Origin of the sequence: Polaromonas sp. YR568, from assembly GCF_943369675.1 — a bacterium.
In the GTDB taxonomy this organism is placed as follows: domain Bacteria; phylum Pseudomonadota; class Gammaproteobacteria; order Burkholderiales; family Burkholderiaceae_C; genus Polaromonas.
The window spans coordinates 1-54,628 of sequence record NZ_CALROB020000034.1 but is presented as its reverse complement, the minus strand read 5'-3'; the positions used below and the strand labels follow the sequence as shown (position 1 = coordinate 54,628).

Sequence of the window (54,628 nt, the reverse complement as noted above, 5' to 3'; positions counted from 1 at the left end):
CCCCCGGCATCCCGAAAGAAGCGCTGGCCTATTACGAAGACCTGTTCTCCAAGCTGCGCCAGACCGCTTCGTGGAAGAAGTACGTGGCCGACAACCAGCTCGAAGACAGCTATTCGAACGGCGCCGACCTGGGCAAGGCCATCGAGGCCATCGAAAAAGACATGCGCACCCAGTTCCAGCTTGCCGGCATGAAGCTGGTGCGCTGAGCGCGGACCTTTTAACCGTTGATTTGAAACAGCGGCGGGGGCGGCGGCGAAGGGCCGCACCTCGCCCGTGGGTGGGCCTGCGCCGGCGCTGTGCGCCGGCACCCCGCACACAACAAAAAGCTCATTTTGGAGAGATGTTTGGAAGCCCTTAATATTCTCAGCGCCGGTGCCGCGCAGGCGGTGGTGGCGCGGCTGGTGGACACGCTCAGGCTGGAACAGCCCGGCGCCGTCAACGCCTGTTATGGAGCTGTCCAGTCCATGAAGTCACGCGTGCTGGTGGGCGAGCCGGTGGATGTCATCGTGCTGACCGATGCGCTGCTCGACGAACTGGTGCTCCAGAAGCTGGTCGTGCCCGGTTCGCGCGCCGCGCTCGGCACCGTGGGCACAGGCCTCGCCGTGCGTGCCGGCACGCCGGTACCCGAAGTTGCCAACCCACAGGCCCTGCGTGCCAACCTGCTGGCCGCCGAAAAAATCGTCTGCCCTGATCCGGCCGTGGCCACCGCCGGCATGGTGCTGGTCAAGGTGCTGGAGCGGCTGGAGATCCTGGAACAGGTGCGCCCGCGCCTGGTGTACTGCAACAGCGGCCACGAGGCCATGGCCCAGCTGGCGCGCGGCACCGGCCCGCGCGAGCTCGGCGTCATGCAGATGACGGAAATCATCGCCGGCGCCGGCATGGCGCTGGCCGGCCCGCTGCCGGCCGAGCTGCAAAACAAGGTCATTTATTCCGCCGGCCTGGCCGTGCATTCCAAAAGCCCCGAGCGCGCGCGCGACTTCATGCGCCGCCTGACGGGCGACCGCCAGGCGCTTCGCGTCGCCGGCTTCGGCGAAGGCCAGGGCGCCGCCGCCTCCGCATCCCTTTAAAAAACGAGGAAAGAAAACATGTCCAGCAGTTCCAAATCCACCCCGAGCGGCCCCACCATCTCCGAGCGCCTCGCCAAAGGCATCCTGGCCTGCACGCCCGCGGATTACGCCGGCACACGCGCCGTCACCAACCGCTTGTTGCTGGACATCGCCGGCCTGTGCCTGGCCGCGCGCGGCGAGACTTATGTGAAGGCGGCGCTGGCTTCGCTGGACGGCGACGGCAACTGCACCGTCATCGGTTTTCCGCGCAAGCTCACGGCCGAAGGCGCGGCCTTCGTCAACGGCATTGCCTCGCACGGCGAGGACTTCGACGACACCTATGAAGGCGGGCCGGTGCATGCCGGCGTGGTCATCATCCCGGCGCTGCTGGCCGCGGCCGAACGCCACCAGCTCTCGGGCGCCGACCTGCTGCGCGGCGTCGCGGTGGGGCTGGAAGTCATGTGCCGCCTGTGCAAGGTCGCGCCCATGCGCGTCCACAAGGCCGGCTTTCACCCCACGGCCATCTTCGGCGTGATGGGCGCCGTCGCCGGTATAGGCGCGGCGCTGCGCCTGTCGGAAGAAGAATTCGTCAACGCCTTCGGCATCGCCGGCAGCATGGCCGGCGGCCTGATCGAGTACCTGGCCGACGGCTCCTGGACCAAACGCATGCACCCCGGCTGGGCGGCGCAGTCGGGCTACCGCGCCGTGCGCCTGGCGCAGGGCGGTTTCGTCGGCCCGCGCACCGTGTTCGAAGGCCACCACGGCCTGTTCCACGGTTTTGCCAACACGCTGGACGGCAAGTTCGAGGAGATGATGGACGGCTTCGGCAAGCAGTGGCTGTGCACCACCATCGCCTTCAAGCCTTATGCCTGCGGCACCATGTCGCATCCCTACATCGACTGCGGCCGCGAGTTCCGCGCGCGCAACATCGACCCGGAGCAGATCGCCACCATCGAGGCCGAAACCGCCGAAGGCATTGTTCACCGCCTCTGGGAGCCGCTGGCCATGAAGCAGTCGCCGCCCAACGGCTATGCCGCCAAGTTCAGCACGCCGTATGCGATTGCCGCCGGCATCCTCAAGGGCGACGCGGGCCTGGGTGAATACGACGAAGACGTGGTGAAAGACCCGGCCATGACGCGCCTGGCGGGCAAGGTCAGCTACATCATCGACCCGGCCAATCCCTACCCCAACCAGTTCACCGGCCACCTGCGCATCACGCTGAAAAACGGCGAGGTGTTTGAACACCGCCAGGGCTACTTCAAGGGCGGCGCCGAGCACCCGCTCAGCGACGAGGACATCCAGCGCAAGTTCGTGGCCAACTGTGTGTACGGCGGGCTTACGGCCGCGCAGGCGCAGCAGATGGCCGATGTGATGGCCGGCCTGCTCGACCAGCCCAGGGTCGACCTGTCCCGCCTGCCGGCCTGAAGTTCGTTGAAGATTTTTTTGAAGATTGAAAGACGTTTCATGAGCAACACCCCCAAACCCCAGGCCGTCGCGCTGGTCACCGGCTCCGGCCGCAACATAGGCCGCGAAATCGCGCTGGGCCTGGCCGCCACCGGCGTGGCCATCGCCGTCAACGTGCGCTCCTCGGCGGCCGAAGGCCAGGCCGTGGTCGACGAGATCATCGCCGCCGGCGGCCAGGCGCTGCTCTGCGTGGCCGACGTGACCGACGAGGCCGCGGTGGCGGCCATGGTGGCCAGCATCAAGGCCGCCTGGGGCCGCCTCGACATCCTGGTCAACAACGCCGCGATACGCCGCGAGGCCCCGCTGGCCGACATCTCGGCGCGCGACTGGCGCGACACGCTGTCCGTCATCCTGGACGGCGCTTTTTTCTGCACGCAGGCGGCGCTGCCGCTGCTGAGAGCGTCCGGTCGCGGCGCCGTCATCAACATAGGCGGCATGACATCGCACACCGGCGCGCCCGAGCGCGTGCACGTGGTCACGGCCAAGGCCGGCCTGGGCGGGCTCACGCGCGCGCTTGCGCACGACTTGTCGCCCGAAGGCATTACCGTCAACTGCGTATCGCCCGGAATGGTCGACACCCAGCGCGCCACCAGCAGTTCCACCGCCGCGCCCAAGCACCACGCCAAGCACCACCCGCTGCTGGGCCGTCGCGGCACGGCGGCCGAGATCGCGGCTTCGGTGGTCTGGCTGGCCGGGCCTTCGGCGCGTTTCATCACCGGGCAGACCCTGCACGTCAATGGCGGGACCTACCTGAGTGTCTGACAAGGCGGCTCCCGAAGCGGCGCCGCAGACGGCCTTCCAGCTCTGGGGGCGCAGGCTGCTGACCCTGGCGGCCGCAGCTAGCGGCGGCTATGCGGCCTTCTCGCTGAAGATCCCGCTGCCCTGGGTGCTGGGCGCCATGATGGGCACGGCCCTCGTCATGTTGCTGGGTGTGGGTGGGCGGCAGCCGCTGCAGGGCCGACGCGCCGCGCAGATCACGATCGGCACGGCGCTGGGCCTGACCTTCACACAGGAAGTGATACGGGAGGTCGCCTCGCTGGGCCACTGGATGCTGGCCGGCGCCGCGTTTTCCATCATGCTCACCATGCTGTTCTCGCGCGTCATCCAGCGCCTGGCCGGCATCGACGGGCCCACGGCGATTTATTCGGTGGCGGTCGGCGCCTCGGCCGAAATGGCGCTGCAGGCGCAAAAAGCCGGCGCCGACGGCGCGCAGGTTGCCTCGGCCCACGCCATCCGCATCATCCTGGTGGTCACGCTGGCCTCCGTCGTCGCGCACTACAGCGGCGAAAAAGCCGGTCCCTATATTTCAGCGGCCACGCCCGCCATAGGCTGGCAGCTCGCTGTGCTCTTCGTCTTCCTTGCGCCGGCCTGCGGCTGGCTGGCCGAACGCCTGCGCGTGCCCAATGCCTGGCTGCTGGGCCCGGTGATCATGGCCGGCTCCTTTGCCGCCTCGGGCCTCAACGGCCGCATGTTTCCCGAAGCGCTGGTCGCGGCGCAGGTCCTGATCGGCTGGAGTTTGGGCCAGCACATGACGCGCCAGTTCTTCATCAAGTCGCCGCGCATGCTGGCTTCGGCCGCGGCGGTCACACTCAGCATGCTGGCCATCTGCGTGCTGCTGGCCTGGAGCCTGAGCAAGACCGGCGTCATCTCGCTGCTGACGGCCTTCCTCGCCGTGGCGCCGGGCGGCACGGCCGAGATGGCCATCATCGCCAAGACCTTCGGCATAGGCGCGCCCATCGTGACGGCGTTTCACTTCTTCCGCGTGATTTCGACGGTGCTGTCGATACGCTGGGTGTTCAAGTTTCTGGTGCGCACGGGCTGGGTGCACGACAAGGCTGCCGCTTGATGGCGCAAGGGCGCAATCCGTTTAGAAGCCCAGCAGCGATGAGCTGTTTTCCCGGACGTCCGGGGCCGCCTGGAAATCCTTCCATTGGGCTTGCCAGTCCTCCAGAAGGTCGGCGATTCCCATCTTCCTGGCTAAACGCCGGAGTCGGGCCTTGTTCAAGGCCTGCAGGTCCAGGTCGAAAGGCGGCCGCGCCAATCGGCTGCGGTTGGAGGCACCCAGATAAATCCAGTCGAGCAAGGCTTTCTCACCGGTCGTGCGCGGATAGTCAAAACGCGAATCGCGGATATCGTCAAATGCACCGGCGCGTTCATCGACGAGATGTGCGGGCATCGCAAAAAAACGAAACGTTCCGGCATCCGTCTTGCGATCGGATATCTGCGGATTCGGCCAGCCGGGATCCGTCGGGATGACGCAGGTCACGGTATCGCCAAAGTTGTTCGTGACACCTGCCTGTTCCAGTACCCAGGTCAGGCTGATCACGCTGCGCGATCGCACCCATTGGGCCGCGGCTGCCGGGCTGATGTCGCGATGGCCCATCGTGTTCAGGTAGACGCCTTTGATGACGCGCCGAAGTTTCCGGGCTCGCACCAGGTCCTCAAGCCAGCGCTGAAATGTCGCGCGTGGCGGCGCTGCCTCACCCGGCATGGTGGCAATCATTTGCAGCATGCCTGTGGTCAGAACCCCGGGCGTATCGCCCCGAAGCAGCCGGGCTTCCGCTTCCAGTTTCCAGACGGCAGTCACTTGGCGCTCCCACCGTTCGATGCCTGGATTTCAAGCGCAGCTTTGCACCACCTTTCAATGGCGGACCCCACCGTCAGCGTGTATTCCAGCCAGCGCTCTTCCGTCAAGATTTCCCGGATGTCCGGCGGGAGGTAAGGAAGCAACTCATCGCGCGCCAGGTGAAAACCGATCATCTCGAGCTTCGATAGCGCGTTGTTTTTAATTTGCTCCAGCGCCTGCGCCGGACTGCGGGCGGCGAGCAGGGCGGCAGGGTTTGCATTGGCCGCGATCAGGTCTTGAAGATCGTAGACATCCCTGGGTGCATTGCGCGCTTCGGACATGGCCGCGGCAATCTTCATGGCCGCGAGTGCGTCATTGGAATAGGACTCGACCACAAAAGGCGCCATGCCATAGCTTGCGGGCGGCGCGACGGTTTCCTGGCGCTTCCATTCGGGAGGTATTTCATGCCTTCCGGAGATCTCAACCTCGAACCGCACGTCTTCCCCCGTGGGGGCACGTCCCGCGAGCCGTGCCCTGACGGTGGTGGCGGTGAGTTTTGTGATCTCGGCCACCGGCTGGCGAATACCGGCGTTGGCGGCGGCGCGCACCAGCGCTTTTGGCATGCCTGTCTTGAGGCTTTCCATCGACAGGCTGGGCTGGCGGTCAAAATCGATGTCCTTGGTCAGGCGCAAGCTGCCGAAGACGGCGCGCATTGCCATGCCGCCTTTAAGGACCAGGCGCTGGCCGTACTGTCCGACGACCTCCCGCAGCAAAGCCACCTGGCAGCGGTCTATCCCTGTCAGGCGCTCGTCAAACCCTCGCTCGGAAGGACTATAAATAGCAGCCATGGCTCATTATATGAGAAATACATGCTACTTAAAAAGCTATGAGAGGGTATGGCCGGCCCTAGGCGAACTTGCGCCGCGCATCCAGCGCCAGCCCGGCGCCGATGCTGCCGAACAAATCGCCTTCCACGCGCCGCGCATCGGGCAGCAGCGCGGCGATTCTCTGCCGCAGCAGCGGCACGCTGCTGGAGCCGCCGGTAAAGAACACGGTGTCTATGCCGGTGGCCGGCACGCCGGCGCTACGTATCAACTGATTGACCGTGCGCTCGATGTCGGCCACCAGGTGGGCAATCGATCCGTCGAAAGTCTCCCGGCTCAGGGTGAAACTGTGCCCGGGCTGGATGCGGCCCAGGTCTATCTGTGTCGTGTCGCTTTCCGACAGCGCGATCTTCGCGGCCTCCACCTGCAGCGCCAGCCAGTGGCCGGAGCGCTGGCGCACCAGGTTCATGAGCCGCTCCAGCTTGTCTTTTTCCATGGCCTGGCGGTGCATGTCCTGGATCTCGGGCCAGGCCTTGCGCGTGTAGGCGAAGTTGATGGTGTGCCAGGTCGCCAGGTTGAAGTAGGGGGCCGAGGGCATCTGTCGGCCGCTGAGCAGCAGGCTGCCCAGGCCCAGCAGCGGCATGACGCTGGAAAGGCTCAGGTATTTGTCGAAGTCCGTGCCGCCTATGTGCACGCCGCCACTGGCCAGGATGTCCTCACGCCGGTCGCTTTTCAGCGCCCGCGCCGGCGACAGCCGCACCAGCGAGAAGTCCGAGGTGCCGCCGCCTATGTCGACCACCAGCACCAGTTCTTCGCGGTTGATCTGCGACTCGTAGTCGAAGGCCGCCGCGATGGGCTCGAACTGGAAGGCCACCTCCTGGAAGCCCACGGCGCGGGCGATCTCGCCCAGCGTGTCCTGGGCGCGTTTGTCCGCCGCCGCGTCGTCGTCGACGAAGAACACCGGCCGGCCCATCACGGCGCGGGTGAAGCTGCGGCCCGCGGCCTGCTCGGCGCGCAGCTTGAGCTGCGCGATGAACTGCTCCAGCAGCCGGCGAAACGGTATCGCCTGGCCCATCAGTTCGGTGGACTCGTCGATCATGGACGTGCCCAGCAGGCTTTTGAGCGAGCGCATCAGCCGGCCTTCGTGGCCGCCCAGGTAGTCGGCCAGCGCGGCGCGGCCGTAGCTGGCCTCGAAGTCCTCCGCATGGAAGAACACCACCGAGGGCAGGGTGAGCTTGCCGTCTTCAAGCGGCAGCAGCGCGGGCTGCCCGGGCCGGCTCCAGCCGACCGTGGAATTGGACGTCCCGAAGTCGACGCCGCAGGATTTAGGTGCCATGGGAAATTATTGGAGCGCCTTGATGATGGCGGCGGTGAAGGACGCCGTGTTGCCGCTGCCGCGTATGTCGCCGGTGCGCGCGGCCGCATTGCCCAGCGCAACGCCGACGGCCTGGTGCATGGACTTCGCCGCGGCCACCGCCTGCGGAATGTTCTTGCGCCGGCCCAGCCAGTCGAGCAGCATGCGCGTCGATTCGATCATGGCGTAGGGGTTGGCGCGGCCGCTGCCCGCGATGTCGGGGGCCGAGCCGTGCGTGGCCTGCGCCATCGCGAAGTCGCCCTCGCCTATGCACAGGCCCGGCGCCATGCCGAGGCCACCCACCAGCCCGGCCGCTTCGTCGGACAGGATGTCGCCGAACATATTGGTGGTGACCACCACGTCGAAGTTGTGCGGGTCGCGCACCAGGCGCATGGCCATGGTGTCGACGATGACCTCGTTGACGGTGACGTCGGGGTAGTCCCTGGCGGCCTTGTGGCACTCTTCCACGAACATGCCGCAGCCCAGCTTGAACACGGTGTTCTTGTGCACCACGGTCAGCAGCTTGCGGCGCGAGCGCGCCAGCTCCAGCGCGACGCGGGCCACGCGCTCGCTGGCGACGCGCGTGATGACGCGCACCGACAGCGTGATGTCGTCGGTGGGCCGGAACTCGCCCGTGCCCAGCAGCATGTTGCGGTCGGGCTGGAAGCCCTCGTTGTTCTCGCGCACGATGATCAGGTCCACGTTGTCGTAGAGGCAGCCGATGTCGGCATAGGAGCGCGTGGGCCGCACGTTGGCGAACAGGTTGAAGTGCTTGCGCATGATGGGGTGCGGGTTGATGGCGCCCGGCCCCTTGGGATAGTCGCGGTGGCCTATGGGGCCCAGCACAAAGCCGTCCATCTTCTGCAGCGTTTCCAGCGTGCCCTCGGGCAGGGTGGAGCCGTGCGTGTCCAGCGCCTTGCGGCCGACCGGCATGGGCCGCCAGTCGATGCTGAGCCCGTGCAGCAGGGCCGCGGCGCTGGCCACCTCCACCGAAGCCGGCACGATTTCATGGCCGATGTCGTCGCCGTTCAGGGCGCCGAGGACGAGGTGGGTCTTGTTTGTCATGCGGGCTTTGTCTCTTGATGACCCGGCTGAGCGCGCGCTTGCAGGGCTGTTATTGAAACGGCCGTGAGGCGGCCGGAGTGCCCGATGATGCTTGAGCGCTTTGGCTATGTAAATTGCAAAGATGCTGAAGTTTGATGCGGCGCGCGCATCAAACCTGAGGATGTGCCGTCAGGGCTCGAAGCCGCAGGCCAGCCGCGCGGCGGCGGTATCCGGGCTCGCCAGCAAGGCGATGAGTTCACCGGCGGCCCGCGCGTTGCGCGCGCCTGTGCACATCGCCGCCGTGTAGACGGTCGCCAGTTCAAAGGCTTTCGGCAAGGTGGCCACCAGTTCCACACCGGGCGTGAACAGGATTTCGGTGACCTGTGTGCAGCCGAGGAGGCCGGGCTCGCCGCATTCGGCCATGGCTTTCATGGCGGCCGCGCCGTTGGGGTGGGGCCGCAGACGGGCGGCAAGCTCGGCCTCCAGCCCCAGTTCCCTGAGCACCCGCATGAAGTGGATGCCGGCCGTGGCCTTCACCGGGTCGGGGAAGTAGATGCCGCGCGCGGCCTGCAGCGCGGCCTTGAGCGCGGCGGGGCTGTCCACGTCCACGGGCGGCTCGCCGGTCTTCACGGCCACGCCGGTCTTGACGGCGCCCAGGGCGCGCGCGCTGTCGGCCTGGACATGGCCGCTCTCAGCCAGCCCGGAGATCAGCGCCTGGCTCAGGATGACCACGTCGCAGGGCTGGCCGGCCAGCAGGCCGTCTTTCATCAGGCCTACGGCGCCGAAGGTGCCGGCAATGTCGAAGTGGTATTGCGAGCGGAAGCGGTCCTGCAGTTGCGTCACCAGCCCCTGGGCGGCGCCGCCGCTGAGGATGTGGAGTACGGGGGAAGAGGATTGCGGCATCAACACAGCTTCAATCCACCGTGATGTGGGCGGCCTTGATCACGCCCGCCCATTTGGCGATGTCCTCGCGGGCATATTTGTCGAAGGCTTCGGGGCTCATCACCATGGGCGTGGCGCCCTGTTTGCCCCAGAGCTGTTTGATCTCGGGCTGGCCCACGATTTTCGACACCGCCTCGTTGAGCCTGTCGACGACGGCCTTGGGCGTGCCGCGCGGCGCCATCAGGCCCAGCCAGATGGTGGCTTCGTAGCCCGGCACGCCGGCTTCGTGCAAGGTCGGCACATCGGGCAGCACCTCGGAGCGTTGCTTGCCGGTGGTGGCCAGCGCCTTCACCTTGCCTGCCTTGACCTGCTCGGCCATGGTGGTGACGGCGTCGAACATCACGTCGACCTGGCCGCCTATGACGTCGGTGCGCGCACCGCTGCTGCCGCGATAGGGAATGTGCACCAGGTACACACCCGCCATGCTTTTGAAGAGTTCGCCGGCCATGTGGTACGGCGTGCCCGGGCCGGACGAGGCGTAGTTGAGCTTGCCCGGCCGCGCCTTGGCGTCGGCGATCAACGCCTTGAGCGTCGAGTCCGGCAGCGCGGGTGTGGCCACCAGCACCAGGTCGGAGTAATTGATGGGCGCCACCGCCACAAAGTCGCGCATCAGCTGGAAAGGCTTGTTGGCGATCAGCGATTCATTGACGGTGTGCGCGTTGGACATCAGCAGCAGTGTGTAGCCGTCGGGGGCGGATTTCGCCGCGGCGTCGGTGCCGATGACGGAGCCGGCGCCGGGCCGGTTGTCGACCACAAAGGTTTGCCCCAGTGAATCCTGCAGGCGCTGCGCCATGAAACGCGCATACACGTCGGCCGGGCCACCGGCCGCAAAGGGCACGATGATGCGCACCGGCTTGCTGGGGTAGTTTTGCGCCAGGGCCGGCGTGAGCGCCGAGGCCAGGCCGAGTGCGAGAAGCATGCATCGAATGAAACGGGTGGACATGGAGGCCTCCGACATGAAAAAAGTTATTCGACCTTGCCGATGCGTTTGACCACGTCAGCCATGCGTTTCGCATCGGCCTGCACGTATTTCTCAAAGTCCGGGCTGTCCTGGTACAGCACCGGGCTGCCGGCGCCCAGGATCACTTCCCTGACCTTGGCGTCCTGCGCGGCCGCTTTGGCCGACGCACGCAGGCGCTGGGCGATGGGCTCGGGCACACCCGCGGGGATGAAGAGCCCGGACCACTGGGCGTATTCGGCATTGAAGCCGCTGCTCTTGAGGCTGGGAACCTCGGGCATGGAGGGCAGCACCTCGCTGCCCCAATGGCCCAGCACGCGCAGCTTGCCGGCCTTGACCTGTTGCAGCACGGTGGCCGGGCCGGACGACACCGCATCGATCTGCCCGCCCAGCAGCGCCACCACCGCCGGGCCGGCGCCGGTGAACGGGATGTGCGTGAGCTTGATGCCGGCGTTCTGCGCCAGGATTTCCATGGGAACGTGCATGGTGCCGTAGTTGCCCGACGAGCCGTAGTTGATCGCGCCCGGGCGCTTTTTGGCATCGTCGACAAACTGCTGCACCGTCTTCCAGGGCGCATCGGCGCGCACCGCCAGCACGGTGGGGTCGGCGGTATAGCGCGCAATCGGCCGCAGGTCGGTAAGCGCGAACATTGCGGGCCGCCCCAGCAGGGTATCGGCTTCGGGGATCACGGTCAGCGAGGAAAGCGCCATGACGACGGTGTAGCCGTCGGGTTTGGCCTTGGCGGTGTAAGCCATGCCGATACCACCGCCCGCGCCGGCCTTGTTCTCGATCACAACAGGCTGGCCGAGGTCGCGCGACATCGCTTCGGCCACCGGCCTTGCCACCAGGTCGGCCAGGCCGCCGGGCGGGAAGGGCACGACCATGGTGATGGGTTTGGTGGGCCAGGCGGCCTGGGCGGATTGCGCGGCGCACCAGCCGTGGGATGCCAGCAGCAAGGCGGCCAGCATAAGCGGGCGAAATGTCATTCATGTCTCCAGACGCCGCCGTCAAAGCGCGGGGCTGCTGGACATGCTAGCGATGAGTGGCGTTTCGCCTCTCATCGCTATCCCTATGTGTACATAGTACCTAACCGGTTTTACACAATCAGCGGCGTTTCCTGCATGGCCTCGGTCTGCTCTTCGAGCATGTCGATCTGGCCCTTCCAGTAGTCGCTGGAGCCGAACCACGGGAAGTTGATCGGGAAGATCGGGTCGTGCCAGCGCTGCGCCAGCCAGGCGCTGTAGTGCACCAGGCGCAGGGTGCGCAGCGGCTCGATCAGCGCGAGTTCGCGCCGGTCGAATTCGCGGAACTCCTCATAGCCGTCCACCAGCGCGCCCAGCTGCCGCGTGCTCTGTGCCCGGTCGCCCGAGACCAGCATCCACAAGTCCTGCACGGCCGGGCCGCTGCGGGCGTCGTCGAGGTCGACAAAGTGCGGGCCCGCCAGCGGCAGGCCTTCGGGCGTCCACAGGATGTTGCCGGGGTGGCAGTCGCCGTGCAGGCGCAGCGTGCGCACGTCGCCCACGCTTTCAAACACGGTTTGCGCCACCAGCATGGCTTCCTCAAAGGCCTTGCGCCAGCGCGACTCCATGTCCAGCGGGATGTAGCCATGGGAATCCGCGCCGCCGGCCAGCAGGATGTCGCGCGAGGCAAAACCAAAGGTCTGCAGGCTGAGCGCCGGACGATGGGTGAAAGGCTTGGCGCTGCCCACGGTGTGGATGCGCGCGAGGAAGCGGCCTATCCATTCCAGCACCTCGAGGTTGTCCAGCTCGGGCCGGCGCCCGCCGCGGCTGGGCGAAACGCTGAAGCTGAAGCCGCCGAAATGGTGCAGCGTGGCGCCGTCCAGCACCAGCGGGCCGACCACCGGGATCTCGGCGGCCATCAGTTCGGCCGCGAAAGCGTGCTCTTCGATGATTTGCGCGTCGCTCCAGCGGTCCGGCCGGTAGAACTTGGCGACCACCACGTCGCCGGCCAGCTCGGCATCGCCCACGGGGCTTTCGAGGTGGACCTGGTAGACCCGGTTCTCATAGCTGGACAGCGCCATCAGGCGGCCGTCGCCCAGCAAGCCCACGCTGGCCAGCGCGTCCAGCACGCGGTCAGGGGTCAGCGTCTCATACGCATGCAGCGTGGCGCTGGTGGGGGCTGGGCTTTTGTCGGTCATGACCCGATTGTCGGCGCAGTTGCCCATGGCCAGCCAGCCGGGGCTTGTAAACGGCTGTGTCCGTGCTTCAGGGCAGCAGGATATGCCCGGTGCGCGGGTCGCCCTTGCCGGCCAGCACCTCGCTGTACACCGCCTGCAGGGGCGCCTGGCCGGCATGCCGCTGGGGCACGAGCCAGGGCGGCCGGGTGCCGGTCACCTGGCGGATGAAGTCCTGCCAGGCTTGTGCGAGTTGCAGGCCGAAGGCTTTCGCCCCCCAGTCGGTGATGCGCTTTTTGGCCTGGGCCGGGGCGAAGAACAGCACCGGCCGGGGCCCCGGGAGCGTGCGGGTGCTCCCTTGCGCCGCGAGTTCGTCGACGTGCGTGCCGCCTATGGCGCAGTCGTGGCGCAGCGCCCCAAAGCGTTCGTGGATGCGCCGGCGCAGGCCGGCATTGCCCGCGAAGTCGACGTAAATGCTGGGGGTGCCGGCGGCGATGCTGTCCAGCGCGTCATAGGCCAGCACGCGGCTGTAACAGCCCAGGCTTTCACAAAAGGCCTGGTTGCCCGGCGAGGTGAGCCCGATCACCTCCAGGCCCTTGCGTTTGGCGAGCTGGAAGGCCGTGCCATAGGCGGTCTTGCTGGAGGCGCTGGACAGCAGCAAAGTCGTGCCGCCGCCGAAAAAATCGTTGTCGGCCAAGAAGTCGTCAATCAGGAAGGAGGTGGTGAACAGCGGGCGCAGCAGCGACTGGACGTCTTCGGTCGCGGCCTCGTAAAACGAGTCCGTGCTGCAGCGCATGTACTGGTTGTAGACCACCGGCAGCGCTTGCCGGTGCACGGCGCCGTCAAAAAAACCGGCGGGCGTGATGCGCACCGGCTGCATCACGAGCTCGCTGGCCATGGGGTAGTAGCCGTAAAACTTTTCGCCCACGGCAAGGCCTTCACACAGGGACTCCGTCACCGTGGCAAACCCCCAGACCGGGATGCAGCCCCAGGCCTCATCGCCGGTCGGGAAAAACTGCCAGTAATGCATTGCGTCGCCAAAGGCGGCATAGGTGATGTTGTTGGCGGTGAAGGCAAAGCTCTGAATGCCCAGCCGAACCTGGCCGGGTACCAGTGGGATGGGCGCGCCGGTGTGCCAGCGCGTTTGGGACAGGGCGGCCTTTCGGACCTGGAAGGTGGTGGTGGGGAGGGCTGCGTTCATATGCAGCACCGTAAATGAAACGGCCCGCCGGTTCAACACCGGCGGGCCGCTTTGGTGACAGTCAGGGCTTGATTACTTCAGCGTGATCGTCACGTCGATGTTGCCGCGGGTTGCGTTGGAGTAAGGGCAAACTTGATGCGCTGCGTCGATCAGTGCTTGTGCAGCGGCGCGGTCCATGCCGGGCAGGGTCACGTCCAGGCGCACGGCGATGCCGTAGCCGTTGGGGATCTTGCCCAGGTCAACGCTGGAGTCGATGGCCACGTCGGCGGGCACGTCGATCTTCTTCATGCCGCCGACGGCCTTCATCGCGCCGATGAAGCAGGCTGCGTAGCCGGCCGCGAACAGCTGCTCGGGGTTGGTGCCGGTGCCGGCGGTGCCGGGCGAGCTCAGCGTGACGTCCAGGCGGCCGTCGTCGGTTTTGGACTTGCCGTCACGGCCGCCGGTGGTGTGGGCGTGGGCGGTGTAGAGAACTTTTTCGAGTGTGGTCATGGTGGCTTCCTTTGAAAAATACCCCAGTCGGGGCGGGTTAAAAATCCGGTGAACTTGGTGAAAAAAATCAGGCGGTGAGGCGCTTGCGGAAAGACTGCACTTGCTGCGTCAGCGACACCAGCTCGGGGATGGAGCATTGCGTGGCGCTCAGGATGCAGCCCGGGATCCTGGCGGCCTTGGCCTTGAGCTTGCGGCCCGCGGCCGTCAGCGTGATGTGCACGCGGCGCTCGTCCTGCACGGCGCGCAGGCGCGACACCAGGCCGGCCGTTTCCATGCGCTTGAGCAAAGGCGTCAGCGTGCCCGAATCCAGGTAAAGGCGCTCGCCGAGCTCGGACACCGTGAGGCCGTCCTGCTCCCACAACACCAGCATCGCGAGGTATTGCGGGTAGGTCAGGCCCATCTCGTCGAGCATGGGCTTGTAGAGCCTGGTCATGGCCAGCGAGGTGGAGTACAGCGCGAAACACAGCTGGTTGTCCAGCTGCAGCATCGCGTCCACGGTGTCGGTTTTGTTTGGCATGGGTGAATTATAGCGAGCAATTGAATTGTGTGCAAGTTAATTTGCATCCAGTTTTTTCATCGCCTGTTTCCGGGTGGTTTTGACGGCGCCGCGCCGCCGCACCGGCGCGCTGGTGTAGCCTGTCGCCCATGGATTCCCTGATCACCGCTTCCGCCCGCGCGCTGGCCGCCGGCGACGCGCTGGGCGCCCTCAAGCGGGTCGCCCTGCGCGACGACCCGCCGGCGCTGGCCTTGCGCGGCATCGCCATGGCGCAGCTGGGTGAACACCCGCGCGCCCGCGAATTGCTGTGCCGCGCCGCGCGGGGTTTTGGCGCGCATGAAGAACTGGCGCGCGCCCGCTGCGTGGTGGCGGAGGCCGAGGTGGCCATGGCCATGCGTGACTTCGCCGGCTCACCGCGCGCACTGGCGGCGGCCTCGGCCACGCTGCAGGCGCATGCCGACACGGCCAATGCGCTACAGGCCTGGCTGGTCACCGCGCGCCGGCTGTTGCTGCTGGGCCGGCTGGACGAAGCGGCGGCTGCGCTGGCGAAACTGGATGCGCGGGGCCTGCCGCCCGCGCTCAGGGCGGTGGCAGAACTCACATCGGCCGAGTTGGCCTTGCGCTCGCTGCGCGTGGGCGACGCGCGCATGGCGCTGGCCCGTGCGCATGCCGCGGCCGAACGCGCGCAGGTGCCCGCGCTCCTGGCCGAGGTGGTTGAAGCGCGCGCCGCGCTCGACAGGCCCGCCGCCCGGCGCCTGGCCGCCGGCGGTGAGCAGGCGCTGCGCCTCGACGAGGTCTCGGCACTGCTGGCTTCGGATGCCCTGGTGGTCGATGCCTGCCGCCGCGGCCTGGGCGCCGGCGGCCAGTGGCGGCCGCTGGCGCGCCGGCCTGTGTTGTTCTCGCTGGCGCGTTCGCTCGCCCAAGCCTGGCCCGGCGATATCAGCCGTGAAGCCTTGATCGACTCCGCCTTTCGCACCACACGCCCTGATGAGACACACAGGGCGCGCCTGAGGGTGGAGATAGGCCGGCTGCGCGCGCTCGTCAAAACCCTCGCGACCATAGCCGCGACCGAGCGGGGTTTCATCCTCAAGCCGCTCGGTGAGCGCGACGTTGCCGTGCTGGAGCCGCCCATTGACGGCGAGCAGGCCTCGCTGGTCGCGCTGCTTTCCGACGGCGCGGCCTGGTCCACCTCCGCGCTGGCACTGGCCGTGGGGGCGAGCCAGCGCACCGTGCAGCGCGCGCTGGCCGAGCTGGAGACTGAGGGGCGGGTGCGCTCCATGGGCCGGGCGCGGGCACAGCGCTGGCTGGCGCCGCCGCTGGCGGGATTCACGACGATCTTGTTACTCCCCGCTTCGCTGCCGATTGGATAGAGTTGTCTCCATGGCGCCGATTCACGGTGCAACCAGGAGCCGCAATGACGAGCAAGACCCTCAGCAAAACCCCCGAAGCCAAGGCGCGCCCCGCCGAAATCGTGCGCGAATACGGCCCCTTTCCCGGCGCCGGCGACATTGCCGGCGTCACCCACGACGGCCAGCGCGTCTGGGCCGCCACGGGCGCCAGTCTGATTGCTTTCGACCCCGCGAGTGGCGAGCAAACACGCACGCTGGAATGCGCGGGCGACGCCGGCACCGCCTTTGACGGCAAACACCTTTACCAGATCGCCGAGACGCGTATCGACAAGATAGACCCGGCCACCGGCAAGGTGGTGGCGTCCATCCCGGCGCCCGGCAGCGGCAGCGACTCGGGCCTGACCTGGGCCGAAGGCAGCCTGTGGGTGGGCCAGTACCGCGACCGCAAAATCCACCAGGTGGACCCGAAGACGGGCGCCATCCAGCGCACGATTGAATCGAACCGCTTCGTCACCGGTGTGACCTGGGTGGACGGTGAACTCTGGCACGGCACCTGGGAAGGCGACGACAGCGAGATCCGCCGCATAGACCCGCAAAGCGGCGCCGTGCTTGAGCGGCTGGAGATGCCGCCCGGCGCAGGCGTCAGCGGGCTCGAATCCGACGGCGCGAACCTCTTTTATGCCGGCGGCGGCAAGAGCGGAAAAGTCCGCGCCGTGCGGCGGCCCAAGGCGGCCTAGCGCCCGCCGCGCGGGGCATGAAATCCCTGCGCTGATATTCCCCTGGCCCACCGGCCGAAAACGCGCGCTCCCGTTACCAGCACGGGCCGGGCAGCGCATTGACCCACGCAAATGAAAGAGAAGCACCATGAACACCGCAAGCACAGAAGCAAACACAAACACCGCGAGCCACCCGGTCGTGTCCAGGGACACATGGCTGGCCGAGCGCAAGACCTTGCTGGCGCAGGAAAAGGAACTGACGCGCCTGCGCGACCAGATCGCCCGCGAGCGCCGCGCGCTTCCCTGGGTCCACGTCGAGAAACACTACGTCTTCGACACGCCCGAAGGCAAACGTTCGCTGGCCGAGCTGTTCGAAGGAAAGCGCCAGCTGATGGTGCAGCACTTCATGTTCGGGCCGGGCTGGGAGCAGGGCTGCCCGAGTTGCTCTTACATGGCCGACCACACCGACGGCATGAAGATCCATCTTGAACAACGCGACCTCAGCTTCGTCGCCGTCTCGCGCGCCACGCTGCCCGAGATAGAGCGATTCCGCCGTCGCATGGGCTGGCAGTTCACCTGGGTGTCATCCAGCGGCAGTGATTTCAATTACGACTTCCACGTGAGCTTCAAGCCCGAAGAGCGCGTCGACGGCCGCGTCAACTACAACTACGGCATGGTGGAATTCCCGGCCGAGGAAGCGCCCGGCATCAGCCTGTTCTACAAGGACGGCGATGGCCGGATCTTCCACACCTATTCGACCTACGGGCGCGGTGTGGAAGTGATGATGGGCGCCTACAACATGCTGGATCTCACGCCCAGGGGCCGCGGCGAGCATGACGGCTTCTACAAGATGGACTGGGTGCGCCACCATGACCGCTACGACGCCACGTCGGCGTTCACACCCGCGCCTGTGGCTGCGGCAACGGTTGCCGCTCCGTGCTGCGGCGCGAAGGACTGAAGGCGCTGGTGTGACGGCAAGCCTCTGGCCCTGGCTGGTGGTCGCGGGGCTGGGCGCCCTGCACGGGCTGAACCCCGCCACCGGCTGGATGTGGGCCGCCGCCTGGGGCCTGCGTTCGGGCAACCGCGCACAGGCCTTGCGGGCCCTGGCGCCTATCGCGGCCGGGCATGCCGCATCGGTCGCGCTGGTCGCCGGCACTGTGGTGTTTGGCCTGGCGATGGACCGCTTCGCGCTGCAAGTGTTCGCGGGCGGCCTGCTTGCGGCCTTCGTGGTGCTTCACCTGTCGGGCCGCGCGCCCAGGGCGATGCGCGCACCGGCAGGCCACGCCGGGCTGGCGCTCTGGTCCTTTATGGTGTCCAGCGCGCACGGCGCCGGCTTGATGCTGGTGCCGGCGCTGGTGCCGCTGTGCGCGGGGGATGCATCAATTCCGGGGATGACCGCATCGGGACCACTGGCACTGGCGCTTGCGGCAGTGGGCGTTCACACGGCGGCGATGCTGGCCGTTACCGCTCTCGTCGCCGCCGGAGTCTGCCGCGCCGCAACGCGTTTGCCCGGCGGCCGCTTAGCCCAGCAGGCGAAACAGGCCGTAGAGGGAAAGCAATGCGGTTAACACCAGGAAGCCGGTTTTGGCCGCGCGGGCGCCGACCAATGTTCCGATGACGCTGCACGCCAGGATGGCGCCGAAGATGTAGCTTGTTTTCATGCCCGCAATGGTAACGGCCCAGAAGGCCGTGCCGCACTGAAAGCAAGCCAGCCGCCTATGCGCGCGACAGCCGCCGCGCCGGCTGCGTCCCCGCACGCTGCAGGCTGGCGCTGACCAGCGCCGCGGCCAGCGTGACCAGCCATGAGTAATACACCCACAGCAGGAAGGCCAGCAGCGGCGCGAAGGCACCGTAAATCGTGCGGTAGGTAGGCACGTTGGCAAGGTAGATCGCGAAACCCTGCTTGCCCAGCTCGAACGCGACGCCTGCGAGCAGGCCGCCCGCAATCGCGTCGCGCCAGCGCACGGCCGTGTGCGGCACGAAACGGAACAGGCAGGCGAAGCCGGTGGCGCTCAGGACCATGGGCCCCAGGTTCAGGGCGTGGGGCAGCCATGACGGCCGCGCGCCCGTCAGCCCACTGGAGGCCGCCAGCAGATACGACGCGGCCCACAGGCTGGCGCCTATGAGCACAGGGCCGGTGAGCAGCATGGCGACGTACAGGGCCAGCCGGCGCAACACCGGGCGCGGTTTCTTCACCTGCCAGATCCGGTTCAGCGTGTTCTCCACGCTCATGAGCAGCGCCAGGGCCGACAGCAACAGCAGCGCAAAACCCACCTGCGTGAGGCCGCCGGCATTGCCCGCGAACTGCGACAGGTGTTTGAGCACCGTCCTGGCGATGCCGGCCGGCAGCAGGCCGCGCAACAAATGCTCGCGGATCGCATCGCCGGCCGCATGCAGGGCCGGTATGCGCGCGAACAGCGCAAAACTCACCGCCAGCAGCGGCACCATGGACATCACCATCGTGAACGTGAGGCCGCCCGCGGCCTGGGGAAGGCGCTCTTCGCGGGCGCGCCGCAGGAAGATGCTGACCGGGCCGCCCTGATTTCGGTTTGTCGTTGCCATGCAAGCAATATAGCCAAGCCCGCCCGGCCCAAGGCCGCGCGCCAATGAAAAAAGGCTTCAAAACCGAAGTCTTGAAGCCTTGTTTGCTGGCCCCGGCGCAGGGCCGGGACAGCGGGTTGGCAACGGCATCTCTGCCGTTAGCAGGGTTCGCAGGGCTTAGTAGCCGCCGCGGCCGCCGCCGCCACCACCGTAGCCGCCACCGCCGGAGCGATCGCCGCCACCGCCGTAGCCGCCGCCACCACCGCCGCCGAAGCCGCCGCTACGTGGAGGGCGAGCCTCCATCGGACGGGCTTCGTTCACGGTGATGCTACGGCCGCCCAGGGACTGGCCGTTCATGCCGGCGATTGCGGCTTGAGCTTCAGCGTCATTGCCCATTTCGACAAAACCGAAGCCTTTGGAGCGGCCGGTGTCGCGTTCCATCATGACTTTGGCGCTGGTGATGGAGCCGTAGGCGCCAAAAGATTGTTGCAGGTCTTCGTCGCGGACCGTGTATGGCAGATTGCCGACGTAAAGTTTATTGCCCATGGGGACTCCTCAAAAAACACATAAAAACAAAAGCGATGGGGTCCCGAAAGCACAACAAACCAAAAAGTACCGCCGTAGCGCGCGAAACTGACCGATCACTAACCTGTACGGGGTTTTTCAACCCGAACTGCTCGATTATGCGCCCAGAACCGCTGAAGGGGCTTTATTTCGTCTTTTCTCGCTGGTTTTAGCTCCCTCTCCCTCTGGGAGAGGGAGTGAAGAAGCCGGATAAAAGGGCGGCCAAAGGGCTTTGCGCCGCGCCAGGCAAGGCCCGCAGCGCCCCCCACTAAACTCGGGGCGATGCAAACCACCAGCTCCGCACGCGCCGCAAAACCGTCAAAAGGCGCCGCAAAGCCCGCGCCCGCCGCGCAAGTCATTGAAGAACTGCGCCCGGGGCAGTCGATCGAGCTGCTCAAGGAACTGCACATCCTCACGCGCGAGGGCAAGCTCAACCAGGACACACGGCGCAAGCTCAAGCAGGTTTACCACCTGTACCAGTTCATCGAGCCTTTGCTTAATGAGGCCGCGGCGCAGAAAGCCGGCTTCACGCTGGCCGACCACGGCGCCGGCAAGTCCTACCTGGGGTTCATCCTTTACGACCTGTTCTTCAACGTGGCCCACGCGGGCGAGCCCATGGCCGGCCGTGTCTACGGCATAGAAACGCGCGCCGAGCTGGTCGAAAAATCCCGCACGCTGGCAGCGCGCCTGGGCTTTGCGCGCATGTCCTTCCTGAACCTGACGGTGCAGGAGGCGACGACCTCGGCCGAGTTGCCCGCCACTGTCGACATCGTCACCGCGCTGCACGCCTGCGACACCGCCACCGACGACGCGATCGCCTTCGGCCTGACCAAAGGCGCGCGCCACATGGTGCTGGTGCCCTGCTGCCAGGCCGAGGTGGCCGGCGTGCTGAAGAAAAGCCGCGCGCTGTCGCTGGCCAAAACCCCGCTGGCCGAGCTCTGGCGGCACCCGCTGCACACGCGCGAATTCGGCAGCCAGATCACCAACGTGCTGCGCTGCCTGCAGCTCGAAGCCAACGGCTACCAGGTCACCGTGACCGAGCTGGTGGGTTGGGAGCATTCGATGAAGAACGAATTGATCCTGGCCAGCCGGCCCGCGCAGCCCCAGCCCGGCAAAACCCGCGCGGCGCAAGCGCGTTTGCGCGAGGTGCTGGACGAACTCGGCCTGGGCGAGTTGACGGCGCGTTTTGCGGTGACGGCCGAAACCGCCTAAGCCAGCGGCGCAGCCTGGCCGCGGCGCTCGGCGGCCAGCAGGCGGATGTTCGCGATCAGCGCCTGCTGCGCTGTCGTAGGCGCCATGTCGGCGCGCAAGGTCAGCCCCACCAGTTCTTCCGTCCCGGCCATGCTCACGGGCAGCTGCTGCAGCGCCCCGCTGTCCAGCTCGGTCCGCACCGCGCCCAGCGGCGAGACCCAGACCGCATCGCTTTGCAGCGCATAACCGCGCGCGATCGAGACCGACAGTGTTTCAATCGTGCGCGCCCGCAAGGCAAGGCCGCGCGTCAGGAAAAAACCGTCCGCCGTGTGGCGAATCGCCGTGCCCTGCGTGGGCAATATCACCGTGAAAGCCTGCAGCCCGGCCAGCACGCCGGCCTTCAACGCCGCCTGCGCCAGCAGCGGGTGGCCCGGGCGCACCGCCAGCACCAGCGGGTCGGCGTACAGGTGCTCAAAACTCAGGCCCAGCATGTGGGCCGGCTCGGCGAAGCGGCCTATCACCAGGTCCAGCTCCCGCTGGCGCAGGCGTGCCAGCAGCTCCGGGTTGGCGCCGGTGTGGATGCGCAGGCTGGTGTGAGCGTCTTCCGTGGCCTCGGCGTCCTGCCGCAGCAGCAGTTGCGGCATCAGCCAGGGCGCCACGGTGGGCAGCACACCGATGGCGACCACGGCATTCCCCTGGCGCCGCGTCTGCGCCACGCTGGCCACGGCCTCGCGCAGTGCGCTCACGCTGGCGCCCGCATGGCGCAAAAAGGCTTCGCCCTCGCGCGTGGGCACCGCGCCCCGGCGGCCGCGCTCAAACAGGCGCACCGCCAGCAGGCTTTCGAGTTCTTTCAAGGTCTTGGAAACGGCCGGCTGCGTGATGGCCAGCACGTCGGCCGCCTTTTGCAGGCTGCCGTGCTGCGCCACCGCCAGGAAGCACTGCAGATGCCGGTATTTGATGCGTTCATCGACCATGCCGCGATTTAACCACCATCGGCCAATTTGGTTATGGATAAGGCGAAGAAATGTCAATATACATAACCATTCAGCGCGATTAAAGTCGTCCCACCGCTGGAAACGCCTGCAAGGGCATCCAGGCAGCCCATATGACCCACGGAGACACCCCACGATGAAACCCGACCTGAGCAACAGCTTTCTCGCCCCGCGCGACTGGACCAGCCATTCGCCGCACATCTATCCCGGCTACAAGTCCACGCTGCTGCGCGGCCCCAAGCAGCCGCTGGTCCCGATCAAGCAGGCGCTGGCGCAGCTCAACGCGCCGGTCTACGGCATCGAGCAGTTCGGCCCGCTGGACAGCGACCTGACGAAAAACGCCGTCATGAACGGCGACCCGCTGGGCGAACGCATCATCGTCACCGGCCGCGTGATGGACGAAGACGGCCGGCCCGTGCGCAACACCCTGGTCGAAGTCTGGCAGGCCAACGCGGCAGGCCGCTACGTGCACAAGGTCGACCAGCACGACGCACCGCTGGACCCGAACTTCCTGGGCGCCGGCCGCTGCATGACCGACAACGAAGGCCGCTACAGCTTCAAGACCATCAAGCCCGGCGCTTACCCCTGGGGCAACCACCCCAACGCCTGGCGGCCGCAGCACATCCACTTCTCGCTGTTCGGCGAATACTTCGCCAGCCGCCTGGTCACGCAGATGTATTTCCCCGGCGATCCGCTCCTTAGCTACGACCCCATGTACATGGGCGCGCCCGACAGCGTGCGCGAGCTGATGGTCTCCAAATTCAGCCTCGACGTGACCCAGCCCGACTACGCGCTCGGTTATGTGTTCGACATCGTGCTGCGCGGCCCCAAAGCCACGCGTTTTGAATAAGCGGCAGGAAGACAACACCACCATGAGCCAGCTCAAACAAACCCCTTCCCAGACCGTCGGCCCCTTCTTCGCCTACGGCCTCACGCCCACGCAATACGGCTACGACCTCAAAAGCCTGTTCACGCCCGTGCTGGCCCAGCCCAACGCGCAAGGCGAACACATACGCATCACTGGCCAGGTCTTTGACGGCGCCGGCAACACCGTGATGGACGCCATGGTCGAGATTGCCCAGCCCGACGGCAGCGGAAAACCCATCACGTCGGTAGCCGATGCCCAGGCCCGCGGCTTCACCGGCTTCGGCCGCTGCGGCACCGGCACCCTGCCGCAAAGCCATTACGAGTTCTTCACCGTCAAGCCCGGCGTGGAAGCGCCGGGGCAGGCGCCTTTCATCAACGTCTGCGTGACCATGCGCGGCCTGCTGGTGCACACCTTTACGCGCATCTACTTTGAGGATGAAGCCGAGGCCAACGGCAAGGACGCGGTGCTGGCGAGTGTGCCGGCCGCGCGGCGCGCAACGCTGGTGGCGAAGCGCGAAGTGACGGGGGCCGGGCCGCAGTACCGGTTTGATATTTATATGCAGGGTGACAAGGAAACCGTGTTCTTCGACCTGTAAGCGCGTGAGGGCTTGTTACGCCTTCGTGTGACGGGTTGGTAGCGAACGGGCTATAAAGGCAATTCCCCAAGGGAGGCCCGCATGAGCATTGAACTCGACCATTCCATTGTTTCGGCCCGCGACAAAGTGGCTTCGGCCCGGCAGCTGGCGGAGCTGCTGGGCGTTCCTTGGGCGCCGGCCACCCTGGGGCCGTTTGCCGCCGTCTATGTCAATGAAGGCCTGACGCTGGACTTTATCGACACGGACGAGGACTTTCCCGTCCAGCATTTCTGCTTCCGCGTCAGCCCGCAGGAGTTTGATGCCATCCTGGGCCGTATCCAGGCGGCCGGCATTCCTTATCGCAGCACGGTGCGCGGGCCCATGGACAGGCAGGTCGACACGCAGTTCGGCGGCAAGGGCATTTACTGGAACGAGCCGGAGGGCCACCAGTGGGAGATGCTGACGGTCAGTTATGCCCGGGAGGCGAAGTAGATCGCGCGCGCTCCTGCGTCGCTTACGATGACTGTCCTATATCCCGTCGAGAGATGGGGCTGCAGTCATCGCTTTTCAGTCTGGGGCCTATGCACAAAACACTCACAGTTCGGACCAACAGTCTGTTCATGCTTCTATGGGGATTGCTGATCACCGCCTGCCTCTTCATTGGGACAATGCCGCCGCTGCAAATAATCTTCCTATTTGTGCTGATGGGGCTTGGCGTGGGGCTCTTTCAATCTCTGGCCATACGCTCTTCACCAGACGCATTTCTGGCAACCAAAACTGCTACCGATGTCAAGCGAGCCTTACTTTCGGCGCCGTTCGGAAAGATGTCCTTTGGCGTGCATTGGCTCGCGGTGCTGGCACTATTGGGGCTGGTATGGTTTAGCGAAGAGTCGGTATCGCTAAAGACATTCTTTACATCCTATTTCGCCCTGCTTTTTGCGAGGGAGTTGGCATCTTTTCCCGGCGTGCTGTTTCTTGCCCGGCATCACAGTGCGCCATAGGGACAGGTGAAAATCCTCTAAAGCCAGGTAGAACCGTAGCTCCCAAATTACTCGCGCATCAATGCCGCCCCGCGAGAGGGCAGGGACTCAGGCATCCTCACCGTAATCATGGTCCGGGTGATTGACCGTACCCAGCTTCCAGTAACCACGGCCCACAATGTGGCTGCGCTCCACACCGAGTTCTTCGATCAGAAGCTTGCGGATGCTGCGCATCGCGGCGGCTTCGCAGGCCAGGTAGATGCGGGCATCGGCAGCCGGCGCGCCGGCTTTGCGCAAGGCGGCTTCCAGCGCGGTGCCGGCCTGGGTGTTGTCGGCGCCGCGTGCCAGCCACTGGGTTTCCACTTTCGCGGCGCTTTGCAACGGGCGCTCTTCGGCGGTGTCGACCACTTCAACCAGCACCTGCACCTGCGCGCTGGCGGGCAGGGCGGCCAGGATGGTTTCAAACGCGGGCAGGGCGCTGTCGTCGCCAATCAATACGTGCAAGGGCGCATCGAGCGCGAGTTTGTAGCCCGGCCCCGGGCCCATCAGATACAGCACCTGGCCGGCCTGCGCCTGCGCGGCCCAGGTGGAGGCGGGGCCGTCGCCGTGCAGCACAAAGTCGACGTCGACTTCATTCACGTCATTGCGCACGGCCAGCGGTGTGTAGGTGCGCATGGACTTGGGGCGGGGCGCATCGGGCAGCGGGCGCTCGGGTTCGGTTTGCCCCGGCTCGGGAAAAATCAGCTTCATGTAGCTGGCGGGATCGTTGACTTCAAAGCCCTCGAGTTCCGCGCCCTGCAGCGTGATGCGGCGCATCAGCGGGCTCAAAGTCTGCACGCGCGTGACCTGCACGCGGCGGGGCGGGCGGCGTTTGCGCGGTGCGGCGTCAGGGGTGGCGGCGGGTGTTGCGGGTGTGGTGGACATGCGGGTCTTTCAGAAGGGGCGGCGCTTCGTGCGCGTCCTGGGGTGAAATTCTCTAGTTGAGAATAATTATCATCTTGTAACAATAAACCCGCCTCGCCAAGGTTAAGTGAGGCATGGTGACGCTTGACGATACTGACGTATCGCGTTACCATTTGGCATGATCCTGGGCTTCAAATGCAAAGACACGCACAGCCTGTTTGATGGCAAACGTGTCAGGCGATGGGTCAACATTGAAACGGTCGCCATGCGCAAGCTGGCGATGCTGAACCGGGCCGCCGTGTTGACGGACCTGAAGATACCGCCCCAGAACAAGCTGGAGGCCCTGAAGAAGGACCGCAAAGGGCAGCACAGCATCCGGATCAATGACCAGTGGCGCTTGTGTTTTCGCTGGACCGACAACGGCGCTGAAGACGTTGAAATTGTGGACTACCACTGAACCCTGAACTTTCTCCTCGAATAGTTGAATGAAGCTGCCGTGAAAGGAGTTTTTATGACACGCCAGATCCCTTATCCCCACCCCGGCGAAATCCTCGCCGAGGAATTCCTGAAACCGATGGAAATCACGCCTTACCGCCTGGCCAAGGAAATCCATGTCCCCTTGACCCGTATTGCGGCAATTCTTGCCGGTAAACGTGCCGTGACCGTTGACACTGCCTTGCGCCTGTCGCGCTTTTTCGGCACGAGCGAGGGTTTCTGGAGCGGCTTGCAAGTCGACTACGACACCGCCGTTGCCAAAGACGCGCTGGCCAAGGAACTGACCGCCATCGCGGCGTACCACGACGAACGCTTTGCGCTTGCCGCCTGACTTCAGGACTCAAGCGCGGCTTTAAGCTGCTCGCTCCGCGCGTGTCCTAAACTTCCCGATTGATTTATTTCTCACCCGAACATTTATGACCATCACCACTTTCGGAACCCCCTTGTCCCCCCACGCGACCAAAGTCATGCTGCTCGGCTCCGGCGAGCTGGGCAAGGAGGTGCTGATCGCGCTGCAGCGCCTGGGTGTGGAAACGATTGCCACCGACCGTTATGAAAACGCGCCCGGCCAGCAGGTGGCCCACCATGCGCGCACCATCACCATGAGCGACCCGGCCCAGCTCAAGGCCCTGATTGAAAAAGAAAAGCCCGACCTGGTCGTGCCCGAGATCGAGGCGATTGCCACCGGCATGCTCGAAGAACTCGAAGCCGCCGGCACGGTGCGCGTGATTCCCACGGCCCGCGCCGCGCGCCTGACCATGGACCGCGAGGGCATTCGCCGCCTGGCCGCCGAAACCTTGGGCCTGCCGACCAGCCCCTATGTGTTCTGCGATTCACTGGAAGAGTTGCAGGCCGCGATTGATTCGACCACCGGCTACCCCTGCATCGTCAAACCCGTGATGAGCTCCTCGGGCAAAGGCCAGAGCAAGATCTCCGGGCCGGACGACGTGAAAAAAGCCTGGGACTACGCCATGGCCGGCGGCCGCGTGAGCCACGGCCGCGTGATCGTCGAAGGCTTTATCGACTTCGACTACGAGATCACCCAGCTCACCGTGCGCGCGCTGGGCGCCGACGGCAAGATTGAAACCCACTTCTGCGAACCCATAGGCCACGTGCAGGTCAGCGGCGACTATGTGGAAAGCTGGCAGCCGCACCCCATGCGCCCGGCCGCGCTGCAAAAAAGCCGCGACATCTGCAAGGCCGTGACCGACAACCTGGGCGGCCAGGGCCTGTTCGGCGTCGAGTTGTTCGTCAAGGGCGACGATGTCTGGTTCAGCGAAGTCAGCCCGCGCCCGCATGACACCGGCATGGTGACGATGTGCACGCAGTGGCAAAACGAGTTCGAGCTGCATGCGCGCGCCATCCTGGGCCTGCCGGTCAACACCGCCCTCAAGACCCCGGGCGCCAGCGCCGTGATCTACGGCGGCGTCGACGCGATGGGCATCGTCTTCGAGGGCGTGGCCGAGGCGCTGCGCGTTCCCAATTCCGACATCCGCCTCTTCGGCAAACCCGAGAGTTTTGTGAAGCGCCGCATGGGCGTGGCGCTGGCCTTCGACGCCGACGTGGAAACCGCGCGCATCAACGCCAAGACGGCGGCCGCGCTGGTGCGCCCGCGCAAGGCTGATTGAGAACCTGCCCACGATGAATTTCGGCGAACTCCACCTGCTGGAAGACTCCTCCTGGCGCGTGCTGCTCTCGGCCGTCGTGGCCGTGGTGCTGGCCCTGGTGGTGCACCGCGTCGGCGCCGTGGTGATCTGGCGCATCACGCGCGGCCTGCCGGTGGCCAACGCGGTGGCGCGGCGCTGCTGGCGGCCCTCGCGTGTGGTGCTGCCGCTGATCGCCCTGCAGGCCGTCTGGCAGGCGGCGCCCGATACGCTGGCGCTGATTTCACAGGTGCGCCACGGCAATGCCTTGCTGCTGCTGGCCGCCATCACCTGGCTCGCGCTGCGCGCCATCGACGGCGTGGCGCAAGGCATCATCGGCCAGCATTCGGTCGAGGTCGAAGACAACCTCAACGCGCGCCGCATCCACACCCAGACGCGGCTGCTCGCGCGCACCGCCGGCTTCATGGTGCTGGTCGGGGGCCTGTCGCTGATGCTGATGACCTTCCCGGGCGCGCGCCAGCTGGGCGCCAGCCTGCTGGCTTCGGCCGGTGTGATCGGCATCGTGGCCGGCATCGCGGCGCGCCCGGTGTTCAGCAACCTGATCGCGGGGCTGCAGATCGCGCTGGCCCAGCCGCTGCGCATCGACGACGTGCTCATCGTGCAGGGCGAATGGGGCCGCGTCGAGGAAATCACCGGCACCTACGTGGTGCTGAAAATCTGGGACGAGCGGCGCCTGGTCATTCCGCTGCAGTGGTTTATTGAAAACCCCTTCCAGAACTGGACGCGCAACAGCGCGCAAATCATCGGCACGGTGTTTGTGTGGGTGGACTACCGCATGCCGCTGGAGCCGCTGCGCCAGGCGGCGCGCCAGGCCTGCGAAGCCGCCGCCGAATGGGACAAGCGCCTGTGCCTGCTGCAGGTGGTGGAAGCCGGCGAGCGCAGCATGCAGCTGCGCGTGCTGGTCACCTCGGGCAACTCCAGCCTCAACTGGGACTTGCGCTGCAAGGTACGCGAGGCGCTGGTGGATTTCATGCAGCGCGAATACCCGCAATTCCTGCCGCTGATGCGCGCCGAAATCGCCGGGGGCGAAAAATCCGCAGAGACGCCGCCGCCCGGCGTTTGAAGCCGGCGAGGGGCTTTTTCAGGCCGCCGCGTCCAGGCAACCCGCAAACACCGCGCTGCTGACCAGCTCGAATTCCTTCGCTTCGGGCAACTGGTAGTGCCACCACTCCATGGCGTGGTGCACAAAGCCGGCCTCCAGCATGATGGTCAGCAAATACATGCGGTTGACCTGCACGGCGGCCGGCAGGCCGGCGTAAAAATGGTGCGAGGCCGGGGTCATGGTGTCGACCGGCGTGCCCATGTCCAGCTCCTTGCCTTCGGCGTCCAGCAGGGTCAAGTCCACCGCCACGCCGCGCGTGTGGTTGGAGCCCTTGGCCGGGTCGGCCACATAACCCGGCACCGGCAGCACCGCCCACAGCGCTTCCTGCGCCTCGTGCGGACGGAAGGCGTCAAAAATTTTCAGCCTGAAACCAAAGGCACGCGCCGCCGCCACCGCGCGGCGCAGGCAGGCTTCGGCCTCGGGGTGCAGAAAGCACAGCGTGTGGCCGTAGATCACCTGGCCGGTGAAGTTGTCGGGCCGCGCATACATCATGTCGATCACGACGTCGTGCGTGGCTTCCCGGATCTGGACGAGGGGCGCTGGTTTCATGAAGCTCTGGTGCGGGTTTACTGGAAGGCCACTTCCGAAAAGCTGCGCAGCTTGCGGCTGTGCAGCTGCGTGATGCCTTCGGCGCGCAGCAGCTCGATGGCGCGTATGCCTATGCGCAGGTGCTGGTCGACGCGCTCGCGGTAGAAGTGGTTGGCCATGCCGGGCAGCTTGATCTCGCCGTGCAGCGGCTTGTCGCTCACGCACAGCAGCGTGCCGTAGGGGACGCGAAAGCGGAAACCGTTGGCGGCAATCGTCGCGCTTTCCATGTCCAGCGCCACGGCGCGGCTCTGGCTGAAGCGGCGCTGCGGCTGGTTGCCCGGCAGCAGCTCCCAGTTGCGGTTGTCGGTGGAGGCCACGGTGCCGGTGCGCATGATGCGCTTCAAGTCGGGGCCCACGGCATGGGTCACGTCGGCCACGGCTTTTTCCAGCGCAACCTGGATCTCGGCCAGCGCCGGAATCGGCACCCACAGCGGCAGTTCTTCGTCCAGCACGTGGTCTTCGCGCACATAGCCGTGGGCCAGCACGTAGTCGCCCAGTTGCTGGCTGTTGCGCAGGCCCGCGCAGTGGCCCAGCATGATCCAGGCGTGCGGGCGCAGCACGGCAATGTGGTCGGTGATGTTCTTGGCGTTGGCCGGGCCCACGCCGATGTTGACCATGGTGATGCCGCTGCGGTCGGCGCGCAGCAGGTGGTAGCCCGGCATCTGCGGCAGGCGCGGCGGCTGCACGCCGAGTTCGTCGCCGGCCGCCGCCGGCAGGCCGGTGCGCCGTGTCACCACGTTGCCGGGCTCGATGAAGGCGATGTATTCGCTGTCCGGGTCGGCCATGGCCTCGTGGCCCAGGCGCACGAATTCGTCGATATAAAACTGGTAGTTGGTGAACAGCACGAAGTTCTGGAACCAGTGCGGCGAGGTGCCGGTGTAGTGGCGCAGGCGCTGCAGTGAGTAGTCGACACGCGCGGCCGTGAACAGCGACAGCGGTTGCGGCTCGCCGGGCAGGGGCTCATACGTGCCGTTGGCGATGCCGTCGTCCATGGCGGCCAGGTCGGGCAGGTCGAACACGTCGCGCATCAGCATGCGCCGCGCAGCCGTCATGTTGCCTTCGATGTGGTCGTTCTCGGCGAACGAAAAGTGGATGGGTATCGGCTGCGTGCTGGTGCCGATTTCGAGCTCCACGTCGTGGTTCTGCATCAGCAGGCGGAACTGCTCGAGGTAGTAGTTGCCGTAGAGGTCGGGCCGCGTCAGCGTGGTCTCAAAGCGGCCGGGCCCGGCGACAAAACCAAAGCTCAGTTGCGAGATGTCCGGCGTCTCCAGGATGGCGCGGGCCACCGTGTCGGTGTGGATGCGCACAAAGGGATAGCAGGCGCGCACATGGCCGGGCAGGGTTTCGCCGGCCACGTAACGTTGCATGGCGTTGCGCAGGTGGGCAATCTGCTGGTCGTAAATCGCGCGGACCTGGGCCAGCGCGGCGGCCGGGTCGCTGTAGCGGGTGGGGGCGATGAAGGGCGGGAGATAGGGCATGAATCGATAACCTGTTTTTTAATTTTTGGGTTTACTTCTTGGCTTTACTTGTTGCGGCAACCGGCGCCAGGGTGATCTGGTCGGCTTCGGTCACCACGGCTTCGCGCTTTTTGCGGTCGAACAGGCACAGCACGCGGCCGGCCCGGTTCTTCATGTGCGGCTGCGGGTAGTGGCCGGCCACCAGCAGGGCCGTCATGCCCACGCCGTCGTCATAGGCCATGGGCTGGCCGGCGGGCTTGGCGTCCTTCAGGCCGCTGGCCTTGACGCAGGCGGCGGCCACTTCCTTGTCGTGGGCCGACCAGGCGGCGGGGGAAGAGGCCTGCGCCGCGCCGGCCAAAAGGGCTGCGGTGAGCAAGAGAACGGTCGTGGGAAGCAGTCGGCGCATGGGATTCCTTGTCATGGACGGGGAAAGCACGGTGTATGCCACCATTGTGCGGCAACTGACATGGCCCCGCCCTAGAATGACTCGATGAACCATTCCACGCCCTCCCGGAAACTGTGCGCCATGCTGGCCGCCATCCTGGGGGCGCTTTGCCTCCAGGCGGCCCACGCCCAAGCCCCCGCACCGGCCGCCGCCGCTCCCGCCGCGGCACCGGCCCAGATCTCGCGCGACGCCCAGCGCGCCTACGAGACCACACGCGACAAGCTGGTGCAGATACGCACCCTGCTGCGCAACTCCAACACCCAGGCCAGTGTGGGCTCGGGCTTTTTTGTCTCGGCCAACGGCCTCATCATCACCAACTTCCACGTGGCCAGCCAGCTCGCGCTGGAGCCCGAGCGCTACCGCGGCGTCTACGTGCCGGTGGACGGCAAGGAGGCCGAGGTCGAACTGCTGGCCTTCGACGTGCGCAACGACCTGGCCCTGCTACGCGTGAAGACGCCGGCCGCGGGCGCGACGCCGCAGCTGGCCTTTCGCGGCGCCGACCGGCCCCTGGCGCGCGGCGAGCGCATCTATTCGCTGGGCAACCCGCTGGACATCGGCTTTGCCGTCACCGAAGGCACGTACAACGGCCTGGTGCAGCGCAGCTTTTACCCGCGCATCTTTTTCGGCGGTGCGCTCAATCCCGGCATGAGCGGCGGCCCCGCGCTCGACGACGCGGGCCAGGTGGTCGGCATCAACGTTTCCAAGCGGCTGGACGGCGACCTGCTGAGCTTTTTGATCCCCGCCGAATTCGCCCAGGCCCTGCTGGCCAAGTCCGCTTCGGCCCAGCCCATCACCAAACCCGCGCATGCCGAAGTCGCGCGCCAGCTCGGCGAGCACCAGGCCCTGCTGACGCAGCGCTTCACCGCCCAGCCGCTGACCGCGCAAAAGCACGGCGGCTACAGCGTGCCCGTGCCCGACGACGCGCTGGCCCGCTGCTGGGGCCGCGGGCGCGAGACCGACTTCAAGGCCTTCGACCTCGAACGCACCGACTGCCAGATCGACAGCCACGTCTTCGCCGGCGACTTCAACACCGGCTACATACGCCTGCGCTACGAGGCCTACAACGCGCCCAAGCTCGGGCCCCTGCGCTTTTCCGCGATGTACTCGCAAAGCTTTGCCAACGAGGCCTTTTCCACACGCGGCTCGCGCAAGGCCACACCCGTCGAATGCTCGGAACGTTTCATCGACACCGGCGGCATGCCGATGCGCGCCGTGGTCTGCATGAGCGCCTACCGCAAGCTGCCCGGCCTCTATGACGTGTCTGTGCTGACCATGTCGGTCAACCAGTCCACGCGCGGCGTGCAGGGCCGCATGGACGCGCAGGGCGTGAGTTTCGAGAACGGCCTCAAGCTGGTCGCGCATTACCTTGCCGGCTTCAAGTGGGAGGCCGCGAAATGAGCGCCACCCCCGTCCTGGGCCTGCTGCAGGCCACCGACCGCAACGGCGCCGTGGTCGCCCGGCTCGACGTGCGCCACTGGCCCGTCACGGTGGGGCGCGCCCTCACCGCCGACCTGGTGCTGGATGACAGCCATGTGGCCGGCGAACACCTGCGCATAACCCGCACGCCCGAAGGCGGCATCAGCGTGCAGGTGCTGGACAGCGCCAACGGCGCGGCCCTGGGCCGCGCCCGCCACGGCCGCGATGCGCAGTTCGACTGGCCTGCCGGCGAGCCGCTGACCCTGGGGCGGCTCAAGCTCGGCCTGCGCCTGGCCGAGGAGCCCGTGGCGGCCGAAGAGCCGCTGCCGCATTTCCCGTGGCGCACCACCGGCTGGACGCTGGTGGCGCTGGCCGGCATGCTGGCCCTGGTGCTGGGCCAGTCCTGGCTCACGCTGACCGAGCCTTCGCAACTGGCGCGGCAACTGCCCGGCCTGCTGGGCGCGGTGGCCCTGGGCATCGCCGTCTGGTCCGGGTTGTGGGCGCTGGCCACCAAGCTGTTCACCGCCCACCTGCAATTCTGGCGCCACGTGCGCATCGCCTGCTTCAGTTCGCTGGCGGTGCAGGCGGTGTCCGTGCTGGCCGGCCTGCTGGCCTTTATGTTCTCGCTCGAGAGCCTGGCGCGTTTTGAGGGGCTGCTGGTGCTGCTGGGCGGCGCGGCCGCCATTTACATGCACCTGACGGTCATCGTGCCGCAGCGCCGCCGCGGCCTGGCCGGGCTGGTGGCCGGCATCGCCGTGCTCGGCCTGGTCGCCATGCTGGGCACCAACTGGCTGCAGAACAAGCGCCTGTCGAACAAGCTGTATATGTCCACCATCTACCCGCCCGCGTTGCGCATGGCGCCTGCGGTACCGGTGCCGCAGTTTCTGGACGAGGCTGGGGCGATTCGCCAGCGGCTGGATGAGCGCTTGAAGGACCGCGAACCGGATGTGGATACGCCAGAGGATCCGGACGCTGATTGATACTTCACCCCACCGTTCGGGCTGAGCTTGTCGAAGCCCTTCGACAGGCTCAGGGCGAACGGTAGTGCGGGCAGGCGTGATTCAGGCGAGTCCCGAACAGGCGCTAGTCCTTGACCGGCTCCCGCATCGTCACAAACTCTTCCGCCACCGTCGGGTGAATCCCGATCGTGCTGTCAAAGATGGCCTTGGTCGCGCCGGCCTTCATGGCCACCGCAAAGCCCTGCACGATTTCGCCGGCGTCCGGGCCGACCATGTGCAGGCCCACCACGCGGTCGGTGGCGTCTTCGACCAGCAGCTTCATCAGCGTGCGTTCGGTGCTGCCGCTCAGCGTGTGCTTGAGGGCCTTGAAGTCGGCGCGGAACACCGTGACTTTGCCGAACTTCGCGCGCGCGTCGGCTTCTGAATAACCGACCGTGCCGATGTTGGGGTGGGTGAAAACGGCGGTCGGCACAAACTCATAACTCATGTTGCGCGGCTTCTTGCCGGCGGCCGGGCCGAAGAGTTCGTCCACCACCACCATGGCTTCGCCCAGCGCCACCGGCGTCAGCTGCATGCGCGCCGTGACGTCGCCGAGTGCGTAGATGGAAGGCACGGAGGTCTGGTAGCGGTCGTTGACCTGGATCGCGCCGGCGGCGTCGACCGCCACACCAGCGGCTTCCAGCCCGATGCCGTTGGCATTCGGCACGCGGCCCGTGGCGTACAGCACCGCGTCCACTTCCAGGCTGCCGGCGCCGCCTTTGAGTTCAACCTGCAGGCCGGTGTCCGTCTTGGTGATGGAATCGACTTCGCTGCCTAGTTGCAGCTTCACGCCGGTCTTGCCCATCTCGGCGGCGACAAAGCGGCGCACGTCGTCGTCAAACCCCGTGAGCAGCATGTCGCGGCGGTGCACCTGCGTCACCTCCGAGCCCAGGCCGTTGAAGATGGAGGCGAACTCGCAGGCGATGTAGCCGCCGCCCACCACCAGAAGGCGCTTGGGGAAGGGGCTCAGGTCGAACATGTGGTCGGAAGTCAGCACATGCTCGCGGCCGGGCAGGGCGGGCACGGTGGCCGTGCCGCCGGTGGAGACCAGGATGTGTTTGGCGGTGAATTTCTGGTCGTCGACTTCGATGGTGTGCTCGTCGAGCAGGCGGGCCCAGCCCTTGATGATCTTCACGCCCGCGCTTTCGAGCAACTGCACGTAAATGCCGTTGAGCCGCGAAATCTCGCGCGCGCGGTTGGCCTTGAGGATGTCCCAGTCGAAGACCGGCTTCTCGCCGACCCAGCCGAAGCCGTGCGACTCTTCAAAGCTGTCGCCGTAGTGGGCGGCATAGCTGTAGAGCTTTTTCGGGATGCAGCCCACGTTCACGCAGGTGCCGCCCATGGCCGCGACTTCGGCCAGGCCCACGCGCGCGCCGCGCTGGGCCGACATGCGCGCGGCGCGCACGCCGCCGCTGCCGCCGCCGATGACAAAAAGGTCAAAGTCAAAAGTCTTCATGCGCTGTATTCCTTCTTCTCTTATCGGTTCTTATCTGGTGCCTGAATGCCGGGCGTCAAGCCTGGAACTCCTGGAGTTCCGTTTTCATCCACTCGATGAACACCCGCGTGCGCATGGGCAGCAGCCGGGCGTGCGGGTAAACAATGTTGATGGGCCGGCGCGGCGGCTCGAAATCCTCCAGCACGGTGCGCAGTTGCTTGTTCTTGAGAAACGGCGCCACCTGGTAGGAGAAAAACGAGCCGAATCCCGCGCCCGCCGCGCAGGCCGCCACGGCCGGTGCGATCTGGTTGAACTCCAGATTACCACTGACCGCCAGGCGCAGCGGCTTGCCCTGGTCATTGAACGGGCCCCATGTGGGGGAATGGTCGGTGATGCGCACGCAGTTGGCCTTGAGCAAATCTTTCGGGTGTTTCGGCACGCCGTGGCGGCGCAGCCAGTCGGGGCTGGCCACCACCAGGCGGCGGATGTAGCCCACCTTCTGCGCCACCAGGCTGGAGTCCTCGGGCTCGCCTATGCGTATGCCCACGTCAATGCCTTCTTCCAGCAAATTGACCACCCGGTCCAGCAGCACCATGGAGCAGCGCATCTTCTCGTGCTGCTGCACAAAGCGCGTGACGGCCGGCGCCACGTGCATCTGCCCGAACAGCATGGGCGCGGTGATGGTCAGGTGGCCGGCGGGCTCGGCCGCGTCGGCCGACAGCGCCGCCTCGGCGTCGGCCAGCGCGGCCAGCAGCTGGCGGCAGCTTTCCAGGTGACGCCGGCCTTCTTCGGTCAGCGAGATGCGCCGCGTCGTGCGGTTGAAAAGCCGCACGCCCAGCTGCGCCTCAAAGCCGGCCAGCGTGCGCACCATGGCCGGCAATGACGATTCCATGACCTGGGCCGCGGCCGTGAGGCTGCCTTGTTCCGCGATGTGAATAAAGGCCTGCATGGCCCTGAGCTTGTCCATGGGCCACATGCTACGCCGGTTGCAGCAATTCATCCAGTTAATGGATTAGTTAAATGACATAGAAGCCATTTATTCAGGATAACGGTTCAAACAAAATCCATCCCATACACAGCTTCTTCACCCTGCAACCTACCGAAAGCCCACCATGAGCACACCCGCCGCCAAAGCCGCACCCGCACAGCCCATCCGCCTGTACCGCGTCGCCATCTCCGGGCATTCGCACCGGGTGGAACTGTTCCTCTCGCTGCTGGGCCTGCCTTTCGAGCGCATCGAGATAGACCTGGCCACCAAAGGGCACAAGACACCGGCCTTCCTGGCGATGAACGCCTTCGGCCAGGTGCCGGTGATCCAGGACGGTGATGTGACGCTGGCCGACTCCAACGCCATCCTGGTCTACCTCAATGCGCGTTATGCCTCGGATGCCGAGCAGTGGATGCCACGCGACCCGATCGCCGCCGCGGCGGTGCAGCGCTGGTTGTCGGTCGCGGCAGGGCAGCTCGCCTACGGCCCCGCCGCGGCGCGCGTGATCCAGCTCTTCAAGCGGCCCGAAAGCCCGGAGTCGATTGAACGCGCCCACGCCCTGTTCGCGGTGATGGAGCAGCAACTGGGCCAGTCGGCCTTCCTCGCGGGCAGCACGCCCACGCTGGCCGACATCGCCAACTACAGCTATTCGGCCCATGCGCCCGAAGGCAATGTCTCGCTGGAGGCCTATCCCCGCATGCGTGCCTGGCTGGCCCGCATCGAGGCCTTGCCGCGCTTCCTGCCCATGGTCCGGACGCCGATAGGACTCGCAGCATGATGGCCGCCCCCACCTTCCATGCGGGCGAGCGCGCGGTACAGGCGCGCGTGAGCCCGGCCGTGCGCGCGCGTATGGCCGAAATCGGCCCGCGCGTGATCCGCGACTTCATGCCCGACCAGCACCGCGAGTTTTTTGAGCAGCTGCCCTTTGTCGTCGCCGGCACGGTGGATGCAAACGGCCAGCCCTGGGCATCGATACTGGCCCAGCCGCCGGGTTTTATCCATTCGCCCGATGCGCGCCACCTGCTGCTGCGCGCGCAGCCGCTGCCCGGTGACCCTTTGCAGGGCACGCTGGTCGATGGCGCGGCGATGGGCTTGCTGGGCATAGAGCCGCACACGCGCCGGCGCAACCGCATGAACGGCATCGTCCGCGGCGTCAATGCCTCGGGCTTTGCGGTGGAACTGAGCCAGAGCTTCGGCAACTGCCCCAAATACATCCAGGCGCGTGAACCGCTGTATGTGGACCGCCCCGTTCCCGCAGCAGAGCCTGTGGTGCACGAGTCGGCGCAGCTGGGCGACGCGGCGCGCCGCATGATCGAACAGGCCGACACGCTGTTCATCGCCACCGCCTATGCGGGCGACAGTGACGAAGCCGGCAGTGCGGGCGGCGTCGACGTGTCGCACCGCGGCGGCAAGCCCGGCTTTGTGCGCGTGGAAGCCGACGGCACGCTGACCGTGCCGGACTTTGTCGGCAACTACTTTTTCAACACGCTGGGCAACCTGGTGGTGAACCCGCGCGCCGGCCTGCTGTTCGTCGACTTCGACACCGGCGATCTGCTGTATGTGGCCGTCACGGCCGGGATCATCTGGGACGGCCCCGAGGTCGATTCCTTTGCCGGCGCCCAGCGCCTGATGCGCTTCAAGGTGCAATCCATGCGCCTGGTGGAGTCTTCCTTGCCGCTGCGCTGGGGCGAGGCGGAGTTGTCGCCGGCGTCTGAAGCGACCGGCGCCTGGGCATGAGCGACGTTACGGCGCAGGCCTCTGTCCCGTTCTGTAGCGGGCCAATTCCAGCGTGCCGATGCAGACTGCGAGCCAGGCTGTGCCCGACGCAAATCCAGCCAGTACATCACTGGCAAAGTGAACCTGCAGGAAGACGCGGCTGCTGCCCGTGACAAACGCCAGCGCCGTGGCGAGCAGCACCGCCGCCAGCCGCAGGCCGGCGGGCCAGTGCGCGGGCAACAGGCGTACAAGCAAATACGCCAGCATGCCGTAGGCCACGACCGAACTGGAAGCATGGCCACTGGGAAAACTCCACCCCTGCGCAGAGGCGAAGCCGTGGTCGTGGACGGGCCGTGTTCGCGCAAAAATGCCTTTGAGCGCGGGATTGAGCAAGGCATTGCCTGCGACAGCCAGCACCCAGCCCGCTGCCAGCAGGCGCTGACGGCGCAACAGCAAAAGCAGGGCCACCAGCACACACAGAACGGTGAGGACAGAGGGGTCGCCAAGATGCGTCAGCACCGCAAAAATCTGCAGTACTTCCCGTGTGAGTGTGCTGCGAAGCGTGTCGGAGAACAGCAGGTCCAGCCGGCCCAGTTGCTCGCCTTCCCCCAGCTCCTCGGCGATCTCTGCGAACAGCGCCGCACTGCCGGCGATGACGGCAAAGCCGAGCATCAGATGGCCGGCGAGGTAGGCGATCGGCGGCCAGCGGCTTTCCTGGCGGCGCACACCGTAATGGTGCCCCAGCTGCCAGAGCACCGCGACGCCCGCCAGCACCAGCAGCAAGGCGATACCGAACGCGGGCAATGCGTGCGTGGCCAGAGCCTCGACGGCTGACATCACGGCGGGAGAGTCAACTTTCATGGCAAGAACGATTCATGCGACGCAACACATCAGCCGATGGCTTCGAGCGCCAGTTCACGCTCCAGCCAGGCGCGGAATTTTTGTACGGCCGGCCGCTCGGCGCTATGGGTGGAGGTCACGAGGCGATAGCCCAAACCGGCCACCGTCTGGCCGGGCAGGACGACGGTGAGCTGGCCGTTGCGCAGCAAGGGCAGCACCAGCGGCGTGCGCCCTATCGCCAGGCCGGCGCCCTGCACGGCGGCGTTCAGCACGTGCTCGTACTGCGAAAAATACAAACAGGGCTGCTGCGACGATTGCTTCAAACCCAGGCGCTCGTACCAGTCGGGCCATGACATCCACGGGAAACGCGTGGCCGGGTCGTAATAGACGAGCAGCGGCGTGGCCGGGATGTCTGCGGCCGTGTGGATGCGCGCCGCGACGGCCGGCGCCGCCACCAGCAGGGCCTGCTCCTGCAGCAGCGGCGGCGGGCCCTCATCGCCCGGCTGCACCGGATAAAGCCGCACTGCCAGGTCCATGCCTTCGCGTTCCAGGTTCACGCGGGCTTCCGACGCGTCCACGCGCACGTCGATGGCGGGCTCCTGCAGCTGGAACTTCGCCAGCTTGGGCGCCAGCCACAGCGCGGCAAAAGAAGGCGTGGTGGTGACGGCCACCGAGGCCCTGTCCACCGCCAGCAGCCGGTCCACGGCCGAGGCCAGCTGCCCCAGCGCGGCGCGGGCCGCCTCATACAACGCGCGGCCCTGCGGCGTCAGGCTCAAACCCTTGCCGCCGCGCAGGAACAGCGGCGCGCCCAGCGCGTCTTCCAGGCTTTTGACCTGTTTGCTGACGGCCGACTGCGTGATGCACAGCTCTTCGGCGGCGGCGGTAAAGCTCAGGTGGCGCGCCGCCGATTCAAAACCGCGTATCGCGTCCAGCGACATGGCGCGCAGCGCATGGGAGGAAGAAGGGTTCAGCATGGCATGAATGGCTGTAGTTGCATGAGTGGCAGGAATACCCCGGATGACAAACCATCCGGCCGCTGGGGCCGGTTCCAAAGAAGAATCAAACCACACTTTCCAAGGAGTCCGCCATGCATGCCCCACAAACCCCGCAAACGCCGTTGACGCTCGGGTCCATCCCTCAACCCTTCCGCCTGCCGCGCGGCCAGGTGTTGGCCTGCATTGGCGGCTGCCTCTGGATCACCAGTGATGCGCTGGCCGGCCTCCGCGACAGCGACGTCGTGCTGGAGAGCGGCGAGTCCTTCGTCACACCGCAGGCCGCGACCTATTTTGTCGGCGCGCCGCGCGGCTGCGGCGTGCTGGATTTTTCACCCGCCCTCCAACGCACGGAGACCACATGCTGATAGAAGCAGAACGCCACGGCCAGCATGTAGTGCTCACCCTGAACCGCCCCGAAAAACTCAACGCGCTCAGTTATGAATTGATAGACGAATTGATGGACAGGCTCAATGCCCTGGAGCGCGACGACAGCGTGCGTTGCTTGATCCTCACCGGTCAGGGCAACAAGGCTTTCAGCGCAGGCGCCGACATCGCGGGCTTCGCACCCGACATTGCCGCATCGCCCGAGGCGGCGTACCGAAACTTCGTGATGCGCGGCCAGGCCATGACGCGGCGCATCGAGAACTACCCCAAACCTGTCATCGCGGCCGTCAACGGCATCGCCTTTGGCGGAGGCTGCGAAACCATGGAAGCCTGCAGCATCGCCATCGCGGCGGAACACGCGAGTTTTGCCAAACCCGAAATCCGGCTCGGCTTTCCGCCGCCCTTCGGCGGCACCCAGCGCCTGCCGCGCCACATAGGCCGCAAGCGCGCCAACGAGATGATCCTGACCGGCGACGCCATCAGCGCCGAGGAAGCCCTTTTGATAGGCCTGATCAACCACGTGGTGCCCGCCGATGAGCTGTTGCCGGCCTGTTTGCGCATGGCCGACCGCATCGCCGAAAACTCCGCCGTGGCGGTAGCTGCCTCGCTGCGCGCCGTCACGCGCGGGCTCAATGTCTCCATCGACGAGGGCCTGGCGATTGAGGCCGCGCAGTTCATGATTGCGGCGGCTTCGCAGGACGCGAGAGAGGGAACGGCCGCCTTTGTCGAGAAGCGCCGGCCGGTGTTTTGCCATCTTTAAACAGGGGTTTAAGGGGCAAAGTCGATAATGGGGGATGAGTTCCTCCCCTTCTTCCTCCAATACCGACTTCGCCAGCCTGCCGCTGACCCCCGCCACGCTGGCCAACCTGCAGCAGCTCGGCTACCTCAGCATGACGCCCATCCAGGCCGCCAGCCTGCCGGTGGCGCTGCTCGGCAAAGACCTGATTGCCCAGGCCAAAACCGGCAGCGGCAAGACCGCCGCCTTTGCGATTCCGCTGCTGGCCAACCTCAATGCGCGGCGCTTCGCGGTGCAGGCCATGGTGCTGTGCCCCACGCGCGAGCTGGCCGACCAAGTCGCCACCGAGATCCGCCGCCTGGCCCGCGCCGAAGAAAACACCAAGGTCGTGGTGCTGTGCGGCGGTGTGCCGCTGCGCAACCAGACCGCCAGCCTGGAAAACGGCGCCCACATCGTGGTCGGCACGCCCGGCCGCATCATGGACCACCTGGCGCGCGGCAACCTCACGCTCGAAGCGCTGAACACCCTGGTGCTCGACGAAGCCGACCGCATGCTGGACATGGGCTTCTTCGAAGACATCGTCACCGTGGCCAAGCAGTGCCCCAAAGAGCGGCAGACCCTGCTGTTCTCGGCCACCTACCCGGAAGGCATCGCCAAGCTCAGCCAGCAGTTCATGAAGACGCCGCAAACCATCACGGTGCAGGCCCAGCATGAAAAAACCAAGATACAGCAGCGCTGGTACCAGGTGCCCGACAGCGACCACGACGAAGCCCGCCTGGGCGCCGTCGCGCAGGTGCTGCGGCACTTCCGCCCGGCCAGCACGCTGGCGTTTTGCAACACCAAGTCGCAGTGCCGCGCCCTGGTGGCTTATTTGAAAGAGCAGGGTTTCAGCGCCCTGGCCCTGTTCGGCGAGCTGGAGCAGCGTGAGCGCGACCAGGTGCTGGTGCAGTTTTCCAACCGCAGTTGCTCGGTGCTGGTGGCCACCGACGTGGCCGCGCGCGGCCTGGACATCGCGCAACTCGCGATGGTCATCAACGTCGACGTCACGCCCGACGCCGAAGTGCACATCCACCGCATAGGCCGCACCGGCCGCGCCGACGAAGAAGGCTGGGCCATCAGCCTGGCCAGCATGGACGAGATGGGCCACGTCGGCAAAATCGAGGTGCTGCAGAAGGCCGAGTCCGAGTGGCACAAACTCACCGAACTCACGCCGGCCAGCAATGAACCCCTGCTGCCGCCCATGGTGACCTTGCAGATCGTCGGCGGCCGCAAGGAAAAAATCCGCGCCGGCGACGTGCTGGGCGCGTTGACCGGCGAGGCCGGCTTCACGCGCGAGCAGGTCGGCAAGATCAACGTCAACGAGTTTTCCACCTATGTCGCGGTGGACCGCCGCATTGCGAACGACGCGCTGAACAAGCTCTCGACTGGCAAAGTCAAAGGCAAGAGCGTGAAGGTGCGCTTGCTGGAGGACTGAGGGTCTTTTGATGGCCACCTGCCTCCGGGCGCGCGGCCGCACAACAAAAACTTCGCAGCGGCGCCTGAGCTGAACACTTCAATCCGCTAGCGGAACGGTCGGCTCTACACGCGGATATTGCGGTTCAAAAAGCAGCGCCATGGCGCTGCTTTTTTCTTTCCGCATTCACTTCGCCATCTCGCTGAGGGACATCCAGCGCTCTCTGTATTCATTCCATTTTTCTTGCGCGCATGTGCGCGTGATGCAGCTGCGCGCGAGCATTCGGGTTTGTGTCCACGCTCGCGTTTGTGCTCATTCTCCCTATGGTTTGTGTCAATTCGCCGTATGAAAGATACGTATGCACGAATGTCCAAACACTATTGGCGTGTTTCTCTTCCTATCTTTACAGTCCGGCGACTGATGCATTGCAAAAGGAGAGAGTGTGGTTGGTTTCGATCGAGCTGGTGAGGTTCTGGCGGGAAACGGCGCCAAGGTGCAAAAACTGTTCGATGCTGAGGCGACTCAGTTTTGGGGCGAACGCGCTGGAATGAACGACGCAAGCGAGGCATTCAGGCCTGCATATTTAGCAGCGCGAATCGCTCAACTTTCAGTTTGAAGGAGCTAATTTATGGAGGGAATTTTATTCCTCATTTTTGTAGTTATTTTCCTGGTGCTATTGGTCTTGGGCCCTCTCCTTGGATATACCTATTTGTGCCGCCCTGTTCTTTTTATGGAGCATGTTTTTCCCAAAAATAGACCAGCAGGTATCTTTTTTTCAAAAAAGAAGGGGGATGGAGATCGGTTAGTTCTTTACTACGGCGCGCGATTGTTTCTGGCTTCCCTTGTAGCCATCGTGGTGGTTCTGCTGCTGCAGTCTCATTTTTTTAACCACAATTGAAAGACCATTTTTTCTTGTACTTGGTGTGGCCTCTTTTTTTGCATCGTGTCATTTCCGCGGCTTTTGCGCCTTCCTTCGTAGCCATTCCTGCAGATCAACTTAGAAAAACTCCATGGCTCTATTAATCATCATTTTTCTTGTGCTTGGTACGGCCTCTTTTTTTTGCCTCGTGTTATTTGCCGCATTCTATTCGTCGATCTACTGCCGCTACGCATTCTCAAGGAACGCGCCGAGAGTTTTCGGTAAGGACGCTGCGTCAACAGACGAAATAGTTGCCTATTACTGCACGAGAGTGTTTCTGACCAGCCTGGTTGGCTTGGTTTCCATCTACTTGTTTTATCTCCTCAAAGGCTAATCATGTTGGTTCCCGGATTTTGGTTCGTTCAACATAAAGTTGAAATCGACCTTCGATACCGCAGTGGAGCGATAACTTGAACATCAAACGTAATCCGCTTATCAATGGATTTGCAACTCTCGCGCGGTTCTACTGGCCCGATATTGCCTTGTTTGCAATGGTGTTGTTGGCGCCGGAAAAAACAGCTGATTTTCTTGGTAATGCGCTTCGATATGGTTTTGGCGACTTTTGCGGAAAACATGAAATTATCTATTCGAGCGCCGTATTTTTGGGGACATCAGCGTGCTTCGGCACCTTTCATGCATGGAGAGTTTTGTATTTCAGTCGAGTTGGAATTTCTAGTGATCCCGATGATTCTGCGAAGTCTTGGATCGTTCGCGTCTTCGTGCTGATTACGGTGTTTGCTATTGCGCGGAAGTCTATTGATCAGCGGAGCATCGGGCCAGCGGATCTGTCGTTCGGAGCCGTTGGAATAGAGCTTTTTTTTGCTTGGGTGTTCTCGCTAATTCTGATCGAAATGATCTCGCTATTGGCCCGTCGGGTCATGACTATTCCTAGAAAGAAATAAACATGGCATTCGCAGTCCCACCCATCATTACCAATTTACTCATTGGTCACGAAGTCAAGGAAGCGATTTCGGAGAACATTTCCCGTGGCCTCGATGCCGTAGATGCTGGCGACATGGTTGGAGCCACGCAAGCATTTTCACAGGCCACTGCTGTATTGGCCACGGGCATTGCGGCAATGCTCATAAGTTTGGAGGTAAACGCGATTTCGGGCTTAAAGCCGGTATTCTTAAGTGCGTCAAGCAACAAAGGAGTTGTTGCTCAGATTTTGGAAAGATACGTGGGACTTCATCCTGTAGATGTAGCAAAACTCGGAAATTGGAGTAAGAGTACAGCTGCGGGATATGGCGTTGCGTGGTGGGTCAACGAATCTATCAATGCAATTAATTCGTTTGGGCTTGGTGGACGCCTTTACGATATTACTCACACAGATTCACTCATCACCTCCCTGCAAACCCAATTCAACATAGCCCAGCAAACCGCCAGCCCGCTCATCCTCGACCTCGACGGCAAGAACGGCGCGGAAACCCTGGGCAAAGACGCCGGCATCCATTTCGACCACGACGGCAACAAGTTTGCCGAACTGACCGGCTGGGTGGGCAAGAACGACGGCCTGCTGGTGTGGGACCGCAACGGTAACGGCCAGATCGACAACGGCACCGAACTGTTCGGCAATAACACCGTCCTCAAGGACGGCAGCAATGCCGATAACGGCTTTACCGCGTTGGCCGATCTGGATTCCAACAAAGACGGCAAGGTCGATGGCAACGACGCCGCCTCCAGCCAACTGCGTGTTTTCAAAGACGCCAACAGCAACGGCGTCGTCGATGCCGGCGAACTGCTGACCCTCGCCCAGGCCGGCGTCAAAAGCCTGAACACCGGCTATGACACCCCCGCCGTCCTCGAAGCCAACGGCAATCAGCACCTGCAAGCCGGCAGCTTCACCACCACGGCCGGGCAAACCCGAGCCATGGACGACGTCTGGTTTGCAGTAGACCTCGCCCGTACCACCGAAACCGACCTGGTCGCCGTCAACAGCACAATTTCCGCACTGCCCGACCTGGCCGGCTTCGGCAATGTGCACAGCTTGCGCCAGGCCATGGCGCGCGACGCCAGCGGCAAGCTGCAGGGCCTGGTGCAGAGTTTTCTCAAGAGCACCGACGGCGCCGTCCGCCACGACCTCTTTGACCAGGTCCTTTGGGCCTGGGCAGGCAGCGACAGGCAAGCGTTCGACAGCCGCGGCCCCTACATCGATGCGCGCAAGCTCTGCGCCATCGAGGCTTTCCTGGGCCAGCCCTTTGGGCAGAGCTGGGCCCACGTTCCCGACCCCGGTCCCCATGCAGCCGAAGTGTTGAACAATGCCTATGCCGAACTCAGCCGGACCTTGTACGAGCAACTCATGACCGCGAGCATTTTTAAACCCCTGTATGACAGCCTGACCCTGCAGTGGGATATCACGAGCCAGACACTGGCGTTGGACGTGAGTGCTCTGGCCGCCCTGCTGAAAACGCAATACAGCGCCAACCCGGGCCAGGGACAGGCCTTGATCGATGGCTTCGCAGACAACCTCAAAGCCGCGGGCGAAGCAGGCGCCCAAATCCGCACCCAACTGCAGGCGCGCGGAAACCTCCAGGCGCAAGGCTTTGACTGGGCCCTGGCCACGATGGGCGATGACTTCCTCACGGGCGGAGATGGCGCCGACACACTCAAGGGCGGTGCCGGTGCCGACAGTTTGTACGGCTGGGCCGGTAATGACGTGCTCGACGGCGGCGCCGGCAACGACACACTGCATGGCGGGATGGGCAACAACATCTATCTGTTCGGCAAAGGCGATGGGCAGGACCAGATCATCTACTACCTGGGCTATGGCGACTATAGGGACTATGGCGACAGCACTTCGGGCAAGCGCAACACCTTGCAGTTCAAGGCAGGTGTGCTGGCTTCGGAGGTAGACGTCAAGCAGGTTTATAACGCTGACTTCATGAGAACCGGCGCATTGGAGGTTTCCATTAGGGGGCGGACCGACAAAGTCACCATCAACGGCTTCTTCGGTGGTGACGATCCCACAGTTGTCATCAACAGTGTGCAGCAGATCAGGTTCGCGGACGGCACGGTGTGGAGCATTGCGGCCATCCTGGGCAAGGTGTTTGCTGGAACTAGTGGAGTCGACTACCTTCGCGGCACCATTGCCGCGGACACCCTCAATGGCGGCGCGGGCGACGACAGCCTCAACGGCGCGGCCGGCAATGACTCGCTCAATGGCGGGGCGGGCGATGACATGCTCAATGGAGAGGATGGAGCCGATATTCTGGATGGCGGCGCCGGCAACGACACCCTGGGTGGCGGCAGAGGCAACAACATATACCTGTTTGGCAGAGGCGATGGACAGGACACGGTATACACCTACGACGAAACCGCCGGCAGGCTGGCCACGCTGCAATTCAAGAGCGGCGTGCTCAGCTCGCAGGTCATTCTCAAGGAGGCCGACGGCACGCTCGGTAGCATGCGCGCGCTGGAGGTCTCCATCGCCGGGACCAGCGACAAGATCACCATGAACGGGTTCTTCTACGGCGGCGACGCAACCAGCGCTTACAACGGCGTGCAGCAGTTCAGGTTTGCCGACGGCACGGTATGGAACCTGGCGACCATCCAGAGCAAGCTGTTTGCGGGCACCGCCGGCGACGACACTTTGCTCGGCACCAACGGCGCGGAAACCATCAGCGGCGGTGCGGGCAGCGACAGGCTCTACGGGTCATGGGGCAACGACGTCCTGAACGGCGGCGACGGCGACGATTCGGTGCAGGGCGAAGAGGGCAACGACACCCTCAACGGCGGTGCCGGCAACGACTACCTCTACGACGGCGCCGGCAAAAACACATTCGACGGCGGCGCCGGCAGGGACACGCTGGTCGGGAGCGCGGGCAACAACGTCTTCCTGTTCGGCAAGGGCGACGGTCAGGATGTCATCGGCAACCGCTACGACCTCACGCGAAGCACGCTCAACACCTTGCAGTTCAGGGCAGGCGTGCTCAGCTCGGACATCGTGCTCAGGCAGGTCGATGACCCGTTCTGGACCGATCTTGCCCTGGAGGCCTCGATTGCCGGCACCACCGACAAGGTAGCCATCAGCGGCTTCTTCTACAGCGACGACCCCGGCGCTTACGGCGGCGTGCAGCAGTTCAGATTTGCCGACGGCACGGTGTGGAATATCGCCACCTTGCGCAACAAGCTGTTTGCCGGCACCGCCGACAATGACACCCTGATCGGAACCGGCGCTGCGGACACCCTGAGCGGCGGCGCGGGCAATGACTGCCTCAACGGCGCGAGCGGCAACGACACCATCAATGGCGGCGACGGGGCCGATGCGCTGTATGGCGATGCCGGCAACGATATCCTCGATGGCGGCACCGGCAATGACATCCTGGACGGCGGGCAGGGCAACGATACGTTAAGTGGCGGGACGGGTAAGGACACGCTTTATGGAGGCGATGGCAACGATATTCTTGACGCAGGCGCGGGCAACGACAGCCTGTACGGCGGCACAGGCAACGACAGCTACCTGTTCGGCAAAGGCGATGGACAAGACCTGATCGGCTACAACTACGATCCCAATGCGCGCAGGCTTAACACCTTGCAGTTCAAGACCGGCGTGCTGGCCTCTGAGATCGCCCTCAAGCAGGTCGCCGACAGTACCTTTGGCGGCACCAGCGCGCTGGAAGTGTCCATTGCAGGCACCACCGACAAGATCACCGTCAACGGTTTTCTGTACGGCGACAGCACGGCCAATGTCTACAACAGCGTGCAGCAGTTCAAATTCGCCGACGGCATCGTGTGGAACCTCTCGGCGATCCAGGGCAGGCTGTTTGCCGGCACGGCCGGCAACGATATGCTCATCGGTACCGTGGCCGCCGACACACTCGCGGGCGAGTCCGGAAACGACACCTTGTACGGACGCGGCGGCAATGACAGCCTGAGCGGCGGTATCGGCAAGGACACGCTGTATGGCGAAGACGGCAATGACACCCTGGACGGTGGCACGGGCGCCGACCGCCTCATCGGTGGCCTGGGCAAGGACCGCTATTTTGTGGACAGCACCGGCGACGTGGTGGTCGAGCTGCCTGGGGAAGGTATAGACATGGTCAATGCCTCCATCAGCTACACCCTTGGCAGCGATGTCGAGAACCTGACGCTCACCGGCACCCGCGCCATCAAGGGTACGGGCAACGCGCTGAACAACGTTCTCACCGGCAATGCAGCGGCCAATACCCTGACAGGTGACGCGGGCAAGGACACGTTGATCGGCGGCGCGGGCAATGACATCTATGTGTTCAATCGCGGCGACGGCAGGGACACCGTACAGGAAAACGATGCCACCGCCGGCAACCACGACACCGCGCGCTTTGGAACCGACATTGCGGCCAACCAGCTGTGGTTCCGCAAGGTTGGCAACAACCTGGAGGCGAGCGTTATCGGGACGGCAGACAAGCTCACGGTGAGCGACTGGTACCTGGGTAACCAGTACCACGTCGAGCAGTTCAAGGCCGGCGACGGCAAGCTGTTGAAGGACACCCAGGTCGACAAGCTGGTGCAGGCCATGGCCGGCTTCACGCCGCCGGCCATGGGGCAGACGACGCTGACGGCCGCGCAGCAGACGGCGCTGGCGCCTGTGCTCGCCGCGAACTGGCATTGAGCCGTGTCTTGTAGGCCTCGGCGACGCGGGCCTGTCGGCCTTGAAGGCCAGGGCTTCCCGGGAAACTTCGCCAACGGTGGATGGGGGCTTTTTTTGCGCGCCTAATGGGTGGTGATGGCGAACGATTCCGGTCGCCGCAGACATACCGGCTCTTTTTGGAGCCAATCCCCAAGGCAAAGGCATGAAGGCATCCCATGGTCAGGCTTGAATTTTCCACCGTGCTGGGCTATGAGGTCATGGTGCCCGGCGCGGACTTTATCTTCAACATCCAGGCCGCGTACACGCCGCGGCAGCTGGTGGTGCACGAGTCGCTGGGCTTGAGCCAGCCGGTTCTCACCAGCAGCTACACCGATCCGGCGACACAAAGCCGGTTTTTGCGCGTGCATGCCGAGCCGGGCAACTTCACGGTGAGTTATACGGCGGTGGTGGACCTGGTCCACTTCGAGGCGCAGCCGGGCTCGCTGCCCGAGCTGAGCCCGCTGGCGCTGCCCGGCGAGGTACTGCCTTACCTGTATCCCAGCCGTTATTGCCAGTCGGACCGTCTGCTGACGCTGGCCAACAGCCAGTTCGGCCACCTGCCGCTGGGTTACGGCCGGGCGCGGGCTATTTGCGACTGGGTGCAGCAGCATGTGAGTTTCCAGGGCAACACCAGCAACAGCACGACCTCGGCCATAGACACCCTGATCGAACGCGTGGGTGTGTGCCGCGATTTTGCGCACCTGATGATTGCGCTGTGCCGCGCGGCCAATCTGCCGGCGCGCATGGCCAGCGGCATGGACTACGGCGCCGACCCTGTGCTGGGCCCGCCGGACTTCCATGCCTATGTCGAGGTCTACCTGGGCGACCGCTGGTACATGTTCGACCCTTCGGGCACGGCGATTCCCATGGGTTTTGTGCGTTTCGCCACGGGGCGTGACGCGGCCGACATCGCGTTTGCCACCATCTTCGGCAGCGTGCAGGCGGCGCAGCCGCAGATCCACATCGAGGCCGTGCCCAACGGCCAGGGACAACTGGTGATTCCGCAGCATGTGAATTACGCGCTGTCGACCGACGGGCCTTGATGGCCTGAATCCTGGGTCACCCATCAAAAAAGCGCGCAGGTCCTGCGCGCTTTTTTGTGGGCGGCGTATGCGATGCAGCCGCTCAGGCTTGCTGCGATGCCGCTTTGGCGGCGTTGCGGCGGCGCTCCAGGAAGGCCTGCAACTCGCCGATCACGCCCTTGCGGAAAGCCAGCACGCACAGCACAAAGATCGCGCCGATGATGACGGTGACCCAGGAGCCGACCTTGTCGGCCAAGAGGTTCTGCAGCGCGATGACGATGCCCGAGCCCATGACCGGGCCGAAGAAGGTGCCCACGCCGCCCAGCAGCGTCATCAGGATGACCTCGCCGGACATGGACCAGTGCACGTCCGACAGCGTGGCAAAACCCATGACCAGGGTTTTCATCGAGCCGGCCAGGCCTGCCAGCGAAGCCGACAGCACGAAGGCCAGCAGCTTGTAGCGGTCGACGTTGTAGCCCAGCGAAATGGCGCGTGGCTCGTTCTCGCGGATCATCTTGAGCACCTGGCCGAAGGGCGAATGCACGATGCGCGAGATGAAGAGGAAGCAGCCCACAAACACCGCCAGCACCACGTAGTACAGCGTGACGTCGGATTCCAGCGGCAGCAGGCCGAAGAGCTTGCCGCGCGGCACGCCCTGCAAGCCGTCTTCACCGCCGGTGAAGCTCGCCTGCAGGCAGACGAAATACACCATCTGCGCAATGGCCAGCGTGATCATGGCGAAGTAGATGCCCTGGCGGCGAATGGCCACCAGGCCGACCAGCAGGCCGATCAGCCCGGCCGCGACCGCGCCGGCCAGCAGGCCGAGTTCGGGTGTCCAGTTCTGCGACTTGATGAACCAGCCGGTGACGTACGCCGCCGAGCCGAAGAAGGCCGCATGGCCGAAAGACAGCAGGCCGGTAAAGCCCAGCAGCAGGTTGAAGGCGCAGGCAAACAGCGCGAAGCACAGCAGCTTCATCACAAACACCGGATACAGCCCGAGGAAAGGCGCGGCCAGCGCAAAAGCCAGCAGGACGAGGTAGGTGATGCGCAGCATGTTGGCGGCTTTGGTGGAAAGGTTGCTCATGGTCATGCTTCCTTTCCGAAGAGGCCGGCGGGCCGGAACATGAGAACAATCACCATGATGACGAACACCACGATGTTGGAGGCTTCAGGGTAAAACACACGGGTCAGGCCTTCGACGATGCCCAGGCCCAGGCCGGTGATGACCGAGCCGAGAATGGAGCCCATGCCGCCGATGACGACGACGGCGAAGACCACGATGATCAGGTTGGAGCCCATGAGCGGGTTGACCTGGATGATGGGCGCGGCCAGCACGCCGGCGAGAGCCGCCAGCGCGGCGCCGGCGCCGTAGGTCAGCATGACCATCATGGGCACGTTGACGCCAAAGGCCTGCACCAGCGGCGCGTTTTCGGTGCCGGCGCGCAGGTAGGCGCCCAGCCGGGTGCGTTCGATCAGGAACCAGGTGCCCAGGCAGACCACCAGCGACACCACGACCACCCAGGCGCGGTAGATCGGCAGGCGCATGAAGCCGAGGTCCATGGAGCCGGCCAGCAAATCGGGCACGTTGTAGTTCTGGCCCGAGACGCCGTAAATTTCACGGAACACGCCTTCGAGCACCAGCGCCAGCCCGAAGGTCAGCAGCAGGCCGTAGAGCGGGTCCAGCTTGTACAGGTGCTTGAGGAACAGCCGTTCGATGATGACGCCGAGGATGCCGACCGTCAGCGGCGCCAGCACCAGCGCAAACCAGTAATTCAGGCCGAACTGGTCCAGCATGATCCAGGCGGCGAAAGCGCCCAGCATGTAGAGCGCGCCGTGCGCGAAGTTGACGATGCCCAGCAGGCCGAAAATCACCGCCAGCCCCAGGCTCAGCATGGCGTAGAAGGCGCCATTGACCAGGCCCAGCATCAGCTGGCCCATAAACGCTTGCAGGGGAATACCGAAAATTTCCATGGGAACCTGTCAGGACACCAATTGCCGTTAGTCGTGGCGGGAGCATGAGGGCCTTTCAAGAAGCAGCCGGCCATTCCTTCGAATGGCCGGCTGGATCAAACCCTCGTTCTTCCCCGTTTTGTCTTTTTCCGTCAGTTCAAGGCTTGCGCGCTTGAGTCGTGTTGAAGTCGAGTTGGCTTACTTCTTCAGGGCCGCGCACTTGGACTCGGCCACCGTGGTGAAGGCCTGCTCGCCTGGAACCTTGGCGATGGTCTTGTAGTAGTCCCATGGTGTGCCGGAATCCTTGGAGCTCTTGACTTCGTACAGGTACATGTCGTGGATCATGCGGCCGTCGGCGCGGATCTGGCCCTTGTTGTAGAAGTCGTCGATCTTCATGCCCTTGAGCGTGCTCATGACCTTGTCGGAATCGGTGGTGCCGGCGGTTTGCACGGCCTTCAGGTAGTTCATGGTGGCCGAGTAGTCGGCCGCTTGCAGGCTGGAAGGCATGCGCTTGTATTTGTCGAAGAAGCGCTTGGCGAACTTGCGCGAGGCGTCGTCCTGGTTCCAGTACCAGCTATCGGCCAGTTGCAGGCCTTCGGTGTTGGCCAGGCCCAGGGAGTGCACGTCGTTGATGAACACCAGCAGGCCGGCAACCTTCATGGTCTTGCCGATGCCGAATTCCTTGGCGGCCTTCATGGCGTTGGTGAAGTCGCCGCCGGCATTGGCCAGGGCCAGGATCTGTGCCTTGGAAGACTGCGCCTGCAGCAGGAAGGACGAGAAGTCGGAGGCGTTCAGCGGGTGGCGCACGGTGCCGGCGACGGTGCCGCCGTTGGCCTTGACCACGGTGGAGGCATCGCCTTCGAGCGAGTAGCCGAAGGCATAGTCGGCGGTCAGGAAGTACCAGCTCTTGTTGCCGGCCTTGACCAGCGCGGAACCGGCCACCTTGGCCAGCGACACGGTGTCGTAGGCGTAGTGCACGGTGTAGGGCGAGCAGTCTTCATTGGTCAGGCGGGCGGAGCCGGCGCCGATGGCGATGAAGGGTTTCTTCTTTTCGGTGGTGACTTTCGACATGGCCAGCGCCGTGCCGGAGTTGGTGCCGCCAATCAGCATCTGCAGGCCGTCCTTGTCGATCCACTCACGGGCTTTCGACGATGCGACGTCGGCCTTGTTCTGGTGGTCGGCGCTCAGCACTTCGATGGGGCGGTTCAGGACCTTGCCGCCGAAGTCCTGCACGGCCCACTTGAGCATTTCCGCGCCGGCGGGGCCGTCGATGTCGGCGTAGAGGCTGGACATGTCGGTGATGATGCCGATCTTGATCGGGCCGGTGTTCTGCGCAAAAGCGGCGCCGGTCAGGCCGAGGGCGAGTGCGGCAACAAGTGCTTTGAGTTTCATGGTTGTCTCCTGTTATGGATGGGGGTGAACTTGGGTGGGGAAATCGAAGGGATTGAAATGGATCCGGGCGTAGTTCAGGCGTCAGACGCCCAGGTATTCCTGCAGCATGCCCATATTGCCGGCCAGCTCGCTTTGCGCAAACTGCTTGACGATGCGGCCGTGCTCCATGACGTAGAAACGGTCGGCCAGCGGCGCGGCGAAACGGAAGTTCTGCTCGACCAGCACGATGGTGTAACCCTTGGCCTTGAGCGTGAGGATCATCTCGGCGAGTTTTTGCACGATGACGGGCGCCAGGCCTTCGGAGATTTCATCGAGCAGCAAGAGGCGCGCGCCGGTGCGCAAGATGCGCGCGACGGCCAGCATCTGCTGCTCGCCGCCCGACAGGCGCGTGCCGGGGCTGCTGGCGCGTTCCTTGAGGTTGGGGAACATCGCGTAGATCTCGTCCAGGCTCATGCCGCCCGGGCCTATGGTGGGCGGCAGCATCAGGTTTTCTTCGGCCGTGAGGCTGGCAAAAATGCCGCGCTCTTCGGGGCAATAGCCCACGCCCAGCCGCGCCACCTTGTGCGGCGCCAGCTTGATGGCTTCTTCGCCATTGATCTTGATGGAGCCCTTGCGCGTGCCCGTCATGCCGACGATGGCGCGCATGGTGGTGGTGCGGCCGGCGCCATTGCGGCCCAGCAAGGTCACGACTTCACCTTCATTGACGCTGAGGTTCACGCCATGCAGGATGTGCGACTCGCCGTACCAGGCGTTGAGGTCTTCTAACTTGAGGAGCTCTTTCGTCATCAGTGAGCCCCTTGGAGTTCGGTGTTGGCGGTGCCCATATAGGCCTCGATCACCAGCGGATTTTTTGCCACTTCGGCATAGGGGCCGTCGGCAATGATGGCGCCGCGCTGCAGCACCGTGATGCGGTCGGCGATGGACGACACCACGTTCATGTTGTGCTCGACCATCAGGATGGTGCGGCCCACTGAAACTTTTTTGATCAGCTGCGTCACGCGGTCCACGTCCTCGTGGCCCATGCCCTGGGTGGGTTCGTCGAGCAGCATGAGTTCGGGCTCCAGCGCCAGCGTGGTGGCGAGCTCGAGCGCGCGCTTGCGGCCGTAGGGCAGGTTCACCGTCAGCTCGTCGGCAAAGTCGCTGAGGTCGACCTCGGCCAGCAGTTCGCGGGCGCGATCATGCAGATGGAACAGTGTGTCTTCGGCTTTCCAGAAATGGAAGGAGGTGCCCAGGTTGCGCTGCAGCGCCGCGCGCACGTTTTCCAGCACCGTCATGTGCGGGAACACGGCCGAGATCTGGAAGGAGCGCACGATGCCGCGGCGCGCGGTCTGCGCGGGCTGCTCAAAGGTGATGTCGGTGCCGTTGTAAACAATGCTGCCGCGCGTCGGCGTGAGGAATTTGGTCAGCAGGTTGAAGAAGGTGGTCTTGCCGGCGCCGTTGGGCCCGATCAGCGCGTGGATATGCCCGCGCTGGACCTTGAGGTCCACGTTGTTGACGGCCACGAATCCCTTGAATTCCTTGGTCAGTCCCCGTGTTTCGAGAATGAACTCCACTGGCAAATTGCTCTCCGGCAGGTAAGGGGGTTGGATCACGGGGCGCCAGGGCGGCCGCGGCAGGTATGCAGCCGCGGGCATAGGCCCGTGAAACACAGGTGGTCATCCTAGCTATCCGCCCATAGAGGCGATACCGGGTCAGACCCTTAGGTAGTTTTGCGTCATGGGCAACCCCTAGAGGGCGCTCGCAAAAGCCCGCCTGGCGTTGTTGCGCTGCCTTGCCGTGCTGGTGCACTGTATGCGGCAGCGCGCCTAGCCAGACGGGCTTTTGCGAAC

Annotated in this window: 57 protein-coding genes (1 of these 57 cut by a window edge); 29 read left to right on the top strand and 28 right to left on the bottom strand. The window is 64.8% G+C overall.

What is annotated here, in order from left to right; translation table 11 throughout:
• The 5 genes from ACLV8F_RS17890 to ACLV8F_RS17870 all read left to right on the top strand — a co-directional run.
• Positions 1-206: the 3' end of a Bug family tripartite tricarboxylate transporter substrate binding protein gene (locus ACLV8F_RS17890; RefSeq protein WP_411885551.1), read on the top strand. 772 nt of this gene lie to the left of the window's left edge; 206 of the gene's 978 nt are visible here — the last part of the coding sequence; its start codon lies off the left edge, out of view; the stop codon is at positions 204-206.
• Positions 207-344: 138 nt separating this feature from the next.
• Positions 345-1,067, top strand: a complete 723-nt coding sequence (locus tag ACLV8F_RS17885; protein WP_411885550.1) for a molybdate ABC transporter substrate-binding protein — start codon at positions 345-347, stop codon at positions 1,065-1,067.
• 18 nt (positions 1,068-1,085) lie between these two features.
• Positions 1,086-2,471, top strand: a complete 1,386-nt coding sequence (locus tag ACLV8F_RS17880; protein WP_411885549.1) for an MmgE/PrpD family protein — start codon at positions 1,086-1,088, stop codon at positions 2,469-2,471.
• A 39-nt stretch (positions 2,472-2,510) separates the two neighbouring features.
• On the top strand, positions 2,511-3,272 hold the full coding sequence (locus ACLV8F_RS17875; RefSeq protein ID WP_411885548.1) for an SDR family NAD(P)-dependent oxidoreductase: 762 nt from the start codon (positions 2,511-2,513) through the stop codon (positions 3,270-3,272).
• Entirely contained in the window at positions 3,265-4,356 is a 1,092-nt protein-coding gene (locus ACLV8F_RS17870; protein ID WP_411885547.1) for an AbrB family transcriptional regulator, read from the top strand. The genes ACLV8F_RS17875 and ACLV8F_RS17870 overlap by 8 nt, the downstream gene beginning before the upstream one ends.
• Positions 4,357-4,377: 21 nt before the next feature.
• On the opposite strand, the gene ACLV8F_RS17865 is transcribed toward ACLV8F_RS17870, so the two are convergent.
• The 11 genes from ACLV8F_RS17865 to ACLV8F_RS17815 all read right to left on the bottom strand — a co-directional run bounded on the left by ACLV8F_RS17865 (position 4,378) and on the right by ACLV8F_RS17815 (position 14,539).
• Complete coding sequence (locus ACLV8F_RS17865; RefSeq protein ID WP_411885546.1) at positions 4,378-5,097, bottom strand: hypothetical protein; 720 nt, start codon at positions 5,095-5,097, stop codon at positions 4,378-4,380.
• A complete protein-coding gene (locus ACLV8F_RS17860; RefSeq protein ID WP_411885545.1) occupies positions 5,094-5,924 on the bottom strand; it encodes a nucleotidyl transferase AbiEii/AbiGii toxin family protein in 831 nt (276 codons plus the stop codon). Before ACLV8F_RS17860 ends, ACLV8F_RS17865 begins: the two co-directional genes overlap by 4 nt.
• Positions 5,925-5,982: 58 nt before the next feature.
• Positions 5,983-7,236 carry an Hsp70 family protein gene (locus ACLV8F_RS17855; protein WP_411885544.1) on the bottom strand — a complete coding sequence of 418 codons (1,254 nt, stop codon included), beginning with the start codon at positions 7,234-7,236 and terminating at the stop codon, positions 5,983-5,985.
• A 6-nt stretch (positions 7,237-7,242) separates the two neighbouring features.
• Complete coding sequence (locus tag ACLV8F_RS17850; RefSeq protein ID WP_411885543.1) at positions 7,243-8,319, bottom strand: isocitrate/isopropylmalate dehydrogenase family protein; 1,077 nt, start codon at positions 8,317-8,319, stop codon at positions 7,243-7,245.
• 168 nt (positions 8,320-8,487) lie between these two features.
• Complete coding sequence (locus tag ACLV8F_RS17845) at positions 8,488-9,201, bottom strand: molybdate ABC transporter substrate-binding protein (protein WP_411885542.1); 714 nt, start codon at positions 9,199-9,201, stop codon at positions 8,488-8,490.
• Between the two features lie 10 nt (positions 9,202-9,211).
• Positions 9,212-10,159, bottom strand: a complete 948-nt coding sequence (locus ACLV8F_RS17840; RefSeq protein WP_411885541.1) for a tripartite tricarboxylate transporter substrate binding protein — start codon at positions 10,157-10,159, stop codon at positions 9,212-9,214.
• Positions 10,160-10,206: 47 nt separating this feature from the next.
• Positions 10,207-11,184: a tripartite tricarboxylate transporter substrate binding protein gene (locus ACLV8F_RS17835; protein ID WP_411885540.1), complete on the bottom strand. Its 978-nt coding sequence runs from the start codon at positions 11,182-11,184 to the stop codon at positions 10,207-10,209.
• A gap of 110 nt (positions 11,185-11,294) precedes the next feature.
• On the bottom strand, positions 11,295-12,356 hold the full coding sequence (locus ACLV8F_RS17830) for a serine/threonine protein kinase (protein ID WP_411885539.1): 1,062 nt from the start codon (positions 12,354-12,356) through the stop codon (positions 11,295-11,297).
• A gap of 67 nt (positions 12,357-12,423) precedes the next feature.
• Entirely contained in the window at positions 12,424-13,533 is a 1,110-nt protein-coding gene (locus ACLV8F_RS17825) for a DUF2855 family protein (RefSeq protein WP_411885538.1), read from the bottom strand.
• Positions 13,534-13,605: 72 nt separating this feature from the next.
• Positions 13,606-14,022, bottom strand: coding sequence for an organic hydroperoxide resistance protein (locus ACLV8F_RS17820; RefSeq protein ID WP_411885537.1), 417 nt, complete (start codon positions 14,020-14,022; stop codon positions 13,606-13,608).
• 67 nt (positions 14,023-14,089) lie between these two features.
• Complete coding sequence (locus ACLV8F_RS17815; RefSeq protein WP_411885536.1) at positions 14,090-14,539, bottom strand: MarR family winged helix-turn-helix transcriptional regulator; 450 nt, start codon at positions 14,537-14,539, stop codon at positions 14,090-14,092.
• Between the two features lie 128 nt (positions 14,540-14,667).
• Between ACLV8F_RS17815 and ACLV8F_RS17810 the strand changes: the two genes are divergently transcribed.
• The 4 genes from ACLV8F_RS17810 to ACLV8F_RS17795 all read left to right on the top strand — a co-directional run bounded on the left by ACLV8F_RS17810 (position 14,668) and on the right by ACLV8F_RS17795 (position 18,151).
• Entirely contained in the window at positions 14,668-15,888 is a 1,221-nt protein-coding gene (locus ACLV8F_RS17810; protein WP_411885535.1) for a helix-turn-helix domain-containing protein, read from the top strand.
• A 44-nt stretch (positions 15,889-15,932) separates the two neighbouring features.
• Positions 15,933-16,604: a hypothetical protein gene (locus ACLV8F_RS17805; RefSeq protein ID WP_411885534.1), complete on the top strand. Its 672-nt coding sequence runs from the start codon at positions 15,933-15,935 to the stop codon at positions 16,602-16,604.
• Between the two features lie 127 nt (positions 16,605-16,731).
• The gene (locus ACLV8F_RS17800; RefSeq protein ID WP_411885533.1) at positions 16,732-17,541 is read left to right on the top strand and encodes a DUF899 domain-containing protein; all 810 of its coding nucleotides are present in this window, start codon (positions 16,732-16,734) and stop codon (positions 17,539-17,541) included.
• A 10-nt stretch (positions 17,542-17,551) separates the two neighbouring features.
• On the top strand, positions 17,552-18,151 hold the full coding sequence (locus ACLV8F_RS17795) for a hypothetical protein (RefSeq protein WP_411885532.1): 600 nt from the start codon (positions 17,552-17,554) through the stop codon (positions 18,149-18,151).
• Here ACLV8F_RS17795 and ACLV8F_RS17790 read toward each other — a convergent pair.
• The 3 genes from ACLV8F_RS17790 to ACLV8F_RS17780 form a co-directional block, all read right to left on the bottom strand.
• Complete coding sequence (locus ACLV8F_RS17790) at positions 18,104-18,244, bottom strand: hypothetical protein (protein ID WP_411880482.1); 141 nt, start codon at positions 18,242-18,244, stop codon at positions 18,104-18,106. The two genes, ACLV8F_RS17795 and ACLV8F_RS17790, sit on opposite strands and share 48 nt — an antisense overlap.
• A 55-nt stretch (positions 18,245-18,299) precedes the next feature.
• The gene (locus tag ACLV8F_RS17785; protein WP_411885531.1) at positions 18,300-19,145 is read right to left on the bottom strand and encodes a YhjD/YihY/BrkB family envelope integrity protein; all 846 of its coding nucleotides are present in this window, start codon (positions 19,143-19,145) and stop codon (positions 18,300-18,302) included.
• A 156-nt stretch (positions 19,146-19,301) separates the two neighbouring features.
• Positions 19,302-19,670 (bottom strand): RNA recognition motif domain-containing protein, encoded by a 369-nt coding sequence (locus ACLV8F_RS17780; RefSeq protein WP_411885530.1) that lies wholly within the window; start codon positions 19,668-19,670, stop codon positions 19,302-19,304.
• Between the two features lie 300 nt (positions 19,671-19,970).
• Between ACLV8F_RS17780 and ACLV8F_RS17775 the strand changes: the two genes are divergently transcribed.
• Positions 19,971-20,900, top strand: coding sequence for a class I SAM-dependent methyltransferase (locus tag ACLV8F_RS17775; RefSeq protein ID WP_411885529.1), 930 nt, complete (start codon positions 19,971-19,973; stop codon positions 20,898-20,900).
• Here ACLV8F_RS17775 and pcaQ read toward each other — a convergent pair.
• Entirely contained in the window at positions 20,897-21,853 is a 957-nt protein-coding gene (gene pcaQ / locus ACLV8F_RS17770; RefSeq protein ID WP_411885528.1) for a pca operon transcription factor PcaQ, read from the bottom strand. The genes ACLV8F_RS17775 and pcaQ overlap by 4 nt on opposite strands.
• 154 nt (positions 21,854-22,007) lie before the next feature.
• Between pcaQ and pcaH the strand changes: the two genes are divergently transcribed.
• The 4 genes from pcaH to ACLV8F_RS17750 all read left to right on the top strand — a co-directional run bounded on the left by pcaH (position 22,008) and on the right by ACLV8F_RS17750 (position 24,314).
• Complete coding sequence (pcaH, locus tag ACLV8F_RS17765) at positions 22,008-22,721, top strand: protocatechuate 3,4-dioxygenase subunit beta (protein ID WP_411885527.1); 714 nt, start codon at positions 22,008-22,010, stop codon at positions 22,719-22,721.
• Between the two features lie 22 nt (positions 22,722-22,743).
• Positions 22,744-23,334: a protocatechuate 3,4-dioxygenase subunit alpha gene (gene pcaG / locus ACLV8F_RS17760; protein ID WP_411885526.1), complete on the top strand. Its 591-nt coding sequence runs from the start codon at positions 22,744-22,746 to the stop codon at positions 23,332-23,334.
• A gap of 81 nt (positions 23,335-23,415) precedes the next feature.
• Positions 23,416-23,805, top strand: coding sequence for a VOC family protein (locus tag ACLV8F_RS17755; RefSeq protein WP_411885525.1), 390 nt, complete (start codon positions 23,416-23,418; stop codon positions 23,803-23,805).
• An 89-nt stretch (positions 23,806-23,894) separates the two neighbouring features.
• Positions 23,895-24,314 carry a hypothetical protein gene (locus ACLV8F_RS17750; protein ID WP_411885524.1) on the top strand — a complete coding sequence of 140 codons (420 nt, stop codon included), beginning with the start codon at positions 23,895-23,897 and terminating at the stop codon, positions 24,312-24,314.
• A gap of 87 nt (positions 24,315-24,401) precedes the next feature.
• On the opposite strand, the gene ACLV8F_RS17745 is transcribed toward ACLV8F_RS17750, so the two are convergent.
• The gene (locus tag ACLV8F_RS17745) at positions 24,402-25,217 is read right to left on the bottom strand and encodes a siderophore-interacting protein (RefSeq protein ID WP_411885523.1); all 816 of its coding nucleotides are present in this window, start codon (positions 25,215-25,217) and stop codon (positions 24,402-24,404) included.
• Positions 25,218-25,374: 157 nt separating this feature from the next.
• On the opposite strand from ACLV8F_RS17745, the gene ACLV8F_RS17740 reads away from it, so the two are divergent.
• The 4 genes from ACLV8F_RS17740 to ACLV8F_RS17725 all read left to right on the top strand — a co-directional run bounded on the left by ACLV8F_RS17740 (position 25,375) and on the right by ACLV8F_RS17725 (position 28,418).
• A complete protein-coding gene (locus tag ACLV8F_RS17740; RefSeq protein WP_411885522.1) occupies positions 25,375-25,653 on the top strand; it encodes a type II toxin-antitoxin system RelE/ParE family toxin in 279 nt (92 codons plus the stop codon).
• Positions 25,654-25,707: 54 nt separating this feature from the next.
• Positions 25,708-26,022: a HigA family addiction module antitoxin gene (locus ACLV8F_RS17735; protein ID WP_411885521.1), complete on the top strand. Its 315-nt coding sequence runs from the start codon at positions 25,708-25,710 to the stop codon at positions 26,020-26,022.
• Positions 26,023-26,113: 91 nt separating this feature from the next.
• Complete coding sequence (purT, locus tag ACLV8F_RS17730; protein ID WP_411885556.1) at positions 26,114-27,319, top strand: formate-dependent phosphoribosylglycinamide formyltransferase; 1,206 nt, start codon at positions 26,114-26,116, stop codon at positions 27,317-27,319.
• A 13-nt stretch (positions 27,320-27,332) separates the two neighbouring features.
• Entirely contained in the window at positions 27,333-28,418 is a 1,086-nt protein-coding gene (locus tag ACLV8F_RS17725) for a mechanosensitive ion channel family protein (protein ID WP_411885520.1), read from the top strand.
• Positions 28,419-28,436: 18 nt separating this feature from the next.
• Here ACLV8F_RS17725 and ddpX read toward each other — a convergent pair whose 3' ends face one another.
• Genes ddpX through ACLV8F_RS17710 form a run of 3 tightly spaced genes read right to left on the bottom strand, consistent with a single transcriptional unit; the run spans position 28,437 to position 30,908 of the window.
• Positions 28,437-29,006, bottom strand: a complete 570-nt coding sequence (ddpX, locus tag ACLV8F_RS17720) for a D-alanyl-D-alanine dipeptidase (RefSeq protein WP_411885519.1) — start codon at positions 29,004-29,006, stop codon at positions 28,437-28,439.
• Between the two features lie 17 nt (positions 29,007-29,023).
• The gene (locus tag ACLV8F_RS17715) at positions 29,024-30,523 is read right to left on the bottom strand and encodes an AMP nucleosidase (protein ID WP_411885518.1); all 1,500 of its coding nucleotides are present in this window, start codon (positions 30,521-30,523) and stop codon (positions 29,024-29,026) included.
• 31 nt (positions 30,524-30,554) lie between these two features.
• On the bottom strand, positions 30,555-30,908 hold the full coding sequence (locus ACLV8F_RS17710) for a hypothetical protein (RefSeq protein ID WP_411885517.1): 354 nt from the start codon (positions 30,906-30,908) through the stop codon (positions 30,555-30,557).
• An 84-nt stretch (positions 30,909-30,992) separates the two neighbouring features.
• On the opposite strand from ACLV8F_RS17710, the gene ACLV8F_RS17705 reads away from it, so the two are divergent.
• Both ACLV8F_RS17705 and ACLV8F_RS17700 read left to right on the top strand, forming a co-directional pair.
• A complete protein-coding gene (locus ACLV8F_RS17705) occupies positions 30,993-32,345 on the top strand; it encodes a serine protease (protein ID WP_411885516.1) in 1,353 nt (450 codons plus the stop codon).
• Positions 32,342-33,343 carry an FHA domain-containing protein gene (locus ACLV8F_RS17700; RefSeq protein WP_411885515.1) on the top strand — a complete coding sequence of 334 codons (1,002 nt, stop codon included), beginning with the start codon at positions 32,342-32,344 and terminating at the stop codon, positions 33,341-33,343. Before ACLV8F_RS17705 ends, ACLV8F_RS17700 begins: the two co-directional genes overlap by 4 nt.
• Positions 33,344-33,446: 103 nt before the next feature.
• Here the strand turns inward: ACLV8F_RS17700 and gorA are convergent, their stop codons facing one another.
• A complete protein-coding gene (gene gorA, locus ACLV8F_RS17695) occupies positions 33,447-34,817 on the bottom strand; it encodes a glutathione-disulfide reductase (protein WP_411885514.1) in 1,371 nt (456 codons plus the stop codon).
• Between the two features lie 55 nt (positions 34,818-34,872).
• Positions 34,873-35,763, bottom strand: coding sequence for a LysR family transcriptional regulator (locus tag ACLV8F_RS17690; protein ID WP_411885513.1), 891 nt, complete (start codon positions 35,761-35,763; stop codon positions 34,873-34,875).
• A gap of 145 nt (positions 35,764-35,908) precedes the next feature.
• Here ACLV8F_RS17690 and ACLV8F_RS17685 point away from each other — a divergent pair, with 145 nt between their 5' ends.
• Together ACLV8F_RS17685 and ACLV8F_RS17680 are read left to right on the top strand one after the other, a co-directional pair.
• Positions 35,909-36,562 (top strand): glutathione S-transferase family protein, encoded by a 654-nt coding sequence (locus ACLV8F_RS17685; protein ID WP_411885512.1) that lies wholly within the window; start codon positions 35,909-35,911, stop codon positions 36,560-36,562.
• On the top strand, positions 36,559-37,521 hold the full coding sequence (locus tag ACLV8F_RS17680) for a pyridoxamine 5'-phosphate oxidase family protein (protein WP_411885511.1): 963 nt from the start codon (positions 36,559-36,561) through the stop codon (positions 37,519-37,521). The genes ACLV8F_RS17685 and ACLV8F_RS17680 overlap by 4 nt, the downstream gene beginning before the upstream one ends.
• 6 nt (positions 37,522-37,527) lie before the next feature.
• Here the strand turns inward: ACLV8F_RS17680 and ACLV8F_RS17675 are convergent, their stop codons facing one another.
• Positions 37,528-38,361: a phosphatase PAP2 family protein gene (locus tag ACLV8F_RS17675; RefSeq protein ID WP_411885510.1), complete on the bottom strand. Its 834-nt coding sequence runs from the start codon at positions 38,359-38,361 to the stop codon at positions 37,528-37,530.
• Positions 38,362-38,390: 29 nt separating this feature from the next.
• Positions 38,391-39,314, bottom strand: coding sequence for a LysR substrate-binding domain-containing protein (locus tag ACLV8F_RS17670; RefSeq protein ID WP_411885509.1), 924 nt, complete (start codon positions 39,312-39,314; stop codon positions 38,391-38,393).
• Between the two features lie 113 nt (positions 39,315-39,427).
• Between ACLV8F_RS17670 and ACLV8F_RS17665 the strand changes: the two genes are divergently transcribed.
• The 7 genes from ACLV8F_RS17665 (at position 39,428) to ACLV8F_RS17635 (ending at position 49,478) form a co-directional block, all read left to right on the top strand.
• Positions 39,428-39,700, top strand: a complete 273-nt coding sequence (locus ACLV8F_RS17665; RefSeq protein ID WP_411885508.1) for a DUF2917 domain-containing protein — start codon at positions 39,428-39,430, stop codon at positions 39,698-39,700.
• Positions 39,694-40,479, top strand: a complete 786-nt coding sequence (locus tag ACLV8F_RS17660) for a crotonase/enoyl-CoA hydratase family protein (protein ID WP_411885507.1) — start codon at positions 39,694-39,696, stop codon at positions 40,477-40,479. Before ACLV8F_RS17665 ends, ACLV8F_RS17660 begins: the two co-directional genes overlap by 7 nt.
• Before the next feature lie 34 nt (positions 40,480-40,513).
• Entirely contained in the window at positions 40,514-41,929 is a 1,416-nt protein-coding gene (gene dbpA, locus ACLV8F_RS17655; protein WP_411885506.1) for an ATP-dependent RNA helicase DbpA, read from the top strand.
• Between the two features lie 607 nt (positions 41,930-42,536).
• On the top strand, positions 42,537-42,806 hold the full coding sequence (locus ACLV8F_RS17650) for a hypothetical protein (protein ID WP_411885505.1): 270 nt from the start codon (positions 42,537-42,539) through the stop codon (positions 42,804-42,806).
• 431 nt (positions 42,807-43,237) lie between these two features.
• On the top strand, positions 43,238-43,729 hold the full coding sequence (locus ACLV8F_RS17645) for a hypothetical protein (protein WP_411885504.1): 492 nt from the start codon (positions 43,238-43,240) through the stop codon (positions 43,727-43,729).
• A 278-nt stretch (positions 43,730-44,007) separates the two neighbouring features.
• Positions 44,008-48,417, top strand: coding sequence for a calcium-binding protein (locus ACLV8F_RS17640; protein WP_411885503.1), 4,410 nt, complete (start codon positions 44,008-44,010; stop codon positions 48,415-48,417).
• Positions 48,418-48,611: 194 nt separating this feature from the next.
• Entirely contained in the window at positions 48,612-49,478 is an 867-nt protein-coding gene (locus tag ACLV8F_RS17635; protein ID WP_411885502.1) for a transglutaminase-like domain-containing protein, read from the top strand.
• An 82-nt stretch (positions 49,479-49,560) separates the two neighbouring features.
• Here ACLV8F_RS17635 and ACLV8F_RS17630 read toward each other — a convergent pair whose 3' ends face one another.
• The 5 genes from ACLV8F_RS17630 to ACLV8F_RS17610 all read right to left on the bottom strand — a co-directional run bounded on the left by ACLV8F_RS17630 (position 49,561) and on the right by ACLV8F_RS17610 (position 54,358).
• Complete coding sequence (locus tag ACLV8F_RS17630) at positions 49,561-50,547, bottom strand: branched-chain amino acid ABC transporter permease (protein WP_411885501.1); 987 nt, start codon at positions 50,545-50,547, stop codon at positions 49,561-49,563.
• Positions 50,544-51,428, bottom strand: a complete 885-nt coding sequence (locus ACLV8F_RS17625) for a branched-chain amino acid ABC transporter permease (protein ID WP_411885500.1) — start codon at positions 51,426-51,428, stop codon at positions 50,544-50,546. The genes ACLV8F_RS17630 and ACLV8F_RS17625 overlap by 4 nt, the downstream gene beginning before the upstream one ends.
• 177 nt (positions 51,429-51,605) lie before the next feature.
• A complete protein-coding gene (locus ACLV8F_RS17620; protein WP_411885499.1) occupies positions 51,606-52,799 on the bottom strand; it encodes an ABC transporter substrate-binding protein in 1,194 nt (397 codons plus the stop codon).
• A gap of 81 nt (positions 52,800-52,880) precedes the next feature.
• Positions 52,881-53,585, bottom strand: a complete 705-nt coding sequence (locus tag ACLV8F_RS17615; protein ID WP_411885498.1) for an ABC transporter ATP-binding protein — start codon at positions 53,583-53,585, stop codon at positions 52,881-52,883.
• Complete coding sequence (locus ACLV8F_RS17610) at positions 53,585-54,358, bottom strand: ABC transporter ATP-binding protein (RefSeq protein WP_411885555.1); 774 nt, start codon at positions 54,356-54,358, stop codon at positions 53,585-53,587. Before ACLV8F_RS17610 ends, ACLV8F_RS17615 begins: the two co-directional genes overlap by 1 nt.
• Between the last annotated feature and the right edge of the window lie 270 nt (positions 54,359-54,628).

Coding starts and splice junctions, on each gene's coding strand:
- ACLV8F_RS17840 (WP_411885541.1), bottom strand. CDS start 10,159: ATGCTTCTCGCACTCGGCCTGGCCTCGGCGCTCACGCCGGCCCTGGCG.
- ACLV8F_RS17830 (WP_411885539.1), bottom strand. CDS start 12,356: ATGACCGACAAAAGCCCAGCCCCCACCAGCGCCACGCTGCATGCGTAT.
- ACLV8F_RS17615 (WP_411885498.1), bottom strand. CDS start 53,585: ATGACGAAAGAGCTCCTCAAGTTAGAAGACCTCAACGCCTGGTACGGC.
- ACLV8F_RS17665 (WP_411885508.1), top strand. CDS start 39,428: ATGCATGCCCCACAAACCCCGCAAACGCCGTTGACGCTCGGGTCCATC.
- ACLV8F_RS17835 (WP_411885540.1), bottom strand. CDS start 11,184: ATGACATTTCGCCCGCTTATGCTGGCCGCCTTGCTGCTGGCATCCCAC.
- ACLV8F_RS17745 (WP_411885523.1), bottom strand. CDS start 25,217: ATGTCCACCACACCCGCAACACCCGCCGCCACCCCTGACGCCGCACCG.
- ACLV8F_RS17775 (WP_411885529.1), top strand. CDS start 19,971: ATGCAAACCACCAGCTCCGCACGCGCCGCAAAACCGTCAAAAGGCGCC.
- ACLV8F_RS17715 (WP_411885518.1), bottom strand. CDS start 30,523: ATGCCCTATCTCCCGCCCTTCATCGCCCCCACCCGCTACAGCGACCCG.
- ACLV8F_RS17635 (WP_411885502.1), top strand. CDS start 48,612: ATGGTCAGGCTTGAATTTTCCACCGTGCTGGGCTATGAGGTCATGGTG.
- ACLV8F_RS17860 (WP_411885545.1), bottom strand. CDS start 5,924: ATGGCTGCTATTTATAGTCCTTCCGAGCGAGGGTTTGACGAGCGCCTG.
- ACLV8F_RS17680 (WP_411885511.1), top strand. CDS start 36,559: ATGATGGCCGCCCCCACCTTCCATGCGGGCGAGCGCGCGGTACAGGCG.
- ACLV8F_RS17660 (WP_411885507.1), top strand. CDS start 39,694: ATGCTGATAGAAGCAGAACGCCACGGCCAGCATGTAGTGCTCACCCTG.
- ACLV8F_RS17650 (WP_411885505.1), top strand. CDS start 42,537: ATGGAGGGAATTTTATTCCTCATTTTTGTAGTTATTTTCCTGGTGCTA.
- ACLV8F_RS17810 (WP_411885535.1), top strand. CDS start 14,668: ATGGATTCCCTGATCACCGCTTCCGCCCGCGCGCTGGCCGCCGGCGAC.
- ACLV8F_RS17790 (WP_411880482.1), bottom strand. CDS start 18,244: ATGAAAACAAGCTACATCTTCGGCGCCATCCTGGCGTGCAGCGTCATC.
- ACLV8F_RS17815 (WP_411885536.1), bottom strand. CDS start 14,539: ATGCCAAACAAAACCGACACCGTGGACGCGATGCTGCAGCTGGACAAC.
- ACLV8F_RS17820 (WP_411885537.1), bottom strand. CDS start 14,022: ATGACCACACTCGAAAAAGTTCTCTACACCGCCCACGCCCACACCACC.
- ACLV8F_RS17630 (WP_411885501.1), bottom strand. CDS start 50,547: ATGACCATGAGCAACCTTTCCACCAAAGCCGCCAACATGCTGCGCATC.
- ACLV8F_RS17855 (WP_411885544.1), bottom strand. CDS start 7,236: ATGGCACCTAAATCCTGCGGCGTCGACTTCGGGACGTCCAATTCCACG.
- ACLV8F_RS17740 (WP_411885522.1), top strand. CDS start 25,375: ATGATCCTGGGCTTCAAATGCAAAGACACGCACAGCCTGTTTGATGGC.
- ACLV8F_RS17845 (WP_411885542.1), bottom strand. CDS start 9,201: ATGCCGCAATCCTCTTCCCCCGTACTCCACATCCTCAGCGGCGGCGCC.
- ACLV8F_RS17620 (WP_411885499.1), bottom strand. CDS start 52,799: ATGAAACTCAAAGCACTTGTTGCCGCACTCGCCCTCGGCCTGACCGGC.
- pcaG (WP_411885526.1), top strand. CDS start 22,744: ATGAGCCAGCTCAAACAAACCCCTTCCCAGACCGTCGGCCCCTTCTTC.
- ACLV8F_RS17725 (WP_411885520.1), top strand. CDS start 27,333: ATGAATTTCGGCGAACTCCACCTGCTGGAAGACTCCTCCTGGCGCGTG.
- dbpA (WP_411885506.1), top strand. CDS start 40,514: ATGAGTTCCTCCCCTTCTTCCTCCAATACCGACTTCGCCAGCCTGCCG.
- ACLV8F_RS17700 (WP_411885515.1), top strand. CDS start 32,342: ATGAGCGCCACCCCCGTCCTGGGCCTGCTGCAGGCCACCGACCGCAAC.
- ACLV8F_RS17750 (WP_411885524.1), top strand. CDS start 23,895: ATGCACAAAACACTCACAGTTCGGACCAACAGTCTGTTCATGCTTCTA.
- ACLV8F_RS17675 (WP_411885510.1), bottom strand. CDS start 38,361: ATGAAAGTTGACTCTCCCGCCGTGATGTCAGCCGTCGAGGCTCTGGCC.
- ACLV8F_RS17805 (WP_411885534.1), top strand. CDS start 15,933: ATGACGAGCAAGACCCTCAGCAAAACCCCCGAAGCCAAGGCGCGCCCC.
- ACLV8F_RS17850 (WP_411885543.1), bottom strand. CDS start 8,319: ATGACAAACAAGACCCACCTCGTCCTCGGCGCCCTGAACGGCGACGAC.
- gorA (WP_411885514.1), bottom strand. CDS start 34,817: ATGAAGACTTTTGACTTTGACCTTTTTGTCATCGGCGGCGGCAGCGGC.
- ACLV8F_RS17685 (WP_411885512.1), top strand. CDS start 35,909: ATGAGCACACCCGCCGCCAAAGCCGCACCCGCACAGCCCATCCGCCTG.
- pcaQ (WP_411885528.1), bottom strand. CDS start 21,853: ATGGTCGATGAACGCATCAAATACCGGCATCTGCAGTGCTTCCTGGCG.
- ACLV8F_RS17785 (WP_411885531.1), bottom strand. CDS start 19,145: ATGGCAACGACAAACCGAAATCAGGGCGGCCCGGTCAGCATCTTCCTG.
- ACLV8F_RS17670 (WP_411885509.1), bottom strand. CDS start 39,314: ATGCTGAACCCTTCTTCCTCCCATGCGCTGCGCGCCATGTCGCTGGAC.
- ACLV8F_RS17625 (WP_411885500.1), bottom strand. CDS start 51,428: ATGGAAATTTTCGGTATTCCCCTGCAAGCGTTTATGGGCCAGCTGATG.
- ACLV8F_RS17800 (WP_411885533.1), top strand. CDS start 16,732: ATGAACACCGCAAGCACAGAAGCAAACACAAACACCGCGAGCCACCCG.
- pcaH (WP_411885527.1), top strand. CDS start 22,008: ATGAAACCCGACCTGAGCAACAGCTTTCTCGCCCCGCGCGACTGGACC.
- ACLV8F_RS17780 (WP_411885530.1), bottom strand. CDS start 19,670: ATGGGCAATAAACTTTACGTCGGCAATCTGCCATACACGGTCCGCGAC.
- ACLV8F_RS17825 (WP_411885538.1), bottom strand. CDS start 13,533: ATGAACGCAGCCCTCCCCACCACCACCTTCCAGGTCCGAAAGGCCGCC.
- ACLV8F_RS17735 (WP_411885521.1), top strand. CDS start 25,708: ATGACACGCCAGATCCCTTATCCCCACCCCGGCGAAATCCTCGCCGAG.
- ACLV8F_RS17880 (WP_411885549.1), top strand. CDS start 1,086: ATGTCCAGCAGTTCCAAATCCACCCCGAGCGGCCCCACCATCTCCGAG.
- ddpX (WP_411885519.1), bottom strand. CDS start 29,006: ATGAAACCAGCGCCCCTCGTCCAGATCCGGGAAGCCACGCACGACGTC.
- ACLV8F_RS17875 (WP_411885548.1), top strand. CDS start 2,511: ATGAGCAACACCCCCAAACCCCAGGCCGTCGCGCTGGTCACCGGCTCC.
- ACLV8F_RS17690 (WP_411885513.1), bottom strand. CDS start 35,763: ATGGACAAGCTCAGGGCCATGCAGGCCTTTATTCACATCGCGGAACAA.
- ACLV8F_RS17755 (WP_411885525.1), top strand. CDS start 23,416: ATGAGCATTGAACTCGACCATTCCATTGTTTCGGCCCGCGACAAAGTG.
- ACLV8F_RS17705 (WP_411885516.1), top strand. CDS start 30,993: ATGAACCATTCCACGCCCTCCCGGAAACTGTGCGCCATGCTGGCCGCC.
- ACLV8F_RS17710 (WP_411885517.1), bottom strand. CDS start 30,908: ATGCGCCGACTGCTTCCCACGACCGTTCTCTTGCTCACCGCAGCCCTT.